The organism is Streptomyces sp. NPDC088553 (genome assembly GCF_044752965.1).
GTDB lineage: Bacteria > Actinomycetota > Actinomycetes > Streptomycetales > Streptomycetaceae > Streptomyces.
Window position 1 is genome coordinate 111,601 of sequence record NZ_JBIVMG010000009.1, and the last position, 43,539, is coordinate 155,139.

The 43,539-nt window shown below is 71.2% G+C and carries 33 protein-coding genes (1 of these 33 only partly in view); 14 read left to right on the forward strand and 19 right to left on the reverse strand.

Annotated elements, in window-relative coordinates:
* Positions 1-334 carry the final stretch of a TIGR04222 domain-containing membrane protein gene (locus ACIP8Z_RS29005; protein ID WP_402088580.1) on the forward strand. Its footprint begins 410 nt before the window's first position, so 334 of the gene's 744 nt are visible here — the last part of the coding sequence; the start codon falls outside the window, past its left edge; the stop codon is at positions 332-334.
* 179 nt (positions 335-513) lie between these two features.
* On the opposite strand, the gene hemQ is transcribed toward ACIP8Z_RS29005, so the two are convergent.
* Entirely contained in the window at positions 514-1,227 is a 714-nt protein-coding gene (gene hemQ, locus ACIP8Z_RS29010) for a hydrogen peroxide-dependent heme synthase (RefSeq protein ID WP_229313113.1), read from the reverse strand.
* 17 nt (positions 1,228-1,244) lie between these two features.
* On the reverse strand, positions 1,245-2,708 hold the full coding sequence (gene hemG, locus ACIP8Z_RS29015; protein ID WP_402088583.1) for a protoporphyrinogen oxidase: 1,464 nt from the start codon (positions 2,706-2,708) through the stop codon (positions 1,245-1,247).
* Between the two features lie 167 nt (positions 2,709-2,875).
* On the opposite strand from hemG, the gene ACIP8Z_RS29020 reads away from it, so the two are divergent.
* Both ACIP8Z_RS29020 and ACIP8Z_RS29025 read left to right on the forward strand, forming a co-directional pair.
* Entirely contained in the window at positions 2,876-3,892 is a 1,017-nt protein-coding gene (locus ACIP8Z_RS29020) for a DUF4349 domain-containing protein (RefSeq protein WP_402088586.1), read from the forward strand.
* Positions 3,893-3,914: 22 nt separating this feature from the next.
* Positions 3,915-5,288, forward strand: a complete 1,374-nt coding sequence (locus tag ACIP8Z_RS29025) for an FAD-dependent oxidoreductase (protein WP_402088588.1) — start codon at positions 3,915-3,917, stop codon at positions 5,286-5,288.
* Between the two features lie 55 nt (positions 5,289-5,343).
* Here ACIP8Z_RS29025 and hemE read toward each other — a convergent pair whose 3' ends face one another.
* A complete protein-coding gene (hemE, locus tag ACIP8Z_RS29030) occupies positions 5,344-6,420 on the reverse strand; it encodes a uroporphyrinogen decarboxylase (RefSeq protein ID WP_402088591.1) in 1,077 nt (358 codons plus the stop codon).
* 90 nt (positions 6,421-6,510) lie between these two features.
* Between hemE and ACIP8Z_RS29035 the strand changes: the two genes are divergently transcribed.
* The 3 genes from ACIP8Z_RS29035 to ACIP8Z_RS29045 all read left to right on the forward strand — a co-directional run bounded on the left by ACIP8Z_RS29035 (position 6,511) and on the right by ACIP8Z_RS29045 (position 9,506).
* Positions 6,511-7,212, forward strand: coding sequence for a DUF3000 domain-containing protein (locus ACIP8Z_RS29035; protein WP_319321122.1), 702 nt, complete (start codon positions 6,511-6,513; stop codon positions 7,210-7,212).
* Between the two features lie 262 nt (positions 7,213-7,474).
* A complete protein-coding gene (locus ACIP8Z_RS29040) occupies positions 7,475-8,140 on the forward strand; it encodes a response regulator transcription factor (RefSeq protein WP_015037008.1) in 666 nt (221 codons plus the stop codon).
* Positions 8,141-8,222: 82 nt separating this feature from the next.
* Positions 8,223-9,506, forward strand: a complete 1,284-nt coding sequence (locus ACIP8Z_RS29045; RefSeq protein ID WP_402088594.1) for an HRDC domain-containing protein — start codon at positions 8,223-8,225, stop codon at positions 9,504-9,506.
* Between the two features lie 54 nt (positions 9,507-9,560).
* On the opposite strand, the gene ACIP8Z_RS29050 is transcribed toward ACIP8Z_RS29045, so the two are convergent.
* A complete protein-coding gene (locus ACIP8Z_RS29050) occupies positions 9,561-10,682 on the reverse strand; it encodes an alpha/beta fold hydrolase (RefSeq protein ID WP_402088597.1) in 1,122 nt (373 codons plus the stop codon).
* A gap of 309 nt (positions 10,683-10,991) precedes the next feature.
* On the opposite strand from ACIP8Z_RS29050, the gene ACIP8Z_RS29055 reads away from it, so the two are divergent.
* Both ACIP8Z_RS29055 and ACIP8Z_RS29060 read left to right on the forward strand, forming a co-directional pair.
* Entirely contained in the window at positions 10,992-12,206 is a 1,215-nt protein-coding gene (locus ACIP8Z_RS29055) for an acetyl-CoA C-acyltransferase (RefSeq protein ID WP_030322947.1), read from the forward strand.
* A complete protein-coding gene (locus ACIP8Z_RS29060; RefSeq protein WP_402088600.1) occupies positions 12,203-14,341 on the forward strand; it encodes a 3-hydroxyacyl-CoA dehydrogenase NAD-binding domain-containing protein in 2,139 nt (712 codons plus the stop codon). Before ACIP8Z_RS29055 ends, ACIP8Z_RS29060 begins: the two co-directional genes overlap by 4 nt.
* A 140-nt stretch (positions 14,342-14,481) precedes the next feature.
* Here the strand turns inward: ACIP8Z_RS29060 and ACIP8Z_RS29065 are convergent, their stop codons facing one another.
* From ACIP8Z_RS29065 to ngcE, 10 genes are all read right to left on the reverse strand, one after another.
* A complete protein-coding gene (locus ACIP8Z_RS29065) occupies positions 14,482-15,576 on the reverse strand; it encodes a hypothetical protein (protein WP_402088603.1) in 1,095 nt (364 codons plus the stop codon).
* Between the two features lie 110 nt (positions 15,577-15,686).
* A complete protein-coding gene (locus ACIP8Z_RS29070; RefSeq protein ID WP_402088605.1) occupies positions 15,687-17,201 on the reverse strand; it encodes an amino acid permease in 1,515 nt (504 codons plus the stop codon).
* 121 nt (positions 17,202-17,322) lie between these two features.
* Positions 17,323-19,242 carry a 1-deoxy-D-xylulose-5-phosphate synthase gene (gene dxs, locus ACIP8Z_RS29075; RefSeq protein WP_402088608.1) on the reverse strand — a complete coding sequence of 640 codons (1,920 nt, stop codon included), beginning with the start codon at positions 19,240-19,242 and terminating at the stop codon, positions 17,323-17,325.
* 254 nt (positions 19,243-19,496) lie between these two features.
* Positions 19,497-20,816: an ABC transporter permease subunit gene (locus ACIP8Z_RS29080; RefSeq protein WP_319321166.1), complete on the reverse strand. Its 1,320-nt coding sequence runs from the start codon at positions 20,814-20,816 to the stop codon at positions 19,497-19,499.
* Positions 20,813-21,607, reverse strand: a complete 795-nt coding sequence (locus ACIP8Z_RS29085; RefSeq protein ID WP_319321169.1) for an ATP-binding cassette domain-containing protein — start codon at positions 21,605-21,607, stop codon at positions 20,813-20,815. The genes ACIP8Z_RS29080 and ACIP8Z_RS29085 overlap by 4 nt, the downstream gene beginning before the upstream one ends.
* 324 nt (positions 21,608-21,931) lie before the next feature.
* On the reverse strand, positions 21,932-22,996 hold the full coding sequence (locus tag ACIP8Z_RS29090) for a sugar ABC transporter substrate-binding protein (protein ID WP_402088611.1): 1,065 nt from the start codon (positions 22,994-22,996) through the stop codon (positions 21,932-21,934).
* A gap of 121 nt (positions 22,997-23,117) precedes the next feature.
* Positions 23,118-24,329: an ROK family protein gene (locus ACIP8Z_RS29095; RefSeq protein WP_402088614.1), complete on the reverse strand. Its 1,212-nt coding sequence runs from the start codon at positions 24,327-24,329 to the stop codon at positions 23,118-23,120.
* Positions 24,330-24,491: 162 nt separating this feature from the next.
* Positions 24,492-25,430 carry a carbohydrate ABC transporter permease gene (locus tag ACIP8Z_RS29100; RefSeq protein WP_402088617.1) on the reverse strand — a complete coding sequence of 313 codons (939 nt, stop codon included), beginning with the start codon at positions 25,428-25,430 and terminating at the stop codon, positions 24,492-24,494.
* Positions 25,430-26,359, reverse strand: a complete 930-nt coding sequence (locus tag ACIP8Z_RS29105) for a carbohydrate ABC transporter permease (RefSeq protein ID WP_030322933.1) — start codon at positions 26,357-26,359, stop codon at positions 25,430-25,432. Before ACIP8Z_RS29105 ends, ACIP8Z_RS29100 begins: the two co-directional genes overlap by 1 nt.
* A gap of 100 nt (positions 26,360-26,459) precedes the next feature.
* Complete coding sequence (gene ngcE / locus ACIP8Z_RS29110) at positions 26,460-27,905, reverse strand: N-acetylglucosamine/diacetylchitobiose ABC transporter substrate-binding protein (RefSeq protein ID WP_402088619.1); 1,446 nt, start codon at positions 27,903-27,905, stop codon at positions 26,460-26,462.
* 528 nt (positions 27,906-28,433) lie between these two features.
* Between ngcE and ACIP8Z_RS29115 the strand changes: the two genes are divergently transcribed.
* Positions 28,434-29,402, forward strand: coding sequence for an FG-GAP repeat domain-containing protein (locus ACIP8Z_RS29115; protein WP_402088622.1), 969 nt, complete (start codon positions 28,434-28,436; stop codon positions 29,400-29,402).
* Positions 29,403-29,496: 94 nt separating this feature from the next.
* On the opposite strand, the gene acnA is transcribed toward ACIP8Z_RS29115, so the two are convergent.
* Positions 29,497-32,214: an aconitate hydratase AcnA gene (acnA, locus tag ACIP8Z_RS29120; protein ID WP_402088625.1), complete on the reverse strand. Its 2,718-nt coding sequence runs from the start codon at positions 32,212-32,214 to the stop codon at positions 29,497-29,499.
* Between the two features lie 272 nt (positions 32,215-32,486).
* Positions 32,487-33,485: a LacI family DNA-binding transcriptional regulator gene (locus ACIP8Z_RS29125; protein ID WP_402088627.1), complete on the reverse strand. Its 999-nt coding sequence runs from the start codon at positions 33,483-33,485 to the stop codon at positions 32,487-32,489.
* Between the two features lie 93 nt (positions 33,486-33,578).
* Between ACIP8Z_RS29125 and ACIP8Z_RS29130 the strand changes: the two genes are divergently transcribed.
* The 3 genes from ACIP8Z_RS29130 to ACIP8Z_RS29140 all read left to right on the forward strand — a co-directional run bounded on the left by ACIP8Z_RS29130 (position 33,579) and on the right by ACIP8Z_RS29140 (position 37,507).
* Positions 33,579-35,456 carry an amidohydrolase gene (locus tag ACIP8Z_RS29130; protein ID WP_402088630.1) on the forward strand — a complete coding sequence of 626 codons (1,878 nt, stop codon included), beginning with the start codon at positions 33,579-33,581 and terminating at the stop codon, positions 35,454-35,456.
* Between the two features lie 113 nt (positions 35,457-35,569).
* Entirely contained in the window at positions 35,570-35,926 is a 357-nt protein-coding gene (locus ACIP8Z_RS29135) for a VOC family protein (RefSeq protein WP_402088633.1), read from the forward strand.
* Between the two features lie 51 nt (positions 35,927-35,977).
* Positions 35,978-37,507, forward strand: coding sequence for a helix-turn-helix domain-containing protein (locus tag ACIP8Z_RS29140; protein ID WP_402088635.1), 1,530 nt, complete (start codon positions 35,978-35,980; stop codon positions 37,505-37,507).
* Positions 37,508-37,614: 107 nt separating this feature from the next.
* Here the strand turns inward: ACIP8Z_RS29140 and ACIP8Z_RS29145 are convergent, their stop codons facing one another.
* The 3 genes from ACIP8Z_RS29145 to ACIP8Z_RS29155 form a co-directional block, all read right to left on the reverse strand.
* Entirely contained in the window at positions 37,615-39,168 is a 1,554-nt protein-coding gene (locus ACIP8Z_RS29145; RefSeq protein WP_402088638.1) for an MFS transporter, read from the reverse strand.
* 97 nt (positions 39,169-39,265) lie between these two features.
* Positions 39,266-39,679, reverse strand: a complete 414-nt coding sequence (locus ACIP8Z_RS29150; RefSeq protein WP_319321203.1) for a RidA family protein — start codon at positions 39,677-39,679, stop codon at positions 39,266-39,268.
* The gene (locus tag ACIP8Z_RS29155; RefSeq protein WP_402088641.1) at positions 39,676-40,830 is read right to left on the reverse strand and encodes an acyl-CoA dehydrogenase family protein; all 1,155 of its coding nucleotides are present in this window, start codon (positions 40,828-40,830) and stop codon (positions 39,676-39,678) included. Before ACIP8Z_RS29155 ends, ACIP8Z_RS29150 begins: the two co-directional genes overlap by 4 nt.
* 222 nt (positions 40,831-41,052) lie before the next feature.
* Here ACIP8Z_RS29155 and ACIP8Z_RS29160 point away from each other — a divergent pair, with 222 nt between their 5' ends.
* Positions 41,053-42,675 carry an AMP-binding protein gene (locus tag ACIP8Z_RS29160; protein WP_402088644.1) on the forward strand — a complete coding sequence of 541 codons (1,623 nt, stop codon included), beginning with the start codon at positions 41,053-41,055 and terminating at the stop codon, positions 42,673-42,675.
* 121 nt (positions 42,676-42,796) lie between these two features.
* The coding region (locus ACIP8Z_RS29165) for a hypothetical protein (RefSeq protein ID WP_402088647.1) at positions 42,797-43,539 on the forward strand (743 nt) is incomplete at its 3' end.

Below are 43,539 nucleotides of genomic sequence, written 5' to 3' on the forward strand. Positions count from 1 at the left end.
GTCCGCCGCGGGCCGGCGGGAGGTGTCCGCCGGGCTGCGGGCGGTGCGGGCGGGATTCCTGCTGAGCCTGGCCCTCGGGACGGTGTCCGCGCTGCTCGGGCCGGCCGCCGAACGGGCCGCGGTCCTCGCCGGGTTCGCGCTGCCGCTGCTCGCGTCGGGGCTCTGTCTGCTGATCGGGCGGACCGAGGTGTACCCGTACACCCGCTGGGCATCGCCGGCCGGGCAGCGGCTGCTCGCGGGGCTCTCCCCCGCGGACCCTCTGACGGCCCTCGCGACGCGCGGGCCCGCGGTCCTGGAGCCGGAGCTCCGTGCGGCGCTGCGCGGCGGGGGCTGAGAGCGAAGAAGGTCCCGGAAATGACGCCGGTGCGGCGCGCGTCACGCGCGCCGCACCCGGAGCCGGACCCGGTGTCGCTGGAGCGCCAGGCCATGGTCACGCCTGCCGTCTGATCTTCCGGGTCGAGGGGTGGCGCGCCCGGCCGGGAGCCGGGCCACCACCAGGTCTGCGTACGGCCGTCAGGCCAGGCCCGCCACCAGGTCGGCGACGCTCTTGCGGCGACCGGTGTAGAACGGGACCTCTTCGCGGACGTGCATCCGCGCCTCGGAAGCGCGCAGGTGACGCATGAGGTCCACGATGCGGTGCAGCTCGTCGGCCTCGAAGGCGAGGAGCCACTCGTAGTCGCCGAGGGAGAAGGAGGCGACCGTGTTGGCGCGGACGTCCGGGTAGCCACGGGCCATCTTGCCGTGGTCGGCGAGCATCCGGCGGCGGTCCTCGTCCGGCAGCAGGTACCAGTCGTAGGAGCGCACGAAGGGGTAGACCGAGACGTAGTCGCGCGGGTTCTCGTCGGCCAGGAAGGCCGGGATGTGCGACTTGTTGAACTCGGCGGGGCGGTGCAGCGCCATGTTCGACCAGACCGGCTCCAGAGCGCGGCCCAGGCGGGTGCGGCGGAAGAGGTTGTACGCCTCCTGGAGCTCGTCGCTCGTCTCGGCGTGCCACCAGATCATCACGTCGGCGTCGGCGCGCAGACCGGAGAGGTCGTACGTGCCGCGGACGGTGATGTCCTTCGCCGCGAGCTGGTCGAACAGCTCCTGGACCTCGTCGGCGTAGCCGCCGCGGTCCTCGGGGAGAACGTCGCGCAGCTTGAAGACGGACCACAGGGTGTAGCGGATGACCTCGTTGAGGTCCTTCGCCTTCTTACCGGCGTTCGGGATCTTTTCGGGCGCACTCATACGCCTATTCTCGCCCGTCACAGGGAGTGCCCCGCACCGGGGTCGGCCCTTTTCGACGTGGCGATGATCTCGTCGGCCGCCCGATGGGCCGAGGCGATGCAGGCGGGGATACCGACGCCGTCGTACGCGGCCCCCGCGAGGCGCAGTCCGGGGAGGGCGGCGACGGCCTCGCGGACCCGGGCGACCCGCGCGAGGTGGCCGACCGGATACTGCGGCAGACCGCCGATCCAGCGGGTGACCGTGGTGGCGACGGGCCGGGCGGTGAGCCCGGTGGCGGCGGCGAGGTCCTTGAGGGAGGCGGCGACGAGGTCGGCGTCCTCGCGGTGGATCTGCCCCTCCTCGCCGTGGCGGCCGACGGAGGTCCGCAGCACGAACAGCTCGGGGGCGCCGTCGGTGACCCACCGCCACTTCTGCGAGGAGAAGGTGGAGGCCTTGATCGTGTGGCCGTCGACGGGCGGCACGAGGAACCCCGAGCCCGGCAGGGCGGGCATGCCGGTGCGGCGGAAGGCCAGGGTGACCAGGGCCATGGAGGCGTAGTCGATCGCGTCGAGCCCGGCGGTGGCGGTGGGCGCGTGCGGGGCGAGGAGCGCGGCGGCCGGCCCGGCGGGGGTGGCGAGGACGACGGCGTCGGCGGCGAGGACCCGGTCCCCGCTGACGACCTGCCAGCCGGTGGCCCCGGTGCGGCGGAGCCCGGTCACGGGGGCGTCGGTGAGGATCTCGCCGCCGGCGGCGCGGATCGCGTCGGCGACCGCGCCGGGCAGGGTGCCGACTCCGCCGTCGACGCCGAGGAAGACGGAGCCGCCGAGGCCGGTGGCGGCGCCCGCCGCGTCGGCGGGGACGGCCGCACCGGCCTGCTGGACGGCGCGGACGGCGGCGGTGAGCGTGGGCCGGGTGCGGGCGGCCTCGAAGAGCGCGGGGACGGCGGCCTTCATCGAGATGCGGTAGGCGTCACCGGCGTACACCCCGCCGAGGAGGGGTTCCACGAGCCGGTCGACGACCTCGTGGCCCATGCGGGCGGCGACGTACGCGCCGATGGCGATGTCGTCGCCGATCTCGGTCGGGGGCAGTTCGGCGTCGAGGCCGATCCGGCGCACGCCCTCCGCGGAGAGCAGGCCCTCGACGGCGGCGGGGTCGCCGGGGACGCCCATGACGTGCCCCTTGGGCATGGGGACGAGCTCGCCCCGGGACCAGACGGACGCGGTGGTCGTCCCGGGGGCCTGGAGCCGGTCGCCGAGGCCGACGGCCCGGGCGAGGGCGACGGCCTCGGGGCGGCGGGCGAGCAGCGACTCGGCGCCGAGGTCCACGGGGGCGCCCGCGATCTCCCCGGCGAGGAGCTTGCCGCCGAGCCGCGGGCCCGCTTCGAGGAGGGTCACCCGGTGGCCGGCGAGGACCAGCCGGTGGGCGGCGGCGAGTCCGGCGATACCGCCTCCGGCGACGACGACATGAGGCCCGGCGTGGTGTCCCGTGGTGTCCGCGTTCATGGGACCACTCTCTCAAATCGCCCATCGGCCCCGGTTCCGAGGCTCCCCCTCCCGCCCGCTCCCGTTCCGAGTCCGGACCGTGACCGCATCGCTACCGCCGGAGGGCAACCCGATCGACGGGCTGATACGTCGAACCGGCGACACCTACCACCCCTGGGGGGACTTCGATGCGGAGCTCACGTACGACGGCGAGAACGCGGGCGGCGGCGGGCGGCGTCCTGCTCACCGCGGCGCTGGTGCTGACCGGCTGCGGAGGCGGCGGCACCGACATGGCCGGGGACTCCAAGCGGGACCTGAGCGCGGCGGCGCCCGCGGACGCCAAGGGCTCGGCGGAGCGGGGCGCCGCCGACGGCTACGCGGGACCGGGCGCCGAGAAGGCCCCGTCCGCGCCCTCGAAGGCCCCCGCGCAGCAGCACGTCATCCGTACGGCCTCGCTCTCGGTGGAGGTCGGCGACGTGACGAAGGCCCTGGTCACGGCCCGCGACGTGACGGTCGGCGCGGGCGGGCGCGTCGAGAACGAGTCGACGGAGCGGCTCGACGACGGGTACGTCACCTCGCGCGTCGTGCTGCGGGTGCCGCAGGAGCGGTACGACTCCGTCCTCACCGAACTCGCCGGCACGGGGAAGCTGCTGGCCCGCAAGGCCGACGCCAAGGACGTCACCGAGCAGGTGGTGGACGTGGAGAGCCGGATCGCCACCCAGCGCGCGAGCGTGGCGCGGGTGCGGGCCCTGATGGAGCGGGCCGAGAGGCTGACCGACGTGGTGACCCTGGAGGGCGAACTCAGCCGCCGCCAGGCGGACCTGGAATCGCTGCTGGCCCAGCAGTCCTCCCTGAGGGACAGGACGTCGCTGGCGACGATCACCCTGGAGCTGTCGCAGAAGGAGAAGCCGCGGGCGGCGGAGAACGAGGAGGACGGCCGCCCCGGTTTCGGTGACGCCCTGGGCGGCGGATGGAACGCCCTGGTCGCCGCGGTCTCCTGGGCCGTCGTCGTGCTCGCCGCCCTGGCGCCGTGGCTGGCCGTCGCCCTGATCGCCTACCTCGTGTGGCGCCATGTCGTCCGCCCCCGCCGCGCCGGGCGCGCGGACGCCCGCCCGGCGTCCGTGCCGGAGGCCCCGCCCGCCGTCCCGGCGGCCCGCCGCGGCGCCGCGGGAGCCCCCGTACCCCCGGAGACGCCCGCCGAGTGAGCGCGAAAAATACGCTGTCCCCATGAGCGAACGACTGGTGGTCATCGGTGGTGACGCGGCGGGGATGTCCGCCGCGTCACAGGCGCGCAGGCTCAAGGGGCCGGAGGAGCTGGAGATCGTCGCGTTCGAGCGCGGTCACTTCTCCTCGTACTCGGCCTGCGGCATCCCGTACTGGGTCGGCGGTGACGTCGCCACGCGCGACCAGCTGATCGCGCGCTCCCCCGAGGAACACCGGGCGCGCGCCATCGACCTGCGGATGCGGACGGAGGTGACGGCGATCGACGTGCCCGGTCAGCGGGTCCTCGCACGGGACCTGGAGACCGGTGCGGAGACGTGGACGGGCTTCGACAAGCTGGTGGTCGCGACGGGCGCCCGGCCCAAGCGGCCGGCGCTGCCCGGGATCGACGCGACCGGTGTGCACGGGGTGCAGACCCTGGACGACGGGCAGGCGCTGCTCGACTCGCTCGACGCGACGCCGGGACGGCGGGCGGTCGTGATCGGCGCGGGCTACATCGGCGTGGAGATGGCCGAGGCGCTCCTCAACCGGGGCTACGAGGTGACGGTCCTGCACCGGGGCGAGCAGCCGATGGCGACCCTGGACCCGGACATGGGCCGGCTGGTGCACCGGGCGATGGACGGGCTGGGGATCACGACGGTCGCCTCGGCGGAGGTCACGAAGATCCTCACGGGTGAGGACGGCGGGGTCCGGGCGGTGGCGACGGACGAGGCCGAGTATCCGGCGGACGTCGTCGTCCTGGGCATGGGGGTGGTGCCGGAGACCTCCCTCGCGAGGGCCGCGGGGCTGCCGCTCGGGAACCACGGCGGGCTGCTCACCGATCTGGCGATGCGGGTCCGCGGCCACGAGAACATCTGGGCGGGGGGTGACTGCGTGGAGGTCCTGGACCTGGTCTCGGGCCGCGAGCGGTACGTGCCGCTGGGGACCCACGCGAACAAGCACGGCCAGGTCATCGGGTCGAACGTCGGCGGCGACTACGCGACGTTCCCGGGGGTCGTGGGCACGGCGGTGTCCAAGGTCTGCGACCTGGAGCTGGCCCGGACCGGCCTGCGGGAGAAGGACGCACGGGAGGTGGGGCTGCAGTACGTGACGGTGACCGTGGAGTCGACGAGCCGGGCCGGGTACTACCCGGGGGCCGCGGCGATGACGGTGAAGATGCTGGCCGAGCGGCGCACGGGCCGGCTGCTCGGGACGCAGATCGTGGGCCGGGAGGGCGCGGCGAAGCGGGTGGACATCGCGGCCGTGGCGCTGACGGCGGGGATGACGGTGGAGCGGATGACGGCCCTGGACCTGGGGTACGCGCCGCCGTTCTCGCCGGTGTGGGACCCGGTCCTGATCGCGGCTCGCAAGGCGACGGCGGCGGTCCGCGCGGCGGGCTGAGACGACGACGCCTCCGCCCGGTGGGGCGGAGGCGTCGGCCGTACGGGGGTGACCGTCAGACGGCCGTCCGGGTGTGGACGTACTCGACGAGCCGGGACAGCGCGTCCGGGTCCATCGACGGCATGACGCCGTGGCCCAGGTTGAAGACGTGCCCTTCGAGGTTCTTCGCGGCGGCCAGGACCTCGTCCGTCTTGGCCTCGACCACCTCGCGACCGGCGAACAGCACGGCCGGGTCCAGGTTGCCCTGGAGCGCCTTGCCGGGGCCGACCCGGCGGGCGGCCTCGTCGAGCGGGACGCGCCAGTCGACGCCGACGACGTCCGCGCCGGCCTCGCCCATGAGGCCGAGCAGCTCGCCCGTACCGACGCCGAAGTGGATGCGCGGGACGCCGTACCCGGCGACCGCGTCGAACACCTTCACGGAGGCCGGCATCACCGAGCGCCGGTAGTCGGCCGGGGCGAGGGCGCCGACCCAGGAGTCGAAGAGCTGGACGGCCGAGGCGCCGGCCTCGATCTGGACCTTGAGGAAGGCCGAGGTGATCTCGGCGAGGCGGTCGAGCAGATCGGCCCACAGCTGCGGGTCGCCGTACATCATCGCCTTGGTGCGCTCGTGGCTGCGCGAGGGACCGCCCTCGACGAGGTAGCTCGCGAGAGTGAAAGGCGCGCCCGCGAAGCCGATGAGCGGGGTGTCGCCCAGCTCCTCGGTGAGCATCCCGATGGCCTCGGTGACGTAGTGGACGTCCTCGGGGGTCAGGTCGCGCAGCCGGTCCAGGTCGGCGCGGGTGCGGATCGGGTCGGCGACGACCGGGCCGACGCCGGGCTTGATGTCGAGGTCGAGGCCGATGGCCTTGAGGGGGACGACGATGTCGCTGAAGTAGATCGCGGCGTCGACCTTGTGGCGGCGGACCGGCTGGAGGGTGATCTCGGTGACCAGCTCGGGCCGCATGCAGGATTCGAGCATGGGGATGCCCTCGCGCACCTTCAGGTACTCGGGGAGCGAGCGCCCGGCCTGCCGCATGAACCAGACGGGGGTGTGCGGCACGGGCTCCCGCCGGCATGCCTTGAGGAACGCGGAGTCGTGCGTCCGCGACTGCTGCTTCGTCTGCTGGCCCTGCGGGCGATCGTTGGCACTCACGCCCAGAATCTTCGCATGTGGCGGGAAGCCGCTCGTCCGGGCCGGGTGTCCTCCCTGCACAGAGGCCCCGTTCCGCCTACTCTTCCCCGCATGGCTGCGGCTCAGGGACATTTTTCCGATCATTCCGACGGCGATCGAGGGACGGACGAAACGGCGGACAGTACGGAGGCGAACCCGGTACCCCCCGTGTTCCGCCGGGCGGTGGAGGCGCTGCGCTCGGCGCGGTTGCGGCCCGAGATCGAGATCGACCCCACGAGGCCCCCGCAGCGCCTCGCCCCGTACGCGTACGCGGTCGAGGCGGCCGTCGTGGACGGCGAGGAGGACCTCGCGGACGGGCGGCTCGTGCTGCTGCACGATCCGGACGGCCACGAGGCCTGGAAGGGCACCTTCCGGCTCGTGACCCTGGTCCGGGCGGAGCTGGAGCCGGAGATGGCGGCGGATCCGCTGCTGCCCGAGGTGTGCTGGTCCTGGCTGACCGGGGCCATGGAGGCCCGGGGGCTCGCGTACGGGGAGGCGAGCGGCACGGTCACGATGGCGGGCTCGCACTACTTCGGCGGTCTCGCGGACCGCAGGCCGGCGACGCAGATCGAGATCCGGGCGTCCTGGACGCCACGTGAGGGTCTGGGCGGGGTGCCGGACACCGGGACGCATCTGGCGGCCTGGTGCGATCTGCTGTGCCAGATCGCGGGCCTGCCGCCCGCGCCGGCCGATCCGGCGACGGGCGCGGCGGGGACGGTGTCGGGCGCGGGGATCGTCTCGCTGCCCCAGCGGCGGGGGCCTCAGCAGGTCTGAGGGACGGGATCAAGCCAACCTTCGGAGTGTCCGAACGACGGCCCCGGCACTCCCTCTCAGGGGTGACACGAGGGGGCCCGCTCGTAGGATGATCGATCACGCGTCCGAATTGCCCTAATTGTTACTCACCAAATCGTGATCTTTCCCTAAAGGCGGGCGGCCCAACTGCCGAAGGAACCAGTGACCCCTTCACAGCACGGGTTCGCCCCCGGCTTCTTCCCCGAGCCGGCTCCGTCCCGCACCCTTCCCCCCAGGAGGCCTGGTGTCCGTTCTCCTCGAGCAGCCCGCAAGCCTGGTCGCCTACCGCCCGAACAAGCCGACGGCCATGGTCGTCGTGGCCGACCCGCGCGTCCGCTCCACCGTGACCCGCCACCTGTGGGCCCTCGGAGTACGCGACGTGATCGAGGCTTCTTCCATCGCGGAGGCACGTCCCCGCGTCGGCAACCCGCGCGACATCTGCGTTGCCGACGTCCACCTGCCCGACGGCAGCGGCCTGACCCTGCTGTCCGAGACCCGCGCCGCGGGCTGGCCCAACGGCCTCGCCCTCTCGGCGGCGGACGACATCGGTGCCGTGCGCAACGCCCTGGCGGGCGGCGTGAAGGGCTATGTCGTCACCGGCACCCGTACGAACATCGGCCACCCGACCCGACCCGGCGCCGCCCCCATCGGCGCCGCGGCCGCGCGGCTCGGCCACCGCCGCCCCCCGGGTGCCCCGAGCCACCCGGGCGGCTACCGCGAGCTCTCCGGCCGTGAGGTCGAGGTGCTCCGGCTCGTCGCGGAGGGCCAGTCGAACAAGGCGATCGGCGTCTCCATGGGCCTCTCGGCCCTCACCGTGAAGAGCCACCTCGCCCGGATCGCCCGCAAGCTGGGCACCGGCGACCGCGCCGGCATGGTCGCGGTGGCCCTGCGGACGGGGATCATCCACTGACGGAGCGCTCGACAAGAAGCCGGCGCCTGTCGACGGAACGTTCCGTCGACAGGCGCTTGCCGTTCACCGATACCCTTGACAGGTGACCGACGCCCAAGAGACCGCAGCAGACACAGCACTGCGCACCACCGGGGGCGGCCCCCCGGACGACGATGTCCCTGCGAATGGGCTTCCGATCCCGTTGCTGGAACCCCGCGAGGGGATTCCGCCCGTCGTCGAGACCGAGGACGCCCTCGCCGAGGTGATCGCCGCCTTCGCGGCCGGCCGCGGCCCCGTCGCCGTGGACGCCGAGCGCGCCTCCGGCTACCGGTACGGCCAGCGCGCCTATCTCGTCCAGCTCCGCCGCGAGGGCGCGGGGACCGCGCTCATCGACCCCGTGGGCTGCCCCGACCTCTCCGGACTCGGCGACGCGCTCTCCGGGACCGAGTGGATCCTGCACGCCGCGACCCAAGACCTTCCGTGCCTGCGCGACATAGGCATGCTTCCGACCTCGCTGTTCGACACCGAGCTCGCCGGGCGGCTCGCGGGCTTCCCGCGCGTCGGCCTCGGGGCGATGGTCGAGTCCGTCCTCGGCTACGCCCTGGAGAAGGGCCACTCCGCCGTGGACTGGTCCACCAGGCCGCTGCCCGAGCCCTGGCTGCGGTACGCGGCGCTCGACGTGGAACTCCTCGTCGACCTGCGGGACGCCCTGGAGAAGGAGCTCGACCGGCAGGGCAAGCTCGAATGGGCGCACCAGGAGTTCGACGCGATCGCCTCGGCCCCGCCCGCCCCGCCGCGCAAGGACCCGTGGCGGCGCACCTCCGGGATGCACAAGGTGCGGCGCCGTCGTCAGATGGCGGTCGTACGGGAGCTGTGGACGGCCCGTGACAAGGTCGCCCAGCGGCGGGACGTCTCTCCCGGCAAGGTGCTGAGCGACGCGGCGATCGTGGAGGCGGCGCTCGCGGTGCCGGTGAACGTGACCGCTCTCATGGCGCTGCCCGGCTACGGCCACCGGATGGGCCGCCGTCAGCTGGAGCAGTGGCAGGCGGCCGTCGACCGCGCCCGGGCCCTGCCCGAGAGCGAGCTGCCCCAGCCGGGCCAGCAGGTGGCCGGCCCGCCCCCGCCGCGCGCCTGGGCGGACAAGGACCCGGTCGCGGCGGCCCGCCTCTCGGCGGCGCGCGCGGCGGTCTCGGCCCTCGCGGAGGAACTGAATTTGCCGCAGGAGAACCTGGTCACCCCGGACACGGTCCGCCGCGTCTGCTGGGAGCCGCCGACCCCGGCCGACGCGGACGGCGTCGCCGCCGCCCTGGCGAGCCACGGGGCGCGCCCCTGGCAGGTCGAACTGGTGACCCCGCTCCTGGTGAAGGCGCTGACGGCGACCGCGTGACCCCCCGCTCGGAGAGCCCCTGGACGGTGCGAACCGCCAGGGGCTCCGCCGTGCCTATGGGGCCGGGCTGAGGTTGCCGTCGGTGTCCATGTCGAAGACGCCGTTGGTCTTGCCGTCGACCTTGAGGTGCTTGAGCCAGTGCTTCGAGAGGTTGTGGACGTTCTTGTGCTGCATCTCCCACACCACCGAGTGCCCCGCACAGGCCAGCTTGACCATGAGTTTGTGGGCGCCCGTGACGGCGTCGTAGAGCGCGGGGACGGAGAAGTTGAGTTCCGGGTTCGGGTGGGGCGGTGACGTGTTCACCTGCCGGTCGTACTCCCCGTAGACCATGAGCACGGGAACGCTTCCGCCCAGCACTCCGCCCTGCGCCGCGCGGGTGTTGTTCCATCCCCACCGGACGAAGTTCCTGATCCGGTTGAACCCCGTCGGGGGTCCCCAGGTGCTGCCGACCGGGTCGTTCGCCATGATCGCGTCCCATGCCACGTCGACGATGCCGGGCGCACGCTGCCCCTCGCAGGGCGCCTCCGATTCCCAGTTCGAATCGAAGCCCTCCTTGCCGCCGATGAAGGTCGGAAAGCCCGGCATCGGCAGTGTGGGCGGCGGGTTCGACGTCCCCAGGGGCGGGAAGATCGGTGCGAGCAGGAACAGGCTCGACACCTTGTCGGGGTTGTTGACCGCGTACGGCCCCATGGTGAACGCGGCGGCGGACCAGCCGATGAAGGCGACCTTGTCCACGTCGCACTCGGCGCGGATGAACTCCACGACGGTGTTCAGTTCGTCCCGGTCGCTGTTCGAGTTGGTCAGCTGGAACGGGTAGTTCAGCGGGCCCGGCACGAATCCCGGCGGCCTCGGCGGCAGCAGGGGCTGGTGCGCCGGGTTGACGTTGTGGGGGTCGTCCATCTTGGGACGCGGGGAGCGACCCGACCCCTGGAGGTCCATCATGAAGACGTCGTAGCCGGCTTTCGCCAGCGCCTCGGCCCAGCTGTACGACTCGTACTGGAGGTCGAAGCCGGCCAGCACCGGGACGCTCCGGCCGTGGAGCATGAGGACCGGTGTGCGCGGCCCGCTCTCGGACGTGTTGCGCCGCTCCCGTACGAAGAGCTTGACGGGCGCGCCGGCGTTGGCGGGGACGGTGGACGTGTGGGGGACTTCGTGGTCGGTGGTGACGATCGCCATAGGAGTCCTTTCCATGGGCGGGGGCCGGAGCCTCGTGCCCCGGGCCGGTGCCAGACTCCGCCCGCCGACGGGCGTCCGCGGCGCGACACGGCCGCCGCTCTGAGCCCATCGGGTTGCGGGACCGTCCGAACAGACGGGCGTACGCGGGGGGCGTGCGGTCGGTCCGGTGGCATCCTCGGAGTGTGACCTTCGCCGCTCCCGCCCCAGGGACTGGGCAGCCTGGTTACCCACAAGTAGCATGGGGGAAGCAAGCGCACGCTTAGGCGTGTGCCGCAGCAGTGCCATCCCGCACCCTGGAGGAGAGCCATCGTGCCTCGTACCGTCAGGGACGTCGTCTTCGTCGACGGCGTCCGCACCCCGTTCGGCAAGGCGGGCCCGAAGGGCATCTACCACGAGACCCGCGCCGACGATCTCGTCGTCAAGGCCATCCGGGAGCTGCTGCGCCGCAACCCCGGCCTGGACCCCGCGCAGATCGACGAGGTCGCCATCGCCGCGACCACGCAGATCGGTGACCAGGGTCTGACCCTCGGCCGCACGGCGGGCATCCTCGCCGGGCTGCCGCAGTCGGTGCCGGGCTACTCCATCGACCGCATGTGTGCCGGCGCGCTCACGGCCGTGACGAGTGTCGCCGGTTCGATCGCCTTCGGCGCCTACGACGCCGTCATCGCCGGTGGCGTCGAGCACATGGGCCGCCACCCCATGGGTGAGGGCGTCGACCCGAACCCGCGCTTCGTGTCGGAGAAGCTCGTCGACGAGTCCGCCCTCTTCATGGGCATGACCGCCGAGAACCTGCACGACCGCTATCCGAGCATCACCAAGCAGCGCGCCGACGAGTACGCCGTGCGCTCGCAGGAGAAGGCCGCCAAGGCGTACGCCGACGGCAAGATCCAGCAGGACCTGGTGCCGATCTCGGTCCGCCGCACCGACGCCTCCACCGGTGAGACCGGCTGGGGCCTGGTCACCGCCGACGAGCCGATGCGCCCGGGCACCACCCTGGAGTCGCTGGCCAACCTGAAGACGCCGTTCCGCGTCCACGGCAACGTCACCGCGGGCAACGCGGCCGGTCTCAACGACGGCGCCACCGCCTCGATCATCGCCTCCGAGGACTTCGCCCGCGAGAACGACCTCCCGGTGAAGATGCGCCTCGTCTCGTACGCCTTCGCCGGCGTCGAGCCCGAGGTCATGGGCTACGGCCCGATCCCGGCGACCGAGAAGGCCCTCGCGAAGGCCGGTCTGTCCATCGAGGACATCGACCTCTTCGAGATCAACGAGGCCTTTGCGGTCCAGGTCCTCGCCTTCCTGGAGCACTACGGCATCGCCGACGACGACGCCCGCGTCAACCAGTACGGCGGCGCCATCGCCTACGGTCACCCGCTCGCCTCCTCCGGCGTCCGTCTGATGACGCAGCTGGCCCGCCAGTTCGAGGAGAACCCGCAGGTCCGCTACGGCCTCAACACGATGTGCGTCGGCTTCGGCATGGGCGCCACGGTCATCTGGGAAAACCCCCACTGGGAGGGCAAGTGAGCACCACCGCCGAGCTTCTGAAGGGCGCCGCGGAGCTCTTCCCCGACGAGGTCGTCACGAGCGCCCACGTACGGCACTTCGAACTGCCCGCGGGTGCGGGCCGGTTCGCCCTGATCACGCTGGACAACGGCTTCGACCACACCAAGCCGACCACCTTCGGCCCGCAGTCGCTCGCCAACCTGAACACGGCGATCGACCAGGTCGAGGCCGAGGCCGCGAACGGTGAGATCACCGGCGTCGGCATCACCGGCAAGCCGTTCATCTTCGCCGTCGGCGCCGACCTCAAGGGCGTCGAGCTGCTGAAGAAGCACGACGAGGCGCTCGCCATCGGCAAGGGCGGCCACGACGTCTTCAAGCGGCTGTCCACGCTCGCCGTTCCGACCTTCGCGTACTACAACGGCGCGGCCATGGGCGGCGGCGTCGAGGTCGGTCTGCACTGCACCTACCGCACCGTGTCGAAGGCCCTGCCGGCCTTCTCGCTGCCCGAGGTCTTCCTCGGACTGGTGCCCGGCTGGGGCGGCTGCGCCATCCTGCCGAACCTGATCGGTGCCGAGAAGGCCGTCTCGGTCATCATCGAGAACTCGCTGAACCAGAACCGTCAGCTCAAGGGCAAGCAGGTCTTCGAGCTCGGCATCGCCGACGCGCTGTTCGAGGGCGCCGACTTCCTGGAGCAGTCGCTCATCTGGACGGCGTCCGTCCTCAACGGCTCCGTGACCGTCGAGCGCCCCGCGATCGACCGCGGCGAGGCGTGGGACCAGGCCGTCGCCAAGGGCCGTCTCGTGGCCGACTCCAAGGTCCACGGTGCCGCCCCGGCCGCCTACCGCGCCCTCGACATCATCGAGGCCGCCAAGGACGGCGACCTGCAGAAGGGCTTCGACGCCGAGGACCAGGCCCTCGCGGACCTGATCATGGGCGGCGAGCTCCGCTCCGGCATCTACGCCTTCAACCTGGTGCAGAAGCGCGGCAAGCGCCCCGCCGGCGCCCCGGACAAGTCGCTGGCCCGCCCGGTCACCAAGGTCGGTGTCGTCGGCGCCGGCCTGATGGCCTCCCAGCTCGCCCTGCTGTTCCTGCGCCGCCTCGAGGTGCCGGTCGTCCTGACCGACATCGATCAGGAGCGCGTCGACAAGGGTGTGGGCTACGTCCACGCCGAGATCGAGAAGCTGCTCGGCAAGGGCCGCATCAACCAGGACAAGGCCAACCGTCTCAAGGGCCTGGTCTCCGGTGTCCTGGACAAGGCCGAGGGCTTCGCGGACGCGGACTTCATCATCGAGGCCGTGTTCGAGGAGATGTCCGTCAAGCAGAAGGTGTTCGCGGAGGTCGAGGCGGTCGCCCCGGCGCACGCGATCCTCGCCACCAACACCTCCTCGCTCTCGGTGTCGGAGATGGCCTCCAAGCTCCAGCACCCGGAGCGCGTGGTCGGCTTCCACTTCTTCAACCCGGTCGCGATCCTCCCGCTCCTGGAGATCGTCCGCGGCGAGCAGACGGACGACGCCTCGCTGGCCACCGCGTTCGGTGTCGCCAAGAAGCTGAAGAAGACCGCGGTCCTCACCAAGGACGCCCCGGCGTTCGTCGTGAACCGCATCCTCACCCGCTTCATGGGCGAGATCCAGAACGTCATCGACGAGGGCACGTCGGTCGAGACCGCCGAGAAGGCGATCGAGCCCCTCGGCCTGCCGATGTCGCCGCTGGTCCTCCTGGAGCTCGTCGGCCCGGCCATCGGTCTGCACGTCTCCGAGACCCTGAACCGCTCCTTCCCGGAGCGCTTCACCGTCTCGCCGAACCTCAAGCGCGTCGTCGAGGCCGGCAAGCGCGGCTTCTACGTCTACAACGCCGAGAACGGCTTCAAGCCGGAGCTCGACCCGGAGGTCGCCGCCCTCCTCGTCCAGGGCGAGTCCGTCCTGACCGAGGAGCAGGTCCGCGACCGCGTCCTGGACGCGGTCGCGCAGGAGATCGGCCTGATGCTGGAGGAGGGTGTCGTCGCCGAGGCGCAGGACATCGACCTCTGCCTGATCACCGGCGCGGGCTGGCCCTTCCACCTGGGCGGCATCACGCCGTACCTGGACCGTGAGGGCGTCTCCGAGCGCGTCAACGGCAAGCGTTTCCTCGCGCAGGGCGTGGCGAGCGTCCCGGCGTAACACCCGGCCTCGCGCCCCAGGGCGTACGTGAACGGCCCCGGCACCTTGGAGAAGGTGCCGGGGCCGTTCACGTACGCGCACGTCCGTCGGGCGGGCTCTTCGGGAGCTCCCCTGGCGTGCCGGGGGAGCTCCTCGGGGCGTCACCCTATGGAGCGCCAGCCCTCCAGGAGCAGACCCTCCGCCGAGTCCTTCTGGCGGGTGGTGATCGGGGCGCCGGCGCCGACGCGGGCCATCGCGACGAGGCGCCCGTCGAGCCCGCGGGTGAGGACGGCGGCGAGCGCGCCGTGCCGCTCCCCGGTCTCCGACCACTGGATGCCCTCGGTCTCCTGCTCGCTCGGGTAGGTGGCGAGGGCGAGCCTGCCGTCCGCGGACTGCTGGGCGAGGACCGTGCGGTCGGCGCCGTCGACGAGACATCGGGCGGCGGCGAGCCGTCCGGTGCCGACGGCCTTGCCGAGCACCGTCGGCTCGAGGGAGCGCTCCGGCGACCAGGCGCGGACCTGGCCGTCCTGGTCCAGGTAGAAGAGGGTGACGTGTCCGGAGGGGCCGGTCGTGGCCGCCAGGGTGCCCATGGTCACCGAGGCCGGGAGCAGTTCCTCGCGGATCGGCCGGGCGCCGGACTCGCGCTGGACGTAGCGGACGAGGCCCTTGGCGTGCGAGCTGAACAGCTCGACGAAGCCGGAGCCGTTGGTGATCGCGACCGGCGAGGGGTCGGTCTTCGAACCCATCAGGTCCCACCAGGGGTGCCAGCCGCCGGCGTCCTTCTGGGCCCGCACGCTCAGTCCGCCGCCGCCGTTGCGCATGAAGGCGTACGCGCGGCCCTGGCCGTCCACCGCGACGGCGGGGTTGCCGGTCCACGGCCCCTTGCCGTTGGAGTGCCCGATCGAGCGCCATTCCAGGGCGGGGCGGCCGGTCTGGAACTGGACGCTGTGGACGAGCTCGACGTGTCCCTCCCCCGCGTCGGTGGGCCGCAGGGCGACGAGGTGGACGTAACGGTCGACGCCCTGGCCGACGGCGAGGAAGGGGGTCAGTCCGCCGGCCGGTCCGGGGCCGCCGAGCGAGACGGGTCCGCTCCAGGATCCGTCGGGCTGCTCGGTCCAGCGCACCACCTCTCCGTCCCGGGGCAGGTAGGCGCTGAACCGGCCCTCCGTCCCTCTGGTCAGCCAGGCACCCTGGAGCAGGGGGCCGGTGGAGGAGCCGTGGGAGGGGGCGGCGGGGGCCTGGGATCGATTAGCCATGGGGGGATCCAGCACTCCGGTCGTCGGAAGGAGTTCGGGTACGAGGCGACTGTAGTCGCCCTCCCGAACGGTCCCTTCCGCGCCTGCCGTATCACCGCCTCGCGGCCCGCTCAGTACGTCGCGCGCCGGCCTTCCCGCCCGAGCCGACTGTGACTGCGCCCGTACAGGAAGTACACGACGATGCCGATCACCATCCAGACCGCGAACCGGAACCAGGTCTCGCCGGGCAGATTGAGCATCAGCCAGAGCGAGGCGGCGATGGAGAGGATCGGCAGCACGGGCACCCAGGGGGTGCGGAAGGCGCGCGGCAGGTCGGGGCGGGTGCGGCGGAGCACGATGACGCCGAACGCGACGACGACGAAGGCGAAGAGGGTGCCGATGTTCACCAGGGTCGCGAGTTCGTTGATGCTGGTGAAGCCGGCGACGATGGCGATGATCACACCGAGCAGGATGGTCGGCCGGTACGGGGTCTTGAAGCGCGGGTGCGTCTTGGAGAAGAAGCGCGGCAGGAGGCCGTCGCGGCTCATCGCGAAGAACACCCGGGTCTGGCCGAGCAGCAGGATCAGGCAGACCGTGGTGAGACCGACGGCGGCGCCGAAGCTGATCACGCCCGCGTAGAAGGGATGACCCGCGGCCTTGAAGGCGTCGGCGAGCGGGGCGCTCACGGACAGCTCCGTGTAGTGCTGCATACCGGTGACGACCAGCGCGACGGCCACGTAGAGCACGGTGCAGATGAAGAGCGAGCCCAGGATGCCGCGGGGCATGTCCCGCTGGGGCAGCTTGGTCTCCTCCGCGGCGGTGGCGACCACGTCGAAGCCGATGAAGGCGAAGAAGACGACCGAGGCGGCGGTGAAGATGCCCATGACGCCGAAGTTGGTCGGCTCGTACCCGAAGAGGAGCTGGACGAGCGGGGAGTCCCAGTTGGAACCGCCGCCCTCGGGGGTGACGGCCGGCGGGATGAAGGGGTCGTAGTTGTCACCGACGATGAAGAACAGGCCGGCGACGATCACGATCATCACGACGGTCACCTTGATCGCCACGACGATCGCGGTGATCCGGGCGGAGAGCTTCATGCCGAGGACGAGGACGACGGTCAGCACCAGGACGAGCAGGAAGGCCAGGATGTCGAAGGTGCCGCCCTCGACGTCGGGGCCCTGGAGCGACGCCGGTAGATGCCAGTCGATGTTGTCCATGAGCGAGCGGACGTAGCCCGACCAGCCGACGGCCACCACCGCCGTACCGAGGGCGAACTCCAGGACGAGGTCCCAGCCGATGATCCAGGCGGGCAGCTCGCCGATCGAGGCGTACGCGAAGGTGTACGCCGATCCCGCCACCGGCACCGTCGAGGCGAACTCGGCGTAGCACAGGGCCGCGAGGGCGCACACGATGCCGGCGGCGACGAAGGCGAGGGCCGTGGCCGGGCCCGCGTTCTCCTTGGCGACCTTGCCGGTCAGGACGAAGATGCCGGTGCCGATGATGACGCCGACGCCGAACACCATCAGATCCCATGCGGACAGGGATTTCTTGAGTGCGTGCTCCGGTTCCTCCGTGTCGCGGATCGACTGCTCGATCGTCTTGGTCCGGAAGATGCCGTTGTTGGCGCGTGGCCGCTGGTCCGTACTCACTCGTCGTACCTCCCTGCCATGGGGCTGCCCGCCCTGTGGTCAGAATGCACGCGAAAGGGCCGATCGGCACTCCGAAGAGTGAACCGATCGGCCCTGAGGTGACGCGGGGTGACGGTGGGCGTCAGTCGCGGGCGGGCTCCACGGCCTGCGCGCTGCTTTCGAACCTGCCGTCGAGGCGCGAGACCAATCCGGTGACCTGACGGGCGATGTCCGGGGCGGTCAGACCGATCTCCGCCATGACCTCGCCGCGCGAGGCGTGGTCGAGGAAGCGCGGCGGGATGCCGAAGTCACGCAGCGGCACGTCCACGCCGGCGTCGCGGAGCGCCTGGGCGACGGCCGAGCCGACGCCGCCGACGCGGCTGTTGTCCTCGACGGTGACGACGACCCGGTGGCGCTCGGCGAGCGGGGCGAGGGCCTCGTCGACGGGCTTGACCCAGCGGGGGTCGACGACCGTGGTGGAGATGCCCTGCCGGTCGAGCAGGTCGGCGATCTCCAGGCACATCGGGGCGAGCGCCCCGACGGAGACCAGGAGGACGTCGGGGCGGTCCGAGCCGGGCTCGCGGAGCACGTCCATGCCGCCGACGCGGCGCAGGGCGGGTACGGCGGGGCCGACCGCGCCCTTGGAGAAGCGGACCACGGTGGGGGCGTCGGTGACCTCGACGGCCTCGCGCAGCTGGGCGCGGACCTGGTCGGCGTCGCGCGGGGCGGCGAGCCGCAGGCCGGGGACGACCTGGAGGATCGACATGTCCCACATGCCGTTGTGGGAGGCGCCGTCGGTGCCGGTGACGCCGGCCCGGTCGAGGACGAAGGTGACGCCGCACTTGTGCAGGGCCACGTCCATCAGGACCTGGTCGAAGGCGCGGTTGAGGAAGGTCGCGTAGACCGCGAAGACCGGGTGCAGACCGCCGGTGGCGAGGCCCGCCGCGGAGACCGCGGCGTGCTGCTCGGCGATGCCGACGTCGAAGACCCGCTCGGGGAAGGCCTTGGCGAACTTGTCGAGGCCGACGGGCTGGAGCATGGCCGCCGTGATGGCGACGATGTCCGCGCGCTCCTTGCCGAGCTCGACCATCTCCTGCGCGAAGACACCCGTCCAGTCGGCGCCGGAGGAGGCGATCGGCAGACCGGTGTCGGGGTGGATCTTGCCGACGGCGTGGAAGCGGTCGGCCTCGTCCTGGAGGGCCGGCTGGTAGCCGCGGCCCTTCTCGGTGAGGCAGTGGACGATCACGGGGCCGCCGAAGCGCTTGGCGCGCGTCAGGGCGGACTCCAGCGCCTCGATGTCGTGGCCGTCGATCGGGCCGACGTACTTGAGGCCGAGGTCCTCGAACATGCCCTGCGGGGCGATGAAGTCCTTGAGGCCCTTCTTGGCGCCGTGCAGGGTCTCGTAGAGCGGCTTCCCGACGACCGGGGTGCGCTCCAGGATGTCCTTGCCGCGGGCGAGGAAGCGCTCGTAGCCGTCGGTGGTGCGCAGGGTCGCCAGGTGGTTGGCGAGGCCGCCGATGGTGGGCGCGTAGGAGCGCTCGTTGTCGTTGACGACGATGACGAGCGGGCGGTCCTTGGCGGCGGCGATGTTGTTCAGCGCCTCCCAGGCCATGCCGCCCGTGAGGGCGCCGTCGCCGATGACGGCGACGACGTGGTCGTCCTTCTTGAGGACCTCGTTGGCCTTGGCGAGGCCGTCGGCCCAGCCGAGGACCGTGGAGGCGTGCGAGTTCTCGATGACGTCGTGCTCGGACTCGGCCTGCGAGGGGTAGCCGGAGAGGCCGCCCTTCATCTTGAGCTTCGAGAAGTCCTGGCGGCCCGTGAGCAGCTTGTGGACGTAGCTCTGGTGGCCGGTGTCCCAGAGGACCTTGTCCTTCGGGGAGTCGAACACGCGGTGCAGGGCGATGGTCAGCTCGACCACGCCGAGGTTGGGCCCGAGGTGCCCGCCGGTCTTGGAGACGGCGTCCACGAGGAACGTCCTGATCTCGTCGGCCAGCTGATCCAGCTGTTCCGGGGAGAGCCGGTCCAGATCTCGCGGTCCCCTGATACGGGTCAGCAGAGCCACCCGTGCCTCCTTGCGTTTGAGCTGGTCGAGCTTGCCGATTTGTCGAGTCTAATGTTCCGTCTTGGATCGTGGGCATCGGGCCGGGGGGTGACGCGTCACCCTCACGGCCTACATGTCGCTGATCTGTACGGCTTTGAACGCTGATCCGTACGGCTCCCCGTTGGTCGGGGTACTGCTCCGGACGCAGCAGTGCCCGGCGCCGGTTTCACGGCGCCGGGCGGTGTGGCGAGCGTTACGCGCGCGGGACGGGGTCCCTAGGCACGTCCTGCCGTCTTCTGCGTCTTGCGGGAGACCGAGTCGATGATCACGGCGATGAGCAGGACCGCTCCGGTGATCATGTACTGGATCGCGTTCGAGGACAGGTTCATCTGGTTGAGGCCCTGGACGATCGACTGGATGACCAGGATGCCGAGGAGCGCCGACCAGACCTTGCCGCGTCCGCCGAACAGGGACGTACCGCCGATGACCGCCGCGGCGATGCACATCATCAGCTGGTTGCCGCCGCCGAGGGAGCGGTCGGCGCCGCCGGTCGCGGAGGCGAGGAACAGACCGCCGATGGCGCCCATGGTGCCGGAGATCATGAACACCGAGATCCGGATCCACGAGACGTTGATACCGGCACGGCGGGCGGCCTCGATGCCACCGCCGACGGCGAAGACCTGGCGGCCGTACGTGGTGCGGCGCAGCACGAAGTCGGTGACGAGCAGGATGACCAGGAAGATCACCAGGGAGAGCGGCAGGCCCTGCTCCTGGTTGAAGCCGTACGCGGCGACGAGGACCAGGACCGCGAGGACGGCGGTGCGCAGGATGATCTCGCTCTGCGGGCGGTGCGGCAGCTCGGCGGCCTTGCGGCGGCGGGAGTCGCGCAGCTGGGCGAGGTAGAAGGCGGCGACGACGGCCACGGCGAGGCCGTAGGCGGCGGCGACGTCGGAGAAGTAGTACTTGGTGAGGTCGGCGACGAAGCTGCCGATCGGGGTGGGGATGGTGGACTTGTCGCCCATCACCCAGGTCTGGAGACCGGCCCAGCCGAGGAAGCCCGCGAGGGTGACGACGAAGGCGGGCACGCCGATCTTGGCGAAGACCAGACCGTGGAAGGCGCCGAGCAGGGTGCCGGAGAGGATGCCGAGGAGGATCGCGAGGCCGTCCGGCATGTCGGTGCCGAGGACGCCCCATACCGAGCCGGCCAGACCCGCCACCGAGCCGACGGCGAGGTCGATCTCGCCGAGCAGCAGCACGAAGACGATGCCGACGGCCATGATGCCGGGGCCGACCGCGTACAGCGTGATCTGGTCGAGGTTGTACGAGGTGATGAAGTTGCCGGTGAGCGCCTGGAAGACGATGCCGATGACGATCAGGCCGACGACGACGGGCAGCGAGCCGATCTCACCGGAGCGGATCTTGCGCTTGAACTCCTCGACGTAACCCTTGAAGCCCTGCTCGCGCACGAGGAGGCGGGGGTCGACGGCGGGGATCGCGGCGGCGGCCGGGACCTCGCTCACCGGGGTCGTCTCGTCGGGGGTACGGGGCTCGGGCACCGCTGCCTCTTCGCTCGCGGTGGGAGGGGTGTTGCTCACTTCGCTACCTCCGCGTTGCGGGCCTGACGGCGGGTCACGGCGTTGTCCGTGGCACCGGTGATCGCGGCGATGATCTCTTCGTGCGTGGTGGTGGCGACCGGGAAGGTGCCGTTGTTGCGACCCAGGCGCAGGACGGCCACGGTGTCGGCGACGGCCTTCACATCGGCCATGTTGTGGCTGATGAGGATGACGCCGAGGCCCTGCTCGCGCAGCCGCTCGACCAGGTCGAGGACCTGGGCGGTCTGCTCGACGCCGAGGGCGGCGGTCGGCTCGTCGAGGATCACGATCTTGGGGTCGCCGACCAGGGCGCGCGCGATGGCGACGACCTGGCGCTGACCGCCGGAGAGCGCGGCGACGGGGATGCGGACGCTGGGGATGCGGATCGAGAGCGTGGAGAGCAGGTCCTTGGCCCGCTTCTCCATGGCGACCTCGTCGAGGACGCCGCCCTTCTTGATCTCGCGGCCGAGGAACAGGTTGGCGACGACGTCGAGGTTGTCGCAGAGCGCGAGGTCCTGGTAGACGGTCGCGACACCGAGGTTCTGGGAGTCGTGCGGGCGCTGGATCTCGACCCGCTCGCCCTCCCACTCGATGACGCCCTCGTCGATCGGGTGCACGCCGGCGATCGTCTTGACCAGCGTGGACTTGCCCGCTCCGTTGTCGCCGACGAGCGCGACGACCTCTCCTGCGTGGACTTCGAGATCGACACCGGAGAGGACCTGAACCGCTCCGAACCGCTTGAAGATCCCGCGCAACGCCAGCACGGGCGCCTGCGTCTGGGACACGTGAACCAACTCCTTCGCCGCCCGCGGGCGGCGGCATGTCGCGCCGCCGGTGCAGCGCCAAAGTTCGAGGGGGGGCTGAGCTCGTCCGGCCCCCGGACCGACAGCGGGGTCTGGGTCGGCCGGGGGCCGGACGGGCAGGGGGACGGATCGTGCCGACGGGCACCGGTCGGGTGGCGGGGGAATCACCCTCCGGCCGGGGTTCCACCCTCTGGCGGGGTTTCACCCTCGGCGGGGCTCTTCACCCCGTGGCCGGGGCTTCAGCCTCTGTACGCGGGCCGGTGTCGGGATCCGTGACGCCGGGCCCTCGGGGGCCCGGCGGGCTCGGCTCGGGGCTTACTTGATGCCCAGTTCCGTGCACTTGGCGGCCAGGTCCGAGGTGCAGAGGTCGGCGGCCTTGTAGATGCCGTCCTGGATCACCGTGGACTGGATGTTGGTCTTGTCGACGACGACCGGCGGGAACAGCGTCGACGGCACACCGTCGGTCGCACCCTGGGCGCCGAGCTCCTTGCCCTTGAGCAGGTTCACCGCGAACTTGGCGGCCTCGGGGGCCAGCTGGAGCGGGCTCTTGTAGATGGTGAAGGTCTGCGAACCGGCGATGATGCGCTGGATGCCCGCGACCTCGGCGTCCTGGCCACCGACCGGGATGCCCTTGATGCCGGCGTTCTCCAGGGAGGTGATGACGCCGCCGGCCATGCCGTCGTTGGCCGAGTAGACCGCGCCGATCTTGTCCTTGCCGACCGAGGAGATCGCGGCGGACATCTTCTCGCCGGCGATCTTCGGGTCCCACTCGCCGGAGGCCTCGTAGGCGATCTTGCCGACCTTGCCGTCGAGGGCGGTGTGGGCGCCCTTCTTGAAGAGACCGGCGTTCGGGTCCTTCTCGTCGCCGTTGATCATCACGACGTTGGCGGAGGCGGCCTTGGCGCCGAGGGCGGCGAGGAGCGCCTGGCCCTGGAGCTCGCCGACCTTGTTGTTGTCGTGGCTGACGTAGGCGTCAGCGCCCTTGACGGCACGGTCGTACGCGACGACCTTGACGCCCTTGGCCTTGGCCTCGGTGACCCAGCCCTCGGCCTTCGTGGCGTCGACCGGGTCGAGCGCGATGACCTTGATGCCGTCGGCGATCAGCTGGTCGAACTGCTGCTTCTGCTTGACGACGTCGGAGACCGCGTTGTTGTACACGACCTCGCAGTCGCCGCACGCGGCCTTGACGGCCTTCTCGAACTGGGGCTTGTCCAGAGCCTCGTAGCGCGAGGTCTTGTTCTCCGGAAGGAGCAGGCCGATCTTGGTCGAGCTGCCCTTGTCACCGCTGTCGTCGCCGCCGGCCTGGCCACAGGCGGCGAGCGAGAGGGCCATCGACACCGCGGCCGTGGCTATGACGGCGCGACGCGTCACTGCGTTCATTGGGGTTGCCTCCCTGACGAGGCCGCGACGTTGCGGCCGAGGTGGCACGAAGTCAACTCGGCCGTCACACCGACGTCAAGAAGTAAATCCTTAACGAGATGACAACGGTGGTGTTCGTTATCTAAGTGAACGCAAGGCGTGAGACCGGAGCGGCCGTCGGCAGGGCACTCTCCAACAGGGTCGAATCGCCCATTTCGCTCAGCACGAGGGCCAGTGCGCCGAGCACCTCCGCACGGCCTCCCAGGGCCCCCTGGGCCAGCGAGAGCTGCCGGGCGGCACTGGGGATCGCGTACCGCGAGACGGAGTCCCTGATGGGCGCCAGGACCAGCTCCCCGGCCTCCGCCAGGTCGCCGCCGAGCACCACCCGGCTCGGGTTCAGAAGATTGCAGAGGTTGGCGATGCCGCTGCCGATGTGCCGCCCCACGTCGGCGATCACCCGTCGGCAGCCGGGGTCGCCCTCGCGGGCCAGCTGGACGACCCGCTCCATGGTCAGATCGGGGCCGTGGCTGGGCTGGAGCAGCGGCAGCACGTACCGGGCGGCCGTGAAGGTCTCCAGGCAGCCGCGGTTGCCGCAGCGGCAGACCGGGCCCGACTCGTCGAGCGTGATGTGCCCGATCTCGCCCGCGGTGCCGCCGGGGCCCCGGTAGACCCGCCCGTCGATGACGAGGCCGGCGCCGACGCCGCTGGCCACCTTGATGTACGCCAGGTCCTTGACGCCCCGCCCGCTGCCCCAGACCAGCTCGCCGAGCGCACCGAGGTTGGCGTCGTTGTCGACGTGCACGGGGACGCCCAGGCGGCCGGAGAGCTCCTCCGCGGGGTTGATCCCGCTCCAGCCCGGCAGGATCGACGTCGAGCCGAGGGTCCCGGAGGAGACGTCGATGGGGCCGGGCACACCGAGCCCGACGCCGATGACCTTGTCCCGGCCGATCCCGGTGGCCTCGATCAGCCGGTTGACCAGCCGCTCCGCCCGGTCGAAGCCCTCCGCGGCGGAGGCGTCCACGTCGAGCGGCTCCGCCTCCTCGGCGAGCACCTGGTGGGCGAGGTTGCCGACGGCGACCCGGAGGTGGGTGTGGCCGAAGTCCACGCCGATCACGATGCCGGCGTCACCCGAGAGCGAGACGCTGCGGGCCCGGCGGCCGCCCGCCGAGGTGGGCGTGACGTCGACGGTGCCGCCGTCCTTCAGCTCCCGGACGATGTTGGAGACCGTCGCGGCGGACAGTCCCGTCGCCCGGGCGATCTCCGCCTGGGTGAGCGAGCCGGCCATGCGCACCGCCCGGACGACCCGTTCGAGATTGGCCCTGTGCAGAGACGTCTGCGACCCCGGAGTCTCCATCGACTCACTCACTCCCACCGTTTTCTCCAACATGTGAACTCTAAGGGGACGCTTTCGGCTTGCTCCCCGTCAAGACCTTGAGTGGCGGAGGGTCTGTGTCACACGACGCGCGGGGCCCCCGGCGCGGGTGCGCCGGGGGCCCTGGAGAACGCGGGAGCGGGGTTACTTCACGGCGCCGGCGGTCAGTCCGGCCACCACCTGCCGCTGGAAGATGATGTACGCGGCGAGCACCGGGAGCATCGCCATCACCAGACCGGCGAAGAGGCCTGACCAGTCACCCTTGTAGCCCTGGCTCGTGGCGAGCTGGACCAGGCCCTGGGAGAGCACCTTCTGGTCCTGCTCGGTGTTGAGCACCGTGGGCAGCAGGTACTGGTTCCACTGGCCGAGGAAGTTGAAGATGCCGACACTGATGAGGCCCGGCTTCGCCATCGGCAGCATCACCTGGAAGAAGGTCCTGGTGTGCGACGCGCCGTCCACGAAGGCCGCTTCCGCCACCGAGGTGGGCAGCGTGCGGAAGAAGGCCGTGAGGAAGAAGACGGTGAAGGGCAGCGAGTACGCGATGTAGACGAGGATCAGGCCGTGCGGGGTGTTGAGCAGGGCCATGTTCTGCATCACGTAGAAGAGCGGCACGAGCGCCAGGATGATCGGGAAGCTCATTCCTCCGATGAAGAGGAAGTAGATGAAGCGGTTCCCGGGGAAGTCGAAGCGGGCCAGTACGTACGCCGCCATCGAGCCGAAGAGCAGCGTGCCGATGAGCGAGCCGCCGACGACCACGATCGTGTTCATGAAGTAGTCGCTCATGTGCGCCTGGGACCAGGCGCGCGACCAGTTCTCGAAGTGCAGGCCGTCGGGCAGCGACCACGGGGAGGTGAAGATCGCCCGGTCGGTCTTGAACGAGGTCATGACCGCCCAGAGCAGCGGCATGACGACCATGATCGCCCAGATGATCAGGACGCCGTGCGAGAAGACGTTGAGGACCGCGCCCTCGCTCCTGGACTCCTTGCGGGGCGTGGGCGCCACCGTCTTGGTGACCACCGGGCCCGAGCCCCCCGAGGGGCCCGGGGTCTCGACGCCGGGGGTGGCAGTGTCGGTCGTCTTCATCAGAACTCCAGCCGCTCGCGCCGGCCCAGCTTCATCACGATGGCCGCGAAGGCCAGGGTGACGAGAAGGAGCGCGACACCGATGGTCGTTGCGTAGGCGGCCTGACCGTCCCGGAACGCCTTCTGGTACACGTACAGCGGAAGGACGACGGTGGAGTAGTCGGGCCCGCCGCCGTTGGGGCCGACGGTCATGATCTGGACGACGGCGAAGGACTCCGCGCCGAGCGCCAGGATGCCCATGTAGATCCAGCCGGACTGCACGGTGTCCCAGAGCAGCGGCAGCGTGATCTTGAAGAAGGTCGTGAAGCGGTTGGCGCCGTCGAGCAGCGCGGCCTCGTAGAAGTCCCTCGGAATGGACGCCATGCCGGCCGAGAAGAGGACGACGAAGAAGCCGACCGTGGACCAGACGAGAACCGCCATCACACAGATGAGGGCGAGTTTCGGGTCGCCCAGCCAGTCCGGCTGAATGCTGCCGAGGCCCACGAGCTTCAGAGCGGAATTGATGGCTCCGCTGTTCGGGTTGTAGGCGAACTGGAAGAGCAGCGCGACGATGGCGATCGACAGCACCTGCGGGAAGAAGTACACAATCTTGTAGAAGGCTGATCCGCGCACGCCGGCGATGGCCGCTCCGCGGCGGCGCCGGCCGCCGACATTGAGCATGAACGCGAAGAACAGCGCGAGCCCGACGGTCACCAGCGGCAGCACCACCGCGAGGGTCAGACTGTGCTGGAGCGATTTCCAGAAGATCTCGTCGTCCAGCATTCTGCTGTAGTTGTCGAATCCGACGAAGCCGAATTCGGGGCTCAGTCCGCTCCAGTCCGTGAGCGAGTAGTAGATGGACTGGATGAACGGCCAGATGACGAAGAGCGCGTAGAGCGCGAGGGGTGCCGCCAGGAACCCCACGATGAAACGGTACTTGCCGTGCTGCATTCCTACCGACCCCGATCTTCCCGCGGAGGCGCGCCGCGGGTGCCGCGCGCGAAGGGGCCGGGGCCCGCTCCCGGTCGGCGGGAAGGGGCCCCGGCACTGCTCACTGGTGCTTGTAGTGCTTGATCGAGGAGTCCTTGGCCGCCTCGTCGGCGAACTTCTGGATCTTCTTGATCGTCTCGGCCGGGGTCGCGCGGCCGGCCATCATCTCGCCGATGCCCGCGACACCGATCTTCTCCTTCTGGAGCGCGACGTACCAGTCCTGGAGGCGCGGGTTGACGACGTTCTCGCCGGCCTTCTTCAGGGCCGCGACGCCGGACTTGAGGCCCGGCGTCAGCTCGATGCCGTCGGTGCCGCCGTTGAAGGCGGAGAGGGACTTCACGGACTGGGTGAAGTTCTTGGACGAGGCCTCGCTGAGCATGATGCGCAGCTGCTCCATGCCGCCCTCGGGGTTGGCCGCCTTGGCCGGGACGATGAACGGCTCGCCGCCGGACGCCCACATCGTGCCGAAGGGCAACTTGTCGGAGGCGTCGATGCCGCTCGGGGCGGAGACGGCCAGGTCGAAGTCGGCCGGCATGGTCTTCGCCGCCTCGTTCTCGACCCAGGAGCCGTTCGGGATGAACAGCGCCTTGCCCTCGGTCCAGGCGGTCTGCGACTGGATGTGGTCGAGGCCGGGGGTGCCCTTGAGGATGTAGCCCTTCTGGACGAGCTCGTAGTAGGCCTCGAAACACGCCTTGACCGCGGGGTGCTCCCAGGCCTTCGGCTCCAGGTTGTCGATGGCGTCCAGGACCTCGCGGCCGCCGACCTTGCCGATCATCGGGTAGAGCGAGAAGGGGAGGTAGTACGGGTGCTTGCCCGCGTACGTCCAGCCCGCGATGCCCTTCTTCTTGGCCTTCTCGCAGACGGCCAGCATCTCGTCCCAGGTCTCGGGGTACTTCGCGTCGAGCGAGTCGAGCAGCTTCTGCGAGTACCAGACGCCGTAGACGGTGTACGCGTAGTAGAGGATCCAGACCGGGGCGCCGTCGAACTGGCCCATCTCGACGATGCCGGGCCGCAGGGTGTCGCGGACCTTCTTGTTCGGGTCGTCGACGGAGGCCGAGTCCAGGAGGGCGGTGAGGTCGGCCAGCTGCTTCTGGCCGACGAGGACGCCCATGTCCATCTGCTCGGCACCGGAGTTGTCGATGAGGTCCGGCGGGTTGCCGCCGTTGAAGCGCGGCTGGAGCTCGGTGGTGATCTTCTGGGTGGGCGTGAACTTGACCTTGGCCTTGGGGTAATTCGTCTCGTAGACCTTGATCGCGTCCTTGGCGTACTGCTGTCCGAATCCGCCGTCGAAGAGGACGAAATCAAGCGGTGCCGACTCGTTCACCCCGAGCGGGTTCTTGTCGGACTTCGTACCCTTCTCGACCTTTGCGTTTCCGTCGCCGCTGCTGCTCGCGCAGGCGGAGAGGAAGCCCATGGTCGGCACCGAAATCAGGCCGATCGCGGCGGAACGCTTGATCAGATCGCGACGGCCAAGGCCCTCATTGGTCTGAGCGGAGGTGGATCCCATGCTCAAGTCCTCGCCTTCATTCAGGACTCAGGCGGTGTACCGGTCGCCCGTACTCACTCGCCACAGGCGAAGGGCCCCGCCACCGCGGTCATTTGCAGCCGGGTCGTGCAGGCGTCGGGCCGTCGTGTGATGGAACCGACTGGCTGGACGCGACAGGTATAGTCCACTTCCCTTCGCCGGAGCAAGATCGAAAGCAGGTTTTGACGGCCATCTTTCCCGAGTTGAGACCTCCGGGATAAGCACGCTGGATCTGCGGCGTTTCGTCCAACCACTCGTCCATCAATGCCCTTGACAGCGCCTCAGACCTCCCCGTAGTGGGGCACCTTGACGGCGCGGTCCAGGGTGCCGAGGGGACGCGGGCGGGCAAAGGGGACATACGGTCGGGATCGAAACAGTCGTGTCACAGACACCCCGAAAAGTAAGGATCCTGTGAGGATGACCGGGGATCATAGAGGGACCGCCGACCTCGTCCGTGTGTTCGAGGGCCCGGCGGGACTTCCTTGTCCCTCTCCCCTTATGGAGTCATACGTGGCCAACTCTTCTGGCCTGAACCGCTCGGGCCTCCTGTCCCGAGTCACCGTCGCCGCGATAACCGCCGCCCTCGTCGGCACCTCGACCGCCGCGGTCGCGGCGGAGCCGGGCCCCGCGGCCAAGGCCCCCGCCGCGCCGCAGTCGGACCGTGTGTCCGCCGCACCGCAGTCGGGCCGCGCGTCCGCCGCGGCGGCCTCCGCGACCGCCGCCTCCGGCGCCGCGCTCAACAACCTCTACGGCTGGCACACCAACGGCGACATCATCGGCTACACCCCCGTCGGCGGCGGTGCCATCCAGCGGATCGCCGGGCGCCAGGGCTGGAACTGGGTGGGATACAAGAACTTCACCCAGGCGGACATCGAGGGGCAGCCCGAGGAGGAGGGCTGGTACCACGCCGACGGCTGGTACGCCGTCAACAGCGCGGGCCGGCTCCACTTCGCCGGCAACGGCCCGGTCCGCGACCTCGGCGGCGGCTGGGGCGCCTACAACAAGATCATCTCGGCCGGCAACACCGGCGGCGGCGCCGCGGACGACCTCCTGGCCCGTGACGGCTCCGGCGTGCTCTGGCACTACCTGGGCAACGGCAACGCGTCCCTGACCGCGCGCACCCGGATCGGCTCCGGGTGGAACGCGTACACCCAGATCGCGGGCAAGGGTGACGTGACCGGCGACGGCCGCGCCGACCTCGTCGCGCGTGACCGCAGCGGCGTCCTGTGGCTCTACAAGGGCACCGGCAACTACCGGGCCCCCTTCTCGACCCGGACCCGTGTAGGCAGCGGCTGGAACATGTTCAACAACCTGTTCTCCCCCGGCGACCTCACCGGCGACCGCCGCGCGGACCTGGTGGCCCGCGACGCCGCCGGCGCGCTGTGGCTGTACAAGGGCGCGGGCAGCTCGACCACGCCGTACGCCACCCGCATCAAGATCGGCACCTCGGGCTGGAACGGCTTCGGCGCGATGTTCTGATCCGCGGGCCGCGAGGCACGACGCAAGGGCCCCGCTCCTCTTCCGAGGAGCGGGGCCCTTTCCGTACGTCGTACGGCTACGCGGTCAGCTCGTGTCAGCCACGGATCAGGTTGCGGAGCACGTACTGCATGATGCCGCCGTTGCGGTAGTAGTCCGCCTCACCGGGGGTGTCGATGCGGACGACCGCGTCGAACTCGACACCGGTGTCGGTGGTGACCTTGACCGTGCTCGGCGTGGTGCCCTCGTTCAGCTCCGTGACGCCCGCGATGGAGAAGGTCTCCTCGCCGGTCAGGCCGAGCGAGTCGGCCGACTGGCCGGCCGGGAACTGCAGCGGCAGGACGCCCATGCCGATGAGGTTCGAGCGGTGGATGCGCTCGTACGACTCGGTGATGACGGCCTTGACGCCGAGGAGCGCGGTGCCCTTGGCGGCCCAGTCGCGGGACGAGCCGGAGCCGTACTCCTTGCCGCCCAGGATGACCAGCGGGATGCCGGCGGCCTGGTAGTTCTGCGAGGCGTCGTAGATGAACGACACCGGCGCGTCCGCCTGGGTGAAGTCGCGGGTGAAGCCGCCCTCGGTGCCCGGCGCGATCTGGTTGCGCAGGCGGATGTTGGCGAAGGTGCCGCGGATCATGACCTCGTGGTTGCCACGGCGCGAGCCGTAGGAGTTGAAGTCACGACGCTCCACACCGTGCTCGGTGAGGTACTTGCCGGCCGGGGTGTCGGCCTTGATGGCACCGGCCGGGGAGATGTGGTCGGTGGTGACCGAGTCGCCCAGCTTGGCCAGGACGCGGGCGCCGACGATGTCGGTGACCGGGGTGGTCTCCATCGTCATGCCCTCGAAGTACGGGGGCTTCCGGACGTAGGTGGACTCGGTGTCCCACTCGAAGGTGTTGCCGGTCGGGATCGACAGCGCCTGCCACTGGGCGTCGCCCGCGAAGACGTCCTGGTAGGACTTGTTGAACATGTCCTCGCCGATGGCGTTGGCGACGACGTCGTTGACCTCGGCCTCCGTCGGCCAGATGTCGGCCAGGTAGACGGGCTTGCCGTCCTGGTCGACGCCGAGGGCGTCCTTGGTGATGTCCACCTTCATGGAACCCGCGAGGGCGTACGCGACGACCAGCGGCGGGGAGGCCAGGTAGTTCATCTTGACGTCGGGGTTGATGCGACCCTCGAAGTTGCGGTTGCCCGAGAGCACCGAGGTCACGGCCAGGTCGTGCTCGTTGACGGCCTTGGAGACCTCCTCCGGCAGCGGGCCGGAGTTGCCGATGCAGGTGGTGCAGCCGTAGCCGACGAGGTTGAAGCCGACCTTGTCGAGGTACGGGGTGAGACCCGCCTTGTCGAAGTAGTCGGTGACGACCTTCGAGCCCGGGGCGAGGGTCGTCTTGACCCACGGCTTGCGGGTCAGGCCACGCTCGACGGCCTTCTTCGCGACGAGCGCGGCGGCGACCATCACGTACGGGTTCGACGTGTTGGTGCAGGAGGTGATCGCGGCGACGGTGACGGCGCCGTGGTCGATCTCGTAGGTCGAGCCGTCGGGGGCGGTCACGGTGACCGGCTTCGACGGGGCGCCGTTGGGGTGGTTCGCCGGGGCGTCGGAGGCCGGGAAGGACTCCTTGCCCGCCTCGTCGGCCTCGTCCACGTAGTTGCGGACGTCCTGGGCGAACTGCGCGGCGGCGTTCGCGAGGACGATGCGGTCCTGCGGGCGCTTCGGGCCGGCGATGGAGGGGACGACCGTGGAGAGGTCGAGCTCCAGCTTCTCGGAGAAGTCGGGCTCGGCGGCCGGGTCGAGCCAGAGGCCCTGCTCCTTGGCGTACGCCTCGACGAGCGCGACCTGCTGCGCGGAGCGGCCGGTCAGCTTGAGGTAGTTCAGGGTCTCGCCGTCGATCGGGAACACGGCGGCGGTGGAGCCGAACTCCGGCGACATGTTGCCGATGGTGGCGCGGTTCGCGAGGGAGGTGGCGGCGACGCCCTCACCGTAGAACTCGACGAACTTGCCGACGACGCCGTGCTTGCGCAGCATCTCGGTGATCGTGAGGACCAGGTCGGTGGCGGTGGTGCCGGCCGGCAGCTCGCCGGTCAGCTTGAAGCCGACGACGCGCGGGATGAGCATGGAGACCGGCTGGCCGAGCATCGCGGCCTCGGCCTCGATGCCGCCGACGCCCCAGCCGAGCACACCGAGGCCGTTGACCATGGTGGTGTGGGAGTCGGTGCCGACGAGGGTGTCGGGGTACGCCTGGCCGTTGCGGACCATGACCGTACGGGCCAGGTGCTCGATGTTCACCTGGTGGACGATGCCGGTGCCCGGGGGGACGACCTTGAAGTCGTCGAAGGCGGTCTGGCCCCAGCGCAGGAACTGGTAGCGCTCCTTGTTGCGGCCGTACTCCAGCTCGACGTTCTCCGCGAAGGCGGAGTTCGTGCCGAACTTGTCGGCGATGACGGAGTGGTCGATGACCATCTCGGCCGGGGAGAGCGGGTTGATCTTCGCCGGGTCGCCGCCGAGCGCCGCGACGGCCTCACGCATGGTGGCGAGGTCGACGACACAGGGAACGCCGGTGAAGTCCTGCATGATCACGCGGGCCGGCGTGAACTGGATCTCCTGGCTCGGCTGGGCCTGCGAGTCCCAGTTGCCGAGGGCCCGGATGTGGTCGGCGGTGATGTTCGCGCCGTCCTCGGTGCGGAGCAGGTTCTCCAGGAGGACCTTCAGGCTGTAAGGGAGGCGCGCGGAGCCCTCGACCTTGTCCAGCTTGAAGATCTCGTACGACTCGTCGCCCACGCGCAGCGTGCTGCGGGCGTCGAAGCTGTTCGCCGACACGACAGTCTCCTTCATCAATGTGCGCGTACTACCGCGCCGCGACAATATGCGGCTCCGCCGCGTGGTGCGCGCCACGACTCCCTCGCCGATCCGCTAAGGTAAGGCTTGGTTAGGTAACCCTTACCAGGTGGGCGGCCGCGGTGCGCCGTAAGCAGTTATCTCGATGTCGAGATAACTCTAGTGCATGCCCGCTGATCGGTCATGCCCGGCATGCCTGTGACGGCCGTCATCCTCGGACCGTCCGGCGGGCGACCCCGGAGGCACGGCGGCCGTCAGCCGTTCCCCCGGCGGGTCGACGTGCGCGGACGCAGCCGGGCCGGGACCGTCAGGCCGCCCGGCGCGGGAGCGGGCAGGGCGGGGTCGAGCCGGGCCACCAGGGTCGTGACGGCCGTCTCCGCGATGTCCTCGGGCCGCAGCGTCACCGTCGTCACCGGCGGGTCCGTCTCGGCATAGGCCGGATCCTCGCTGGCGCAGGCGACGAGCAGGTCGTCGGGGATCCGCAGACCGTGGCGGGCCGCCGCGGCGAGGACCTGCCGGCCGCCGGGGTCGTAGAGGGAGTGGACGGCGTCGCAGGACCGGCTGGAGAACGCCCGGTCGAAGGCGTGGCCCTGCGCGTCCTCCGGGTCGAAGGTGATCACCGCCGGCTCCCGGCCGCGCTCCCCGCACCATTCCTCGTACGCCCGGGTCACGGCGCCCGTGTAGTACTCGCGGCCGTACCCGGCGTGCAGCGCGATCCGGCGCGCTCCGGCGGCCGCCAGATGGTCGAGGACCTCGCGGGTGGTCGTGGCGTGGTCGTTGTCCACCCAGACGTCGTCGGGGTGCGGGTCGGTGGGACGGCCGTCGAAGACCACGGGGATGCCCCGGGCCCGCAGCGCGCGCAGCACCCGGTCGTCCTCGGGACTGTCGAGGAGGAGCATGCCGTCGACGGTCAGGGTGTGCCACAGGGTCTCGCCGCCGCGCGCCGCGGGCAGGACCGTCAGCGCGTAGCCGAGGGCGTGCGCGGTGGCCGCGGCGGCGGTCAGCAGGCGGGAGAAGTAGGGGACCTCCAGGTAGTTCCAGGGCGCGCCCGCGTAGGTGGTGACGGCGAGGCCGAGCGTCCCGGTCCGGGTGAGGGGCGTCCGGCGCGAGCCGTAGCCGAGGGCGGCCGCCACCTCGCGGACCCGGCGCCGGGTGGACTCACCGAGCCGGCCCGTGCCGTTGAGGGCGTGGGACACGGTGGCGGTGGACACCTCCGCGGCACGGGCGATGTCGGTGAGGGTGGGCCCTGACATGCGCGCCATCGTACGGATTTCGCGGTCCGGGGAGGGTACTGGTTACGACGTTAATCAGCGAGCGTCCGGCCACAGCCAATGTTTGGAGTGGTCATGACTTCTTCCCTGAGCCGGCGCACCGTCCTCGCCGCCGCCGGTGCGGCGGGTCTCGTCGGGGTAGCCGGGAGCCCCGCGGCGGCGGGCTCGCGCCCCCGCTCGGCCGCGTTGGTCGTGCACAACGCCCGGGTGTTCACCGGCCGGTCCGGCGGCCGTCCCGTCGAGGCCGTGGCCGTCGGCCGCGACGGCCGGATCCTGGCGACCGGGCGCGGCAACGAACTGCGCCGCCTCGTCGGCCGGGACACCGAGGTCGTCGACGCGCGCGGCGCGACCGTGATGAGCGGCATCCACGACGGCCACGTCCACCCGCTGGGCGCGGGCAGCCGCTCGCTGCGGCCCTCCCTCGAAGGGGCGGAGACGACGCGGGAGGAGCTGCTCGCGATCCTGACCGGCTTCCTGAAGGACAGCCCGGGGCAGGAGCCGGACGGCTGGCTGGTGGTGGAGGACTGGAACCCGATCGGCCTGCTGCCGCAGGGTTCGCTCCCCCACCACTCGCTGCTCGACGCCCTGCCCACCCGCCGTCCGATCGCCCTGGTCGGCGGCGACGGCCACAACATCTGGGTCAACGGCCGCGCCCTGGAGATCGCCGGCGTCACGGCCGCCACGCCCGACCCGGTGGGCGGGAAGATCGTGAAGGGCGCGGACGGCAGGCCGACCGGCGTCCTCAAGGACGACGCCCAGCCGCTGGTGACCCGGCACATCCCGGAGCCGAGCGAGGCCGAGCTGGTCGCGGCGTGCGCGCGGGTGCTCGCCCAGGCGGCGGCCTCGGGGGTCACCACGATGATGGACGCGCTGGTCGGGCGCGGGGAGCTGGGCACGTACCGGGCGCTCGCGGCGGCCGGGAAGCTGCCGCAGCGGATCGTCCCGGCGATCCGGCTCGACCCGGACCAGGCGAAGGACCCTGCGGCGGCGCTCGCGTACGCCCGGGGGCTGCGCCGGGAGTTCGGCGACGTGCGGGGGCTGCGGTTCGGGATGATCAAGGTGTTCCTCGACGGGGTGATCGAGTACCCGGCGCAGACGGCGGCGCTGCTCGAACCGTATCTGGACGGCGAGGGACGACCTACCACCAATCGGGGCGAACTGTACGTCTCGGCCCAGGATTACGGACGCCTTTCGGCCACGTTCAACCGGGCCGGCTGGCAGATGCACGCCCACGGCCTCGGCGACCGGGCCGTACGGACGGCGCTCGACGGATACGCGTACGCCCGCCGCGCCACCGGGCTGCGCGACCCGCGCAACGCCGTCGCCCACCTGCAGCTGGTGAACCCGGCCGACCTGCGGCGCTTCGCCCAACTGGGCGTGGCGGCCTGCATGCAGCTGCAGTGGGCGTCCGCGGACACCTGGACGATGGAGGCGCTCCTGCCGTACATCGGGCCCGAGCGGCACCGGTGGATGTACCCGGCGCGCTCGCTCGAACGCCACGGCGCCGTGCTCTCGGGCGGCTCGGACTGGCCGGTGGACGCGCTCCAGGTGTGGAACCAGATCCGGACCGCGATCGACCGGCAGGGGGCGTACGGCCAGGGCCCGCTCCACCGCGAGCTCGAGAGCCTGAGCCGCGCCTCGACGCTGCGGATGCACACGTACGGCACGGCGTGGCAGCTGCGGATGGACGGCGAGACCGGGACGATCCGGGAGGGACGGGCCGCCGATCTGCTGGTTCTCGACCGTGATGTCATGAGATGTCCGGTCGCGGACATCAGTGACACCGCGGTGCGGCTCACCCTGGTCGGGGGCCGCGTGGTCCACGACGCCGAGTCGGCCTCGGGCCGTACGGCCTCCGCGGGGCTGGCCCGCGCGGCGTCCGCGCCGCGGCCCTCGACGTACGCGGCGGTGCACGGCGGCCGGCACCGGGCGTGCGGCTGCGCGGCGCACTGAGCCGCACCACCGCCCCCCCCCTCACCCCGCATCCCCCGCCCCCTCCCCTCGCACCACGCCCGTACGGCCGCGGCCGAATTGCCGCGGCCGCGCGGGCGGCCGACGATCGGGACATGTTCAGTGGCGCGCATGTGATCCTCTACACGCGGGACGCGGAGGCCGACCGGGCCTTCCTCAAGGACGTCGTGGGCTTCCCGCACGTGGACGCCGGGCGTGGCTGGCTCATCTTCAAGCTGCCGCCCGCCGAGGTCGCCGTCCACCCGACGACGGAGGAGCCGAAGCACGAGCTCTATCTCATGTGCGACGACCTCACCGCGACCCTGAAGGACCTGGAGGACCGGGGCGCGGAGATCTCACGCGCCATCACCGACCAGGGCTGGGGCCTGCTCGCCGCCGTACGGCTGCCGAGCGGGACCGAACTCCCCCTGTACGAGCCGCGTCACCCGACCGCGCACGGCCTGTCACCCTGACGGCCTACCCCAACAGCAAGCACCATCTCATATCTGAGATAACGTGACGCCATGGCAGACGACTACCTCGTACGCATCGGCAAGCTCATCCGTGACGCCCGGCAGCACCGCGGCTGGACGCAGACGCAGCTCGCCGACGCACTGGCCACGAGCCAGAGCGCCGTCAACCGGATCGAGCGCGGCAACCAGAACATCAGCCTTGAGATGATCGCCCGGATCGGCGAAGCCCTCGACAGCGAGATCGTGTCCCTGGGTTACGCGGGACCGATGCACCTCCGGGTCGTCGGCCGCCGCCGCCTCTCGGGCGCCATCGACGTCAAGACGAGCAAGAACGCCTGCGTCGCGCTGCTCTGCGCCTCCCTCCTCAACAAGGGCCGCACGGTCCTGCGCCGGGTCGCCCGCATCGAGGAGGTCTTCCGGCTCCTGGAGGTGCTCAACTCCATCGGGGTGCGCACCCGCTGGGTGAACGACGGCGTCGACCTGGAGATCGTGCCGCCGGTCGAGCTGGACATGGACTCGATGGACGCCGAGGCCGCGATCCGCACCCGCTCGATCATCATGTTCCTCGGCCCGCTCCTGCACCGCATGGACCGCTTCAAGCTGCCGTACGCCGGCGGCTGCGACCTCGGTACGCGGACGATCGAGCCGCACATGATCGCGCTGCGCCGCTTCGGCCTCGACATCACCGCGACCGAGGGCATCTACCACGCCCAGGTCGAGCGCTCCGTCTCCCCCGACCGCCCGATCGTGCTGACCGAGCGCGGCGACACCGTGACCGAGAACGCCCTGCTCGCGGCGGCCCGCCACGACGGCGTGACCGTCATCCGCAACGCCTCCTCCAACTACATGGTCCAGGATCTGTGCTTCTTCCTGGAGGCCCTGGGCGTACGGGTGGACGGCGTCGGCACCACCACCCTCACCGTGCACGGCGTGCCGCAGATCGACGTGGACGTCGACTACTCCCCCTCCGAGGACCCGGTCGAGGCGATGAGCCTGCTGGCCGCCGCGGTGGTCACCGAGTCGGAGCTCACGATCCGCCGGGTCCCGATCGAGTTCATGGAGATCGAGCTCGCGGTCCTGGAGGAGATGGGCCTCGACCACGACCGCTCGGCCGAGTACCCGGCGGACAACGGCCGGACGCGCCTGGTCGACCTGACGGTCCGCCCCTCCAAGCTGGAGGCGCCGATCGACAAGATCCACCCGATGCCGTTCCCCGGCCTGAACATCGACAACGTCCCCTTCTTCGCGGCGATCGCGGCCACGGCACAGGGCAAGACGCTGATCCACGACTGGGTCTACGACAACCGGGCCATCTACCTCACGGACCTCAACCGCCTCGGCGGCCGCCTCCAGCTCCTCGACCCCCACCGCGTCCTGGTGGAGGGCCCCACCCGCTGGCGCGCCGCCGAGATGATGTGCCCGCCGGCCCTGCGCCCGGCGGTGGTCGTCCTCCTGGCGATGATGGCCGCCGAGGGCACGTCGGTCCTCCGGAACGTGTACGTCATCAACCGCGGGTACGAGGACCTGGCGGAGCGGCTGAACTCGATCGGCGCGCAGATCGAGATCTTCCGGGACATCTGAGGGACGACACCGCGGCACCGCTCCTGACCTGTACCCCTGAAGGTCAGGAGCGGTGCCGCGTCATGTCCTTCCGGTCCGGGCGGCGACCGGTTCCTCGCACCGTGTCGTCACCCGACGCCCGGCGGGCCCACCCCGCCCTTGAGGCGGTCGATGTCCGACTGGCGGACCTTGATGACGAAGAGGGAGATCAGGAGGCCGACCACGGCGAACACCGCCGCCGTGACGAAGCCCGCGGAGACTCCCGAGGTCAGTACCTGGTCGCCCCAGGGCGGCGGGAGCACGCCCGTTCTGGCGAACTCGGCCTTCTCCAGCGGGGTCGCCTGGGCGAGGAAGGCCGGTACCTCGGTCTTCGCCTCGTTCCGGCTGGCCGTGCCGAAGACCGTGACCAGGATCGACAGGCCCAGCGAACCGCCCACCTGCTGCATGGCGTTGAGCAGACCGGACGCGGCGCCCGTGTCCCGCTGTTCGACGTTCGACAGCGCCATGATGGTCAGCGAGACGAACATGAAGCCCATGCCGAGGCCGAAGACGAGGATCGGGCCGAGGATGCTTCCCAGGTACGTGGAGTCCACGTCCGTGAGGGTCAGCCAGGCGAGTCCTGCCGCAGCGAGCACCGAACCCGTCACCATGAAGGGTTTCGGCCCGTATCGGGGCAGCAGGTTGGAGGTGAGGCCGGCGCCCACCCCGATGATCGCGCTGACCGGCAGGAACGCGAGGCCGGTCGCCAGTGGGCTGAAGCCCAGGACCTGTTGTACGAACAGGGTGAGGAAGAAGAACATCCCGAAGATCGCCGCGGCCAGGCACAGCATGATGGCGTAGGTGCCCGAGCGGTTGCGGTCGGCGAACATGCGCAGCGGTGTGATGGGCTGCTGGGAACGCCGTTCGATCAGGAGGAAGACGCCCAGGAGCACGATCGCCGCGATGAACGAGCCGATCGTGAGAGGGTCGCGCCAGCCTTCCTGGGCCGCCCGGATGAACCCGTACACGAGGGCCACCATGCCGAGGGTCGAGGTGAGCGCGCCGGCGAGGTCGAAGTGGCCGGGGCGCCGCTCGGACTCCTTGACGTGACGGGGGGTGAGGATGGCGATGACCACGGCGATGGGGACGTTGACGAAGAAGATCCAGCGCCAGTCGAGCCACTGGACGAGCATGCCGCCGGCCACCAGGCCGATCGCGCCGCCACCGGCCGAGACACCCGCGAAGACGCCGAACGCCCGGTTGCGTTCCGGGCCTTCGTCGAACGTCGTGGTGATCAGCGACAGGGAGGTCGGCGAGGCGATGGCGCCGCCGACGCCCTGGAGGGCACGGGCGGCGAGGAGTTGCCACTCGCTCTGGGCCAGTCCGCAGAGCAGCGACGCGAGTCCGAAGAGCAGGACGCCGAAGATGAAGACGCGGCGGCGGCCGAGGATGTCGCCCGCGCGGCCGCCGAGGAGCAGCAGACCGCCGAAGGTCAGCGTGTAGGCGTTCACGACCCAGGCCAGGCTGGTGGTGGAGAAGTCCAGCGCGGTCTGGATGTGCGGGAGCGCGATGTTCACGATGGTGATGTCGAGCACCACCATCAGCTGACACGACGCGATCACGAAGAGTGCGATGCCCTTGCCGTCTCCCCCGCTCTTGCGGGGTGCGGTCGCCGTGGGGGTCGGCTTCGGTGTGCTAGTCATGGCTGTTCATGGCGCGCAACGCCCTCACCTGTGGCAGCCGTGGGCCGGTCGGTCCACCTTTCGACACTAAGCCCGGCCCACGCGGGTGACCAGTTGATCAATGGGGGGACGGTTCGTCCAGGACCGCGAAGCCGTCCAGCTCCACCCGGGCCTGCGCGTCCCAGAGTCGTACGACTCCGATCACGGCCATCGCCGGGTAGTCGCGGCCCGCCAACCGCCGCCAGATCCGGCCGAGTTCGGGAGCGTGCGTGCGGTAGTCGTCGACGTCGGTGGTGTAGACGGTGACCCGGGCCAGGTCGGCCGGGGTGCCGCCGGCGTGGCGCAGGGCCGTGAGGAGGTTGGCGAGCGCGGTGGTGAACTGCTCGGTCAGGGTGTCCCCCACGACGGTGCCGTCGCTGTCGAGCGCGGTCTGTCCGGCGAGGAAGACCAGCCGGCTGCCGGTGGCGGTGACGGCGTGGGAGAAGCCGGTGGGCGGGGCGAGTTCGGCGGGGTTGTGCCGGTGCAGGCTCATGGGGCCGGCTCCTCCTGACGGGGGTGGGACCGCTGGTGGGACGCGTACAGCTCCTTGGCGATGATCGTGCGCTGGACCTCGGTCGCCCCCTCGTAGATACGGGGTGCCCTGACCTCGCGGTAGAGGTGTTCGAGGAGGTGGCCGCGCTGGAGGGCGCGGGCGCCGTGGAGTTGGACGGCGGAGTCGACGACGTACTGGGCGGTCTCGGTGGCGAGGAGCTTCGCCATGGCGGAGCGCCGGGGCACGTCCGGGTCGCCGTCGTCGTACGCGGTGGCGGCCGCGTAGACGAGGAGACGGGCGGCCTCGGTACGGGTGGCCATCTCGGCGATCCGGTGCGCGACGGACTGGAGGTCGGCGAGGTGTCCGCCGAAGGCGGGGCGGTCGGCGGTGTGGGCGAGGGCCGCGTCCAGGGCGGCCTGGGCCATCCCGACGGCGAAGGCCCCGACGCTGGGCCGGAAGAGGTTGAGGGTGTTCATGGCGACCCGGAAGCCCCGGTCGGGTTCGCCGAGCAGGTCGTCGGGGCCGACGGGGACGCCGTCGAAGGTGAGGGTGCCGAGGGCGTGCGGGGCGAGCATGTCGAGGGCCTCGCCGCCGAGTCCGGGCCGGTCGGCGGGGACGAGGAAGGCGGTGACGCCGTGGGCTCCGGCGTCCGGGGTGGTGCGGGCGAAGACGGTGGCGAAGTCGGCCTCGGGGGCGTTGGAGATCCAGCGCTTCTCGCCGTACAGGCGCCAGCCTCCGACTCCGTCGGGGCGGGCCTCCAGGGCCAGCGCGGCGGCGTCGGAGCCGGCGCCCGGCTCGGAGAGCGCGAAGGCGGCGACGGCGCGTCCCGCGATGGCCTCGGGGAGCCAGCGGGCGCGCTGCGCGGGGGTGCCGAAGGCGGCGACGGGGTGGGTGCCGAGGCCCTGGAGGGCGAGGGTGGTCTCGGCCTCGGTGCAGGTCCGGGCGAGGGATTCGCGCAGGAGGCAGAGTTCGAGGGCGCCCGCGTCGAAGAGCCGGGCGAGGAGGCCGAGCTGGCCGAGGGCGGCCACGAGGGGGCGGTTGACCCGGCCCGGTTCGCCCTTGTCGGCGAGGGGCTTCAGGTGGTCGGCGGCGAGGGTGCGGAGCTCCGCACACCAGGTGGTCTGTGCCGGATCGAGCGAGAATGCGGGCATGTGGGCCCTCTCTGACGCCCTCGGGCGTCTTCGTCCCCGCGTCGGGCGGCGTGCCTGTGCCGCCCGGTGCGTGTGTCCCTGCGCCGTACGGCGTCCGCGCGCCGTCCGGTGCCTTCGTCAGGGCGCTCGCAAGCACCCTTGTCGCGAACCGTTGACTGCCGTCACCAACACGATACGCTCGTGGGGCGACGGTCGACCCCACCACGACAGGGGGACGGACTCATGGAGCTGACACCCTCGGCCCACCTCGACACCTTCGCCCGTGACCGGCTGCCTCCGCCGGACCGCTGGCCGCGTCTCCTCTTCGACCTCCCCGAGCTGGTGTACCCCGACCGGCTCAACTGCGGCGCCGAGCTCCTCGACCGTACGGCGGAACGATTCGGCGCCGACCGGCCCGCCTTCCACGACGGCGAAGGCGGCGTCTGGACCTACGGAGAGCTCCAGGACCGGGTCGACCGCATCGCCCATGTCCTCACCTCCGACCTGCGGGTCCGGCCCGGCAACCGGGTCCTCCTGCGCGGCCCCACCACCCCCTGGCTCGCCGCCTGCTGGCTCGCCGTGATGAAGGCCGGCGCGGTCGCCGTCACCGTCCTCGCCCAGCAGCGCGCCCCCGAGCTGGCCACCATGGCCGACGCGGCCCACTGCACCCACGCCCTCTGCGACGTCCACAGCCTCGACGAGCTCCTCGCGGCCCGGATACCGGGGCTCCGCGTCACCCCCTTCGGCGGGGAGGGCCCGGACGACCTGCTCACCCTCGCGGCCCGCCGCCCCGGCCCGTACACGGCGGTGGAGACGGCCGCCGACGACGTGGCCCTCATCGCCTTCACCTCCGGCACGACCGGGCGGCCCAAGGGCTGCGTCCACTTCCACCGGGACGTCCTGGCCATCGCCGACACCTTCTCCGCGCACGTCCTGCGCCCGCTGCCCGACGACGTCTTCGCCGGTTCGCCGCCACTCGCCTTCACGTTCGGCCTCGGCGCGCTCGTCGTCTTCCCCCTGCGGGCCGGGGCGAGCGCGGTCCTCCTCGAACAGGCCGGACCCAAGCAGCTGCTCGCAGCGATCGAGCGGCACCGGGTCTCGGTGCTCTTCACCGCCCCCACGGCCTACCGGGTCATGCTCGACGAGCTCACCCAGGGCACGGCCCCCGATCTGGGCTCCCTGCGGCGCTGTGTCTCGGCCGGGGAGAACCTGCCGGAGACCACCTGGAAGGCCTGGTACGCGCGCACCGGCCTGCGCCTGATCAACGGCATCGGCGCCACCGAACTCCTGCACATCTTCATCTCCGCCGCCGACGGCGACATCCGGCCCGGCGCCACGGGCCGCCCCGTCCCCGGCTGGCAGGCCAGGATCGTCGACCACGCGGGCAAGGACGTCCCGGACGGCGAGGAGGGGCTCCTCGCGGTGCGCGGCCCGGTCGGCTGCCGGTATCTGGCCGATCCACGCCAGGCGGAGTACGTACGGGAGGGCTGGAACGTCACGGGCGACACGTACGTCCGCGAGCCCGACGGCTACTTCCGCTACGTCTCACGCGCCGACGACATGATCATCTCGGCCGGGTACAACATCGCGGGACCACAGGTCGAGGAGGTGCTCCTCGACCACCCCGACGTGGTGGAGACGGCGGTCGTGGGCCGCCCCGACGAGCTGCGCGGACAGGTCGTCGTCGCCTACACGGTGGTACGGGACGGGGTGCCGCGCGACGCGGGCACCGCCGCCGCGCTGCGGGCCTTCGTCCGGGCCCGGCTCGCCCCGTACAAGTCGCCCCGCGAGATCGTCTTCCTGGACGCCCTGCCGCGCACCCCCACGGGAAAGCTCCAGCGCTTCCGGCTGCGCGAGCCGGTGTGACGGCCGGCCCGCCGACGGTGACGCGCGGCCGGCGGGCCCAGGCCGCCCCTCGCCGACTCCCCCGGCCCGGCTCCCCCGCCCGGCCCGGCCCGGCCGGCGCACCACCCTCTAAAGTGATCACGTGGCCGAGCAGCACACCCCCCGATCCCTGATCGTCTCCCTCTACGGCGCGTACGGCCGTACGCCCGACGGGTCGCCGATGCCGGTGGCCGCGCTCATCCGGCTGCTCGCGGTCCTCGGAGTGGACGCGCCCTCGGTGCGCTCCTCGGTGTCGCGGCTGAAGCGGCGCGGACTGCTGCTGCCGGGCCGGACGGCCGACGGGGCCGCCGGATACGCCCTCTCGGACGACGCCCGCAGGCTCCTGGACGACGGCGACCGCCGGATCTACGCCCGTACCGAACCCAAGCTCTCCGAGGGCTGGGTCCTTGCCGTCTTCTCGGTGCCCGAGGCCGAGCGGCACAAGCGGCACCTGCTGCGCTCCCGGCTCGCCCGCCTGGGCTTCGGCACGGCCGCGCCCGGCGTCTGGATCGCGCCCGCGCGGCTGTACGAGGAGACCCGGAACGCCCTGGAACGCCTGGAGCTCTCCCCGTACGTGGACCTCTTCCGGGGCGACCACCTGGGGTACGCGGCGACGGCCGGGGCGGTGGCCCGCTGGTGGGACCTGTCGGCCATCGCCCGGCTCCACGAGGAGTTCCTGGCGGCCCACGAACCGGTGCTGCGGGCCTGGCGGACGGGTCGGGCGGGCGCGGAGGACCCGGCGGGCGCGGGAGGCGCGGGAGGCGCGGGAGGCGCGGGAGGCGCGGGAGGCGCGGGAGGCGCGGGAGGCGCGGGAGGCGCGGGAGGCGCGGGAGGCGCGGGAGGCGC

Excerpts from the sequence above, each read along its gene's own strand:
- ACIP8Z_RS29105 (WP_030322933.1), bottom strand. The coding sequence starts at position 26,359 with ATGCAGCACGGCAAGTACCGTTTCATCGTGGGGTTCCTGGCGGCACCC.
- ACIP8Z_RS29025 (WP_402088588.1), top strand. The coding sequence starts at position 3,915 with ATGAGCGAACGACTGGTGGTCATCGGTGGTGACGCGGCGGGGATGTCC.
- ACIP8Z_RS29155 (WP_402088641.1), bottom strand. The coding sequence starts at position 40,830 with ATGCCCGCATTCTCGCTCGATCCGGCACAGACCACCTGGTGTGCGGAG.
- ACIP8Z_RS29135 (WP_402088633.1), top strand. The coding sequence starts at position 35,570 with ATGTTCAGTGGCGCGCATGTGATCCTCTACACGCGGGACGCGGAGGCC.
- ACIP8Z_RS29130 (WP_402088630.1), top strand. The coding sequence starts at position 33,579 with ATGACTTCTTCCCTGAGCCGGCGCACCGTCCTCGCCGCCGCCGGTGCG.
- ACIP8Z_RS29160 (WP_402088644.1), top strand. The coding sequence starts at position 41,053 with ATGGAGCTGACACCCTCGGCCCACCTCGACACCTTCGCCCGTGACCGG.
- ACIP8Z_RS29050 (WP_402088597.1), bottom strand. The coding sequence starts at position 10,682 with ATGGCGATCGTCACCACCGACCACGAAGTCCCCCACACGTCCACCGTC.
- ACIP8Z_RS29035 (WP_319321122.1), top strand. The coding sequence starts at position 6,511 with ATGGCTGCGGCTCAGGGACATTTTTCCGATCATTCCGACGGCGATCGA.
- ACIP8Z_RS29100 (WP_402088617.1), bottom strand. The coding sequence starts at position 25,430 with ATGAAGACGACCGACACTGCCACCCCCGGCGTCGAGACCCCGGGCCCC.
- ACIP8Z_RS29150 (WP_319321203.1), bottom strand. The coding sequence starts at position 39,679 with ATGAGCCTGCACCGGCACAACCCCGCCGAACTCGCCCCGCCCACCGGC.
- ACIP8Z_RS29125 (WP_402088627.1), bottom strand. The coding sequence starts at position 33,485 with ATGTCAGGGCCCACCCTCACCGACATCGCCCGTGCCGCGGAGGTGTCC.
- hemQ (WP_229313113.1), bottom strand. The coding sequence starts at position 1,227 with ATGAGTGCGCCCGAAAAGATCCCGAACGCCGGTAAGAAGGCGAAGGAC.
- ACIP8Z_RS29065 (WP_402088603.1), bottom strand. The coding sequence starts at position 15,576 with ATGGCTAATCGATCCCAGGCCCCCGCCGCCCCCTCCCACGGCTCCTCC.
- ACIP8Z_RS29095 (WP_402088614.1), bottom strand. The coding sequence starts at position 24,329 with ATGGAGACTCCGGGGTCGCAGACGTCTCTGCACAGGGCCAATCTCGAA.
- ACIP8Z_RS29020 (WP_402088586.1), top strand. The coding sequence starts at position 2,876 with ATGCGGAGCTCACGTACGACGGCGAGAACGCGGGCGGCGGCGGGCGGC.
- ACIP8Z_RS29090 (WP_402088611.1), bottom strand. The coding sequence starts at position 22,996 with ATGAACGCAGTGACGCGTCGCGCCGTCATAGCCACGGCCGCGGTGTCG.
- ACIP8Z_RS29140 (WP_402088635.1), top strand. The coding sequence starts at position 35,978 with ATGGCAGACGACTACCTCGTACGCATCGGCAAGCTCATCCGTGACGCC.
- hemG (WP_402088583.1), bottom strand. The coding sequence starts at position 2,708 with ATGAACGCGGACACCACGGGACACCACGCCGGGCCTCATGTCGTCGTC.
- ngcE (WP_402088619.1), bottom strand. The coding sequence starts at position 27,905 with ATGGGATCCACCTCCGCTCAGACCAATGAGGGCCTTGGCCGTCGCGAT.
- ACIP8Z_RS29145 (WP_402088638.1), bottom strand. The coding sequence starts at position 39,168 with ATGACTAGCACACCGAAGCCGACCCCCACGGCGACCGCACCCCGCAAG.